Source organism: Meiothermus sp. CFH 77666 (assembly GCF_017497985.1).
In the GTDB taxonomy this organism is placed as follows: domain Bacteria; phylum Deinococcota; class Deinococci; order Deinococcales; family Thermaceae; genus Meiothermus.
Genome location: NZ_JAGDFV010000006.1, coordinates 56,256 through 113,926, shown reverse-complemented (window position 1 = coordinate 113,926; position 57,671 = coordinate 56,256). Strand labels below are relative to the sequence as shown.

The 57,671-nt window shown below is 62.1% G+C and carries 47 protein-coding genes, 2 tRNA genes and 1 riboswitch (2 of these 50 cut by a window edge); of the genes, 26 read left to right on the top strand and 23 right to left on the bottom strand.

What is annotated here, in order from left to right; genetic code table 11:
• The 3 genes in view from J3L12_RS05100 to J3L12_RS05090 are tightly spaced (at most 51 nt apart) and all read right to left on the bottom strand, a layout consistent with a single transcriptional unit that may run on beyond the window.
• A protein-coding gene (locus J3L12_RS05100; RefSeq protein ID WP_208013955.1) for an ABC transporter permease crosses the window boundary here: on the bottom strand, positions 1–480 show its 5' portion. Its footprint begins 321 nt before the window's first position; 480 of the gene's 801 nt are visible here — the first part of the coding sequence; its start codon is at positions 478–480; its stop codon lies beyond the left edge, outside the window.
• Between the two features lie 51 nt (positions 481–531).
• Positions 532–1,503, bottom strand: a complete 972-nt coding sequence (locus J3L12_RS05095) for an ABC transporter ATP-binding protein (protein WP_208013954.1) — start codon at positions 1,501–1,503, stop codon at positions 532–534.
• Positions 1,493–2,347: a transporter substrate-binding domain-containing protein gene (locus J3L12_RS05090; RefSeq protein WP_208013953.1), complete on the bottom strand. Its 855-nt coding sequence runs from the start codon at positions 2,345–2,347 to the stop codon at positions 1,493–1,495. Before J3L12_RS05090 ends, J3L12_RS05095 begins: the two co-directional genes overlap by 11 nt.
• Before the next feature lie 145 nt (positions 2,348–2,492).
• On the opposite strand from J3L12_RS05090, the gene J3L12_RS05085 reads away from it, so the two are divergent.
• The 6 genes from J3L12_RS05085 to J3L12_RS05060 all read left to right on the top strand — a co-directional run bounded on the left by J3L12_RS05085 (position 2,493) and on the right by J3L12_RS05060 (position 6,197).
• Positions 2,493–3,581 (top strand): XdhC/CoxI family protein, encoded by a 1,089-nt coding sequence (locus tag J3L12_RS05085; RefSeq protein WP_208013952.1) that lies wholly within the window; start codon positions 2,493–2,495, stop codon positions 3,579–3,581.
• 80 nt (positions 3,582–3,661) lie between these two features.
• Positions 3,662–3,738: transfer RNA gene (locus tag J3L12_RS05080), tRNA-Met, on the top strand.
• Positions 3,739–3,764: 26 nt separating this feature from the next.
• Positions 3,765–3,841: transfer RNA gene (locus J3L12_RS05075), tRNA-Met, on the top strand.
• A 316-nt stretch (positions 3,842–4,157) separates the two neighbouring features.
• On the top strand, positions 4,158–4,979 hold the full coding sequence (locus J3L12_RS05070; protein WP_208013951.1) for a purine-nucleoside phosphorylase: 822 nt from the start codon (positions 4,158–4,160) through the stop codon (positions 4,977–4,979).
• A gap of 15 nt (positions 4,980–4,994) precedes the next feature.
• Positions 4,995–5,639, top strand: coding sequence for a YggS family pyridoxal phosphate-dependent enzyme (locus J3L12_RS05065; RefSeq protein ID WP_208013950.1), 645 nt, complete (start codon positions 4,995–4,997; stop codon positions 5,637–5,639).
• Between the two features lie 99 nt (positions 5,640–5,738).
• On the top strand, positions 5,739–6,197 hold the full coding sequence (locus tag J3L12_RS05060) for a DivIVA domain-containing protein (protein WP_208013983.1): 459 nt from the start codon (positions 5,739–5,741) through the stop codon (positions 6,195–6,197).
• Positions 6,198–6,315: 118 nt separating this feature from the next.
• On the opposite strand, the gene J3L12_RS05055 is transcribed toward J3L12_RS05060, so the two are convergent.
• Positions 6,316–6,843 (bottom strand): YdcF family protein, encoded by a 528-nt coding sequence (locus tag J3L12_RS05055; RefSeq protein WP_208013949.1) that lies wholly within the window; start codon positions 6,841–6,843, stop codon positions 6,316–6,318.
• A 9-nt stretch (positions 6,844–6,852) separates the two neighbouring features.
• Complete coding sequence (locus tag J3L12_RS05050; RefSeq protein WP_208013948.1) at positions 6,853–7,434, bottom strand: HAD-IA family hydrolase; 582 nt, start codon at positions 7,432–7,434, stop codon at positions 6,853–6,855.
• Between the two features lie 180 nt (positions 7,435–7,614).
• Here J3L12_RS05050 and hflX point away from each other — a divergent pair, with 180 nt between their 5' ends.
• A complete protein-coding gene (hflX, locus tag J3L12_RS05045; protein WP_208013947.1) occupies positions 7,615–9,300 on the top strand; it encodes a GTPase HflX in 1,686 nt (561 codons plus the stop codon).
• Positions 9,301–9,394: 94 nt separating this feature from the next.
• Here the strand turns inward: hflX and J3L12_RS05040 are convergent, their stop codons facing one another.
• The gene (locus tag J3L12_RS05040; RefSeq protein ID WP_208013946.1) at positions 9,395–9,661 is read right to left on the bottom strand and encodes an acylphosphatase; all 267 of its coding nucleotides are present in this window, start codon (positions 9,659–9,661) and stop codon (positions 9,395–9,397) included.
• A gap of 324 nt (positions 9,662–9,985) precedes the next feature.
• Here J3L12_RS05040 and J3L12_RS05035 point away from each other — a divergent pair, with 324 nt between their 5' ends.
• Positions 9,986–18,379, top strand: a complete 8,394-nt coding sequence (locus J3L12_RS05035; RefSeq protein ID WP_208013945.1) for a translocation/assembly module TamB domain-containing protein — start codon at positions 9,986–9,988, stop codon at positions 18,377–18,379.
• Between the two features lie 489 nt (positions 18,380–18,868).
• On the opposite strand, the gene J3L12_RS05030 is transcribed toward J3L12_RS05035, so the two are convergent.
• Both J3L12_RS05030 and J3L12_RS05025 read right to left on the bottom strand, forming a co-directional pair.
• The gene (locus J3L12_RS05030) at positions 18,869–20,032 is read right to left on the bottom strand and encodes a polysaccharide deacetylase family protein (RefSeq protein ID WP_347708843.1); all 1,164 of its coding nucleotides are present in this window, start codon (positions 20,030–20,032) and stop codon (positions 18,869–18,871) included.
• On the bottom strand, positions 20,014–21,195 hold the full coding sequence (locus tag J3L12_RS05025) for an MFS transporter (RefSeq protein ID WP_208013944.1): 1,182 nt from the start codon (positions 21,193–21,195) through the stop codon (positions 20,014–20,016). Before J3L12_RS05025 ends, J3L12_RS05030 begins: the two co-directional genes overlap by 19 nt.
• Before the next feature lie 16 nt (positions 21,196–21,211).
• On the opposite strand from J3L12_RS05025, the gene J3L12_RS05020 reads away from it, so the two are divergent.
• Entirely contained in the window at positions 21,212–21,895 is a 684-nt protein-coding gene (locus J3L12_RS05020) for a glycosyltransferase (protein WP_208013943.1), read from the top strand.
• On the opposite strand, the gene J3L12_RS05015 is transcribed toward J3L12_RS05020, so the two are convergent.
• From J3L12_RS05015 to J3L12_RS05000, 4 genes are all read right to left on the bottom strand, one after another.
• Complete coding sequence (locus tag J3L12_RS05015; protein WP_208013942.1) at positions 21,843–23,042, bottom strand: glycosyltransferase family 4 protein; 1,200 nt, start codon at positions 23,040–23,042, stop codon at positions 21,843–21,845. The genes J3L12_RS05020 and J3L12_RS05015 overlap by 53 nt on opposite strands.
• 73 nt (positions 23,043–23,115) lie before the next feature.
• Complete coding sequence (locus tag J3L12_RS05010; RefSeq protein WP_208013941.1) at positions 23,116–23,997, bottom strand: glycosyltransferase; 882 nt, start codon at positions 23,995–23,997, stop codon at positions 23,116–23,118.
• A complete protein-coding gene (locus J3L12_RS05005) occupies positions 23,987–25,186 on the bottom strand; it encodes a lipid-A-disaccharide synthase-related protein (protein WP_208013940.1) in 1,200 nt (399 codons plus the stop codon). Before J3L12_RS05005 ends, J3L12_RS05010 begins: the two co-directional genes overlap by 11 nt.
• On the bottom strand, positions 25,183–25,914 hold the full coding sequence (locus tag J3L12_RS05000; RefSeq protein ID WP_347708842.1) for a pyroglutamyl-peptidase I: 732 nt from the start codon (positions 25,912–25,914) through the stop codon (positions 25,183–25,185). Before J3L12_RS05000 ends, J3L12_RS05005 begins: the two co-directional genes overlap by 4 nt.
• 111 nt (positions 25,915–26,025) lie before the next feature.
• Here J3L12_RS05000 and mfd point away from each other — a divergent pair, with 111 nt between their 5' ends.
• From mfd to J3L12_RS04985, 3 genes are all read left to right on the top strand, one after another.
• Positions 26,026–29,043 carry a transcription-repair coupling factor gene (mfd, locus tag J3L12_RS04995; protein WP_208013938.1) on the top strand — a complete coding sequence of 1,006 codons (3,018 nt, stop codon included), beginning with the start codon at positions 26,026–26,028 and terminating at the stop codon, positions 29,041–29,043.
• A gap of 26 nt (positions 29,044–29,069) precedes the next feature.
• Entirely contained in the window at positions 29,070–29,471 is a 402-nt protein-coding gene (locus J3L12_RS04990; protein ID WP_208013937.1) for a nucleotidyltransferase domain-containing protein, read from the top strand.
• Positions 29,472–29,539: 68 nt separating this feature from the next.
• A complete protein-coding gene (locus J3L12_RS04985) occupies positions 29,540–29,719 on the top strand; it encodes a hypothetical protein (RefSeq protein ID WP_208013936.1) in 180 nt (59 codons plus the stop codon).
• Here the strand turns inward: J3L12_RS04985 and hemW are convergent.
• From hemW to J3L12_RS04965, 4 genes are read right to left on the bottom strand one after another with little or no spacing between them, the layout of a single operon-like run.
• Positions 29,691–30,815 (bottom strand): radical SAM family heme chaperone HemW, encoded by a 1,125-nt coding sequence (gene hemW, locus J3L12_RS04980; protein ID WP_208013935.1) that lies wholly within the window; start codon positions 30,813–30,815, stop codon positions 29,691–29,693. The two genes, J3L12_RS04985 and hemW, sit on opposite strands and share 29 nt — an antisense overlap.
• A complete protein-coding gene (locus tag J3L12_RS04975) occupies positions 30,812–31,195 on the bottom strand; it encodes a HEPN domain-containing protein (protein WP_208013934.1) in 384 nt (127 codons plus the stop codon). The genes hemW and J3L12_RS04975 overlap by 4 nt, the downstream gene beginning before the upstream one ends.
• A complete protein-coding gene (locus J3L12_RS16695; protein WP_208013933.1) occupies positions 31,185–31,496 on the bottom strand; it encodes a nucleotidyltransferase domain-containing protein in 312 nt (103 codons plus the stop codon). The genes J3L12_RS04975 and J3L12_RS16695 overlap by 11 nt, the downstream gene beginning before the upstream one ends.
• A 4-nt stretch (positions 31,497–31,500) precedes the next feature.
• Positions 31,501–32,424: an alpha/beta fold hydrolase gene (locus J3L12_RS04965; RefSeq protein WP_208013932.1), complete on the bottom strand. Its 924-nt coding sequence runs from the start codon at positions 32,422–32,424 to the stop codon at positions 31,501–31,503.
• A 148-nt stretch (positions 32,425–32,572) separates the two neighbouring features.
• On the opposite strand from J3L12_RS04965, the gene J3L12_RS04960 reads away from it, so the two are divergent.
• The 11 genes from J3L12_RS04960 to mqnC all read left to right on the top strand — a co-directional run bounded on the left by J3L12_RS04960 (position 32,573) and on the right by mqnC (position 45,211).
• Entirely contained in the window at positions 32,573–33,064 is a 492-nt protein-coding gene (locus J3L12_RS04960; RefSeq protein ID WP_208013931.1) for a roadblock/LC7 domain-containing protein, read from the top strand.
• Position 33,065: 1 nt separating this feature from the next.
• Positions 33,066–33,656, top strand: a complete 591-nt coding sequence (locus J3L12_RS04955; protein ID WP_208013930.1) for an ADP-ribosylation factor-like protein — start codon at positions 33,066–33,068, stop codon at positions 33,654–33,656.
• A 297-nt stretch (positions 33,657–33,953) separates the two neighbouring features.
• On the top strand, positions 33,954–35,009 hold the full coding sequence (gene gcvT, locus J3L12_RS04950; RefSeq protein WP_208013929.1) for a glycine cleavage system aminomethyltransferase GcvT: 1,056 nt from the start codon (positions 33,954–33,956) through the stop codon (positions 35,007–35,009).
• A gap of 72 nt (positions 35,010–35,081) precedes the next feature.
• Entirely contained in the window at positions 35,082–35,462 is a 381-nt protein-coding gene (gcvH, locus tag J3L12_RS04945; RefSeq protein WP_208013928.1) for a glycine cleavage system protein GcvH, read from the top strand.
• Positions 35,463–36,335: 873 nt separating this feature from the next.
• Positions 36,336–36,421: riboswitch (glycine riboswitch) on the top strand.
• A gap of 101 nt (positions 36,422–36,522) precedes the next feature.
• Positions 36,523–39,378, top strand: a complete 2,856-nt coding sequence (gene gcvP, locus J3L12_RS04940; RefSeq protein ID WP_208013927.1) for an aminomethyl-transferring glycine dehydrogenase — start codon at positions 36,523–36,525, stop codon at positions 39,376–39,378.
• Positions 39,379–39,715: 337 nt separating this feature from the next.
• The gene (locus J3L12_RS04935) at positions 39,716–40,576 is read left to right on the top strand and encodes a phosphatidate cytidylyltransferase (RefSeq protein ID WP_208013981.1); all 861 of its coding nucleotides are present in this window, start codon (positions 39,716–39,718) and stop codon (positions 40,574–40,576) included.
• A 177-nt stretch (positions 40,577–40,753) separates the two neighbouring features.
• The gene (gene dxr, locus J3L12_RS04930) at positions 40,754–41,881 is read left to right on the top strand and encodes a 1-deoxy-D-xylulose-5-phosphate reductoisomerase (protein WP_208013926.1); all 1,128 of its coding nucleotides are present in this window, start codon (positions 40,754–40,756) and stop codon (positions 41,879–41,881) included.
• Positions 41,882–41,951: 70 nt separating this feature from the next.
• On the top strand, positions 41,952–42,965 hold the full coding sequence (locus J3L12_RS04925) for a M50 family metallopeptidase (protein ID WP_208013925.1): 1,014 nt from the start codon (positions 41,952–41,954) through the stop codon (positions 42,963–42,965).
• Positions 42,966–42,977: 12 nt separating this feature from the next.
• Positions 42,978–43,610 carry a glycosyltransferase family 2 protein gene (locus J3L12_RS04920; protein ID WP_208013924.1) on the top strand — a complete coding sequence of 211 codons (633 nt, stop codon included), beginning with the start codon at positions 42,978–42,980 and terminating at the stop codon, positions 43,608–43,610.
• Positions 43,611–43,652: 42 nt separating this feature from the next.
• Positions 43,653–43,889, top strand: a complete 237-nt coding sequence (locus J3L12_RS04915) for a hypothetical protein (protein ID WP_208013923.1) — start codon at positions 43,653–43,655, stop codon at positions 43,887–43,889.
• 188 nt (positions 43,890–44,077) lie between these two features.
• Positions 44,078–45,211 carry a cyclic dehypoxanthinyl futalosine synthase gene (gene mqnC / locus J3L12_RS04910; RefSeq protein ID WP_208013922.1) on the top strand — a complete coding sequence of 378 codons (1,134 nt, stop codon included), beginning with the start codon at positions 44,078–44,080 and terminating at the stop codon, positions 45,209–45,211.
• A 156-nt stretch (positions 45,212–45,367) separates the two neighbouring features.
• On the opposite strand, the gene J3L12_RS04905 is transcribed toward mqnC, so the two are convergent.
• From J3L12_RS04905 to J3L12_RS04875, 7 genes are all read right to left on the bottom strand, one after another.
• Positions 45,368–46,546: an ABC transporter permease gene (locus tag J3L12_RS04905; RefSeq protein ID WP_208013921.1), complete on the bottom strand. Its 1,179-nt coding sequence runs from the start codon at positions 46,544–46,546 to the stop codon at positions 45,368–45,370.
• Positions 46,547–46,666: 120 nt separating this feature from the next.
• The gene (locus J3L12_RS04900; protein ID WP_208013920.1) at positions 46,667–47,854 is read right to left on the bottom strand and encodes an ABC transporter permease; all 1,188 of its coding nucleotides are present in this window, start codon (positions 47,852–47,854) and stop codon (positions 46,667–46,669) included.
• Positions 47,855–47,873: 19 nt separating this feature from the next.
• Positions 47,874–48,596, bottom strand: coding sequence for an ATP-binding cassette domain-containing protein (locus J3L12_RS04895; RefSeq protein ID WP_208013919.1), 723 nt, complete (start codon positions 48,594–48,596; stop codon positions 47,874–47,876).
• A 58-nt stretch (positions 48,597–48,654) separates the two neighbouring features.
• The gene (locus J3L12_RS04890) at positions 48,655–49,482 is read right to left on the bottom strand and encodes an ABC transporter permease (RefSeq protein ID WP_208013918.1); all 828 of its coding nucleotides are present in this window, start codon (positions 49,480–49,482) and stop codon (positions 48,655–48,657) included.
• A gap of 71 nt (positions 49,483–49,553) precedes the next feature.
• Positions 49,554–50,366, bottom strand: a complete 813-nt coding sequence (locus tag J3L12_RS04885; protein WP_208013917.1) for an ABC transporter ATP-binding protein — start codon at positions 50,364–50,366, stop codon at positions 49,554–49,556.
• A 270-nt stretch (positions 50,367–50,636) separates the two neighbouring features.
• Positions 50,637–51,773, bottom strand: coding sequence for an FAD-dependent oxidoreductase (locus J3L12_RS04880; RefSeq protein WP_208013916.1), 1,137 nt, complete (start codon positions 51,771–51,773; stop codon positions 50,637–50,639).
• 65 nt (positions 51,774–51,838) lie between these two features.
• Positions 51,839–53,431, bottom strand: coding sequence for a Na/Pi symporter (locus tag J3L12_RS04875; protein WP_208013915.1), 1,593 nt, complete (start codon positions 53,429–53,431; stop codon positions 51,839–51,841).
• A gap of 365 nt (positions 53,432–53,796) precedes the next feature.
• On the opposite strand from J3L12_RS04875, the gene J3L12_RS04870 reads away from it, so the two are divergent.
• From J3L12_RS04870 to J3L12_RS04860, 3 genes are all read left to right on the top strand, one after another.
• Positions 53,797–54,825 carry an ABC transporter substrate-binding protein gene (locus tag J3L12_RS04870; protein WP_208013914.1) on the top strand — a complete coding sequence of 343 codons (1,029 nt, stop codon included), beginning with the start codon at positions 53,797–53,799 and terminating at the stop codon, positions 54,823–54,825.
• 156 nt (positions 54,826–54,981) lie between these two features.
• The gene (locus tag J3L12_RS04865) at positions 54,982–57,204 is read left to right on the top strand and encodes an iron ABC transporter permease (protein WP_208013913.1); all 2,223 of its coding nucleotides are present in this window, start codon (positions 54,982–54,984) and stop codon (positions 57,202–57,204) included.
• Between the two features lie 7 nt (positions 57,205–57,211).
• On the top strand, positions 57,212–57,671 hold the beginning of the coding sequence (locus tag J3L12_RS04860) for an ABC transporter ATP-binding protein (RefSeq protein WP_208013912.1). It continues 611 nt past the right edge of the window; 460 of the gene's 1,071 nt are visible here — the first part of the coding sequence; the start codon lies at positions 57,212–57,214; its stop codon lies beyond the right edge, outside the window.

Sequence of the window (57,671 nt, the reverse complement as noted above, 5' to 3'; positions counted from 1 at the left end):
TGCGGTAAAGGCCAAGGCGATGAGCAGCATGGGCCCCAGGCAGGCCCAGAAAACCCCCCATGGCATGGGCACGTCCACAAAGGGGGCCAGGAGCAGAACCAAAAGGCCCTGTAGCAAGGCCAGGGTGACCCCGCCCAAGAGCTTGCCCAGGAAGACCGCCGGTCTGGCTGCCGGTGAGGCGAAGACCTCGCGGAAGAAGCCGAGCTCGCGGTCGTAGATGAGCGAGACCGCCGACTGCACCGCCGGGTACATGATGTTGAGCACCGCTACGGCAGGAAAGATGAACTGTACATAGGTAAAGGGCACCAGGAAGCTGGTCTCGCGCAGCCCGGTGCGGAAAAAGGGGGAGAGGCCCACCCCGAAGATGAGCACCCACAGCAACGGCCGGCTAAAGGCCCCTATAAGTTGCCCCGACTCCCGCAGGCTGCGCTTGAGCTCTCGAGCCCAGACCGCGTAAAGCACCATAAGGAAGTAGCTCATGCAAACCCCCTGATTGCTTTCACCAGCTAACGCCGATCCGCTGCGTCTCGTCTAGCGGGTATGTTCTCCCCCCCGAGCGGCATAGGCTGAAAGCGCCTCGCGATCCCCCGCCCCCTCGTCCCGCAGGGCCCGGCCGGTGAGCTTCAGGAAGACGGCCTCCAGGCTGGGGTAGCGCACCTCGAGGTGCCGCACCGCTCCGCCGTAGTTGGGCATGAACTGGGCCAGAAAGGCTTGGGGCTCCTCGATCTCCAGGGTCAGGCGCAAACCCTCCCGCTGCCCCCCCTGCTCCCGCGCCAGCCGCTCGGCCAACTCGGCATGGGAAAGCTCGAGCACGACCCGGGCCACCCCATGGCGCCGTCGCAGCTCGTCAGGGCTACCCTCCTCTAAAAGCCGTCCCCGGTCGAGGATGGCCACCCGGTCGGCCTCCTGGGCCTCTTCGAGCTGGTGGGTGGTGAGGAGCAGACTCACACCCTCGGCCTGAAGGGCCCGCAGGTAGTCCCAGATGCGTCTGCGGCTCTGCACGTCCAGCCCGGTGGTGGGCTCGTCCAGCACCAGCAGGCGAGGCCGGTGCAGGATGGCCCGGCCGATCTCCAGCCGCCGCTTCATCCCCCGCGAGAGGGCCCGTACCGGGGCTTGGGCCCACTCGGAGAGTTCGACCAGCTCCAACACCTCACGGATACGCGTACCGTGGCGCAGGCCCATCCCGTAGATCAGCGCATGGAAGGCCAGATTTTCGTGGACCGTAAGCCGCTCATCGAGGCTCGGCTCCTGGAAGACCAGGCCCAGCCTTTTCCGCACTTGCCGGGGCTGCTGCCGCACCGAGTGGCCCATCACAAAAGCCTCTCCCGCTTGCGGCGCCAGCAGCGTAGCCAGAATGCCGACCAGGGTGCTTTTGCCCGCCCCGTTGGGGCCCAATAGGGCGAAGAAGCCAGACGGAACCTCGAGGTTCACCCCGTCGAGGGCAAGGGTTTCGCCGTAGCGAAAGCTCAGGCTGCGGGTTTGTATGAGGGGTTCAGCGGCCATCTCTGTCGCTCTCGGACTGCGGCCTTTGCTCGTTGGGCGCGGTAGGTGTGAAGAAGGCGGTAGGCAGGTTTTCCTGCTGTATGAGCCGGGCCATACGACCGCTCTTCAGCAAACGCTCTATGGCCCGGTCGAGCTGGTCGCGCAGGGTTACGCGGTCGCGGGCCACCGCCGCAATGACATACCAGTCTGTGTTAGGCAGCCCCTCGAGGCTGCCCACTTTGAGGCCTTTCTGAGCCGGGTTCCTTTCCAGGGCGTAAAGGGCCGGAGCAAAGATGACCCCGTGCTTGAACTCACCCGAGAGGAGTTTGCGGGCCAGTACTGCGGAGTTGATGACGGGCGCCAGATTATAACGCCCCGGGAACTGGCGCAGAATCAGATTATAGGGCAGGCTGCGGCCCACGATTCCGATGGGTTCGTTCTTGGGCACCTGGTTCAGACCATCGGCCTGGCGGCTTACCAAGACGTAGCGCGACCTGTAGTAGGGCCTGGTGGCCAGCATCTGCTCGTCGGCGGGGTAGTCGAAGGCTGCGGTGGTGCTGCCCAGGAGGCCCATGTAAACGTCGCAGTAGCGAGCCAGGAGCACCTGGAACTCCCGCCGGGTCACGGGGATGGGTGGGGCGGAAAGGTTGGTCTGGGCCTCGCGGTGGATATAAAACCTGGCCGGGCGCCCCAGGGTGCGGGCCAGCTCCTGTGCTACCCGCTCCTCCAGCGGCCATAAGGGGTTTTGTTTGTCCAGGCAGAAGGTGAGCGCCCGATCAGTCTTTAGAAAACGATTGGGGAAGGGGTACTCTTGGGGTTGCGCCCAGGCCAGTCCGAACAACACCGCCCATCCCAGCGCGCGCATAAAACCTCCCTTAAGTGTTGGTTGCAGTATCTGCCAAGCGAGAGTGAGTTGTCAAGTTTGCCTAGGTTTCTGATATGAGCGGAATCGGGAAGAATGTGATTTCTTTTGGTTTGCATCGGAGCAGAGGCTTGCTATCCTTTGGCATATGGCAAACGAAAGCCTAGCCTTGCTGAGTGCCCTCGAGGCCGCCTGGGCCGAGGGCAAAGAGACTGCCCTGGCCACGGTGGTGCGGGTGATAGGCTCAGCCTACCGCCGTGAAGGGGCCAAGATGCTGGTGCGCGAAGATGGCGGCTCGGCTTGCATGATTTCCGGCGGTTGTCTGGAACAGGAGATGATCGAGATCGCCATGCAAATTCTGGCCAGGGGCCGCCCAGAGCGCACTATTTTCGACTACAACGAGGATAAAACCTGGTGGCCCGGGTGTGGCGGCACCGTGGAGGTCTGGGTGGAGCCGGTACAGCCCCAGGGGATGCTCTACCGCTGGCTACAGGAGAGCACCGAGTCCGAGCCCTCGGTGCTGGCGACGGTGCTGGCCGGTGGGGAAGGGCGCATCTGGCTGAGGCCCGATGGGAGCCTCGAGGGCCACATCTCCCCCCCAGAGCTACACGAGCAGGTGGTGCGGATAGCCCGGCAGATGCAGGGCGGTACTTCCCGCCCCACTACCCGCTACGTGCAGGAGGCCGAGGTGTTTTTTGACGTGAGCAGCCCCATCCCCGAACTGGTGTTGTTTGGCGCGGGTCACGACGCCAAACCCATGGCCAATCAGGCCCTGGTATTGGGGTTCAGGGTGACGGTAGTGGATGCCCGCCCCGAGCTATTGCAGGGTTTCGAGGGCTGCCAGACCATCCAGGCCGCCCACGACGAATACGCCCAGAAGGTGCACCTGACCCCTCGTCAGCACGTGATTGTGATGAACCACCACCTCGATATAGATCGTCAGGCCCTGCGCTTTGCCCTGGAGTCGCCGGCTCGGTATGTGGGGATGCTGGGGCCGCGCAACCGCCTGGAAAAAATCCTCGAGGCCCTGCGAGCCGAGGGTTTTGTGCCCAGCCCGGAGCAGATGGCCCGCCTGCGCAACCCCATTGGTCTGGACATCGGGGCGGAGAGCCCGGAGGAGATTGCGGTGGCGGCCCTGGCCGAGATTGTGGCCCTGCAACGAGGCTTCGAGGGCGGCTTCCTGAACGATAAGAAAGCCGGCATTCACGAAGCGGCGGGAGCCACGGTGTTGGGCTGAAGCTGCCTGGGCCGAACCTTGACGCGCCAGAGTTTCCCGCCTAAGATTGAGTTTGCGGTTTTGGGGTTTGTCCTCACCGACGCAGGGTGGAGCAGTCTGGTAGCTCGTCGGGCTCATAACCCGAAGGTCACAGGTTCAAATCCTGTCCCTGCAACCAAATTACGCGCCGCTCGCGGCGCCCCTGGCTATGTAGCTCAGCTGGTTAGAGCACACGACTCATAATCGTGGTGTCGGCGGTTCAAGTCCGCCCATAGCCACCAAGTCCAGGACGAAGAAAACCGGGGTAAAAAGCCCCGGTTCTTCGTTTTTACGGTGATTTTACGGGTCTATGCAAGCGATCCGGGCGTTTTGTTGTATAGAGCGCTTTTCACAAAACTCGAGCCTTCCGGGATTATGCATCAGTTGTCCTGGATAGAACACTGGTTGCCTTGACGGGCGGCCACGTCTGTGGAGAGCGCTATAAGGAAAGCCCAAAACCAATAGTCAAAAACCTGTGCGAAAAAACCAGTACGGACATTCTACCGAGGACTCGCGCAGTCTATTCGCACAGGCGTGTTTTGCGGTAGATTTGGGGCTATGAGTTCGACCTACGACCAGATTCAGCAGACGGTAAGCTACATTCGTTCAGAGACCGACTTTGTGCCGGAGGTGGGCATTGTGCTGGGTTCGGGCCTGGGGCCCCTGGGCGACGAGATTGAGGTGGTGGCCAGTTTTCCCTATAGCGCATTGCCCAATTTTCCTCAGTCCACCGCGCCGGGGCACGAGGGGAAGCTCATTTTAGGGCGGCTCGAGGGCAAAAACGTACTGGCCTACAAGGGCCGGGTACACTGCTACGAGGGCTACACCCCAGCTCAAGCGGCTTTCCCTCAGCGGGTTGGGTTTTTCCTGGGGGCCAAAACTTTCTTCATCACCTCGGCGGCGGGGGGGCTCAACCCGGCCTGGAACGCCGGGGAGCTAATGCTGCACAGCGACTACATCAACTATGCCCCGCTCTCGCCCCTCACCGGGCCCAACGATGAACGTTTGGGGCCGCGTTTCCCGGTAACCTTCGATGCCTACGACCCAAAGCTGCGCGGCCTGGCCCAGAAAGTTGCCCGGGCGCAGGACTTTCACCTGCGAGAGGGGGTATACGCCTGGTGGCCGGGGCCGCAGTTTGCCAGCCGGGCCGAGCTCAGGCTGCTGCGTACCCTGGGGGCCGATGCCATCGGGATGTCTACCGTGCCGGAAGTAATTGCCCTGCGGCATCTGGGGGCGCGGGTGCTGGGCCTTTCGACCATTACCGATATGGCCGTGCCCGAGCGGGACCACCACGCCACCGAGCAGGAGGTGCTGGCCACGGCGGCCCGCACCGGGGCCCTGTTCCGACAGTTTGTGCGGGGCATCCTGGCGGCTTTGTAGCCTGGGCAGCAAAGCATGAGCCTTCCCAGTGTTCTGGAGCGCATTGAAAAAGCCTGCCGTCGGTCGGGGCGCGACCCCCAGACGGTGCGGCTGGTGGCTGTGACCAAGGAGCACCCGGTGGCCGAGATCCGGGAGCGGGTACTGCGATATGGCCGGTTTCCCCTGGGCGAGTCGCGCATTCAGGAGGCTTTGCCCAAGATGGATGAACTCGAGGCCGAGTGGCACTTCATCGGCCCGCTCCAGCGCAACAAGGCCAAGTTCGCGGTGCGCTTCGAGCTGATTCACTCCATTGACTCGGTTCGGCTGGCCGAGACGGTAGCCCGCAAGGCCGTGGAAAACGGCAAGGTGCAGCGGGTGCTGCTCGAGCTCAACCTGGGCCGAGAGCCTCAGAAGCACGGCTTTCTGGAGGAGGAGCTGCCCGAAGCGCTCGCTCAGATACGGGCGATGGGGGGGTTGCAGGTAGAGGGCCTGATGACCGTGGCCCCCTACACCGAAGACCCCGAGACGGTGCGGCCCATTTTTGCAAAGCTCTCGAGGCTGGCCGACCTGTACCGGCTACCCGAACGAAGCATGGGCATGTCGGGCGATTTCGAAGTTGCGGTGGAGGAGGGCGCGACCCTGGTGCGGGTGGGGCGGGCCGTCTTTGAGCCAGATTTCTAAACTTTAGGAGCGATTGGGTTTTGTACGCCGTTCTCGGTATTTTTGTGCAGGCTGTAGTAGTCTAAAGCCGTGGACCAGCGCATGACGGGTGAGTTTCGGATGAGCGAACGGGGCGACCTCACACCTCTGGACATTCGCTATCAGGAGTTTCGGCTGGGGCTTCGGGGCTACTCAGTAGCCGAGGTGCGCGAGTACCTGGGCCGGGTGGCCGATGTGCAGACCGCCCTGATTGAGGAAAACGAGCGCCTGAGAAGCTATATCCGCGACCTCGAGGCCGAACTGGCCAAGTCCAAAGAAGGCGAAGCCGAACTCAAGCGGGCGGTGGTGGCGGCCGAGCGCATTGCCCGCGAGATCAAGGCCCAGGCCGAGCGCGAGGCCGAACTGATCAAGCGCGAGACCGAGTCCGAGCGGCAAGCGGCCTTGCAAGAGCTAATCGAGCAGATGAAGCGCATCAAGGCCGATATTGAACAGGTTCGCAACGAACGCGATCTGTTTGTGGGTCAGTTCCGCGCCTTGCTCGAGGGATATCTGAACTCGCTGGATCGTTTCAAGCGTTAGGAACGGGATTCCTTGAGGCGGGCTGCGCCAGTATCCGAGCAATGTGCTGCCAGCAGGTTGTTTGAACTCTGGCTACCAGAGGACGCCTCAAAAAAACACATGGGGCTTAAGCCTTTGACTATCGCACACCCAAGCGCGCCAACACCGCCAACCAGCTTTCGCGCTGCCAGTAGGTCTCCTTGAACCGACCCCGCACGGCAAACCCACTGGCCCGGAAGCCCAGGTGTTCGGCCAGGATAAGGGCCCTCGGCAGGTGCGGTTCGTCGGTGACGATAATCACTCTGGACTTGCCAACTATGGGCGCGATGTTGGTCAAATTCTCCCAGGTGCGGCGGCTTTCTTGTTCACAATAGAGAACCGAACGTGGGATGCCCCTGGCTTGCAGATAGCGGCAGCCCACCTCGCCCTCGCTATAGCGGTCGCCGGGGCGACGGCCTCCGGTGACGGCAATGCGCGGCGCATAACCCTGGCGGTACAGGCGCAGGGCTGCCTCGAGGCGGTTTCTAAAAATCACCGAGGGCTCGCCGTTGTACTGTGCGGCCCCCAGCACCACGATCCAGTCGGCTTTTTGCAGCGGACTGGAGGCGGCTTTGGGGCTGAAGAAAAGCAGCCCCAGAAAGAGCAACCCAAGCGTCCACCACCGCATATACAAATTCTACCCCCGCCGTTGCAATAGTGCTTGCAACAACTCCCCAGGGTACTCGAAACGGGGGTGCAAAGTCGAGTTGTGCGGCGTGGCCAGAAACCACACCGGCAGGTTTATGGCACGAGCTGCTTGCAAATCCCCCTCCGAGTCGCCGATGTAGAGGGCCTCGTGGGGTTTCAGGTCAAAGTGGGCCAGGGCTCGTTGCAACAGGGCCGGGCTGGGTTTGGGTGGGGCATCCTCGCGGGTGAGTACCAGGGCAAAGCGCAGACCGTGCTTTTGCAAAGCAAGCTCGGTGGCGGCCCGGTGGTTGTTGGTGAGGAGCGCGGTGATCAGCCCTACAGTATTCAGTTCGCCCAGCAAGTGCACCATGCCTTCACGTACTTCGGAACTGGCCGACAAAGCCTGCTCGTACTGCAATAATTGGTGATGCAAGATAGCTTGTTCATCCGGTGGGCGCCTGGCAATGCCATCCAGGATGAGAAGGTCGGGCTCGAGGCCGTGACTTTTTTTGAACTCTGCCCAGGGATTGACCGCCCTTGGCTTCAGTACCGTGTCGTCCAAATCAAAGAAAACGGCCTTCAAGGCGTCCACACCCCAAAGCGTACCTGGAAACCTCAGGGTGGGTTGTAGCCTCTTGTGACTTTTATCATCTTCTGCTGACAAAACCGGTGCTATACTGACTGCAAGTTGAGACTGCGAGCCGCGCTCCCTGAAGCCCAAAACGGCGGATGGAGCGGGTTTGTCTTTTTGCTCAACTTGGGTGATTGATTAGTGGAGAAAATCTTCGGACGCACCAACGGTCTCAAGCCTAGCGAAAAGAAGCGCCTTGCTAATCTGTATAACCGCCGTGTGGGGGCCAACCGGCTTGTCTCGGCTGAACTGGCCCGCACCCTGGCGGCTCTGTCAGAAGAATTGGAAAAGCCTATCAGCCTGCTGTTTGACCGGGGAGGGCGGGTGATCCGGGTAGCGGTGGGGGATGCCAAGGAACTGCCCGTACCCGAGTCGGCCCTGGTGGAAACCCGTCTGTCCGGGTATCGCGTGCTGCACACCCATCTGGGTAGTGGCGGGCTTTCGCGGCCCGACCTTTCGATGCTTTTTTTGCACCGGCTGGATGCGATGGCGGCCCTGGAGGTGGCAGGGGGCCACCCCAGCAAGCTACACCTGGCCCAGCTTTCGCCCCCCAAAGCCGATGAGGAAGACTGGCAGATTCTGCCCTCCAGGCCCTATCACGAATACCTGGATTGGGATGTGAGTGCTGCGGTGGGTGCATTGGAAGAAGAGCTGTCGCGCCAGGCTCGAGGGCTAGACCTGCGGGACGGTTCGGGCGAACGAGCGGTGCTAATAGGGCTCGACCAGGGCGAGGGGGTGCAGGCCGAGGTAGACCTGGCCGAACTGGCCGAGTTAGCCCGTACCGCCGGCGCCATCGTGGCCCACAAGGAACTGGTGTTCCGCCCCAGCCTGGACCCACGCTATGCGATTGGCCGTGGCAAGGTGGAGGAACTGGTCTCCCAGGCCTACCACCAGAATGCGGGCACCCTGATTTTTGGCATCGAACTGAGCGCGGCGCAGGCCCGCGAGCTGGAGGCCATTACCGGCCTCAAGGTGCTGGATCGCACGCAGCTTATCCTGGACATCTTCGCCCAGCACGCCCGCACCCCCGAGGCCAAGGTACAGGTGGAGCTGGCCCAGCTCAAGTATCTGCTACCCCGGCTGGTGGGCAAGGGGAAGGAGCTGTCCCGTCTGGGGGGCGGTATCGGCACCCGGGGGCCGGGGGAGACCAAGCTGGAGGTGGATCGGCGCCGTTTGCAAGACCGTATCGCCGAGCTTACCCGCAAGCTGCACGAAATTGCCAGCAGGCGCCAGGAAACCCGCCGCCAACGTGATAAATCGGGTCTGCCCATGGTGGGGGTGGTGGGCTATACCAACGCGGGTAAAACCACGCTGATGCAAGCCCTGGCCAAAAAGGGCGAGGAGGGCGAGAACAAACTGTTTGCTACCCTGCGCCCGCTGACCCGCCGGGGCTTTCTTCCGGGTATTGGAGAGGTGCTGTACACCGATACTGTGGGGTTCATCCGCCATATGCCCAGCGACCTGCTGGAGGCCTTCCGCTCGACCTTAGAGGAGCTGCGTGATGCCGATGTGCTGCTGCACGTGCTGGATGCTTCGCAGGAGGGGGCTCTGGAGCGCTATCAGGTGGTGGAGGATTTGCTAGCCGACCTGGGCGTGGAGGCCAGGCGCCTCCTGGTGCTTTCCAAGGCCGATAAAGCAGGTGGCTACGACCTCGAGTTCCTCAAGGAGCGCCTGGGGGGCTTGCCCATTTCAGCCGTCAAGGGCTCCGGACTCCGGGAACTCAAGGAAGCGCTGGCCGGTACCCTGGTGGCCCAGGGGGTGCGTCCGGCGGCATGGGCCTATGTGCCCCCTGAAGCGACGGCAACCGTAGCGGCTTCAACTGACTGATCTCTGTCCTCAACGAACTACGTTTGCTTTGACGCTGCGCGGATTCGAGTAGACTTGCATTTGCAGGATGGAGTTTGCGGCACTGAGATTGGCATCAAAAGGTCTGAAAACCCTTTAATCCGGTGGCCTCGCTCCACTGCACGTCCAGGTGTTCGACTCGAGACCCCCTGGGCCCCTGCCGCAGGTGGTGGATGAGCTGCTCGAGGTCGGTCTTTTCACCTTCCGCCACCACTTCAACCCGCCCATCGGGCAGGTTCTCGGCGTAGCCCGAGAGGCCAAGCTCAAAAGCTTTCTTGCGGGTGAAATAACGGTAGCCCACCCCCTGCACCTGTCCACTGACCAACACGGTTATTCGCAGCACGACTCCAATCTACACCAGCGCCAGGTGCAAACCGGCCCTTGTGGCGCGGGAAGGAATGGGTAACTGCTCAGAGTGCGCAGGTGATTGGTCTTGAGCGTGAAGTTTGCTCCGGGAAGCTTCGTATCGGTGCGGTTCGGTACAAGGAAATCTTCTCATCATCAAGGTAAAAAACGCTTCATGTGGAGGATCGGAAGAGGGATTGCCCAACCAGGGTAAAGTCATTTTGAACCAGGAATAAATTTGGGTAGCTCGTAACAGACCAGATTGGCTTCCGATGGGCATTTTCCTAGATTCCACTCAGACTATTGGGCTAGACTGAATGTCGTGCGGTTTTGGCGCTGGCTTCCGGCAATTTTGCTCCTCCTGCTGGTGGGGCTGCCGGCCTTTCCGCCGCTCATTAACTACGTACTTAGCGAGGGCCTCAAAGCGGTAGGTTTTGTGGGGCAGTGGCGGGCGGTGGGAGGCTATTTGCTGGGGGGCCTCGAGCTGCGGGAGGCCCGGCTCGAGGGTAACGGGCTACGGCTCGAGGCCCAGCGCCTGCGGATTGGCTACAACCTGCTGAGCTTACAGCGGCGTGAACTGCCCTTGCGGATTTTCGCCGAAGAGGGCGATGTTTTTTTGCGCTGGGACGCGATTATTCCCGAACAGCGCCAGGCCGGAGCCCCTGCGCCCATCCGCCTGCGGGTAGATGAGCTGGTGCTGAACCGCGTCAGTGTGCAGATCGAGCAGAGCCAGAAGTTTTTTTTGCCCACCCTGCGGGCAACGGTACGCGGTAGCGGCCCCTATCAGGTTTCGGTGGCGTTGCCGGACGGCCAACTGAGCGGCACGGTCTGGCGCACCGGGCGCGAGTTCGAGGCCTGGCAGATTCAGGCCAGGGGTGATTTGCGGGCGGCCCGTTACTGGTTCGATGGCTTTGAGGCGGGGGAGCTCGAGGGCACCTGGACCATTGGCCCCAGGGTCAAGAACGGCATCCTGGGCAAGAACCAGATCAAGAACGCGCGGGTGAAGATTGTGGGTTTCAGCCTCAGCGACATTTTCGGCAGCGTGGATTTTGATGGGCAGAGGGTCACGGCCAATCTGATCGGGCGGGGTCTGGAGGGCCCCCTCAAGGGCTCGGCCACGGTGGATCTGCCCAACCAGGAGTACCGCTTTCGCGTAGATGGCAACCCCACCCTGCCGGCCCTGGCGCAAAACTTTGGCCTGCGGCTGCCCATTAGCGGGGGCGGGCCGCTGGTGCTCGAGGGCCGCGGCTGGCAGAACCTGGTGCTGAGCGGGCGCTACCGCGGCGAGGGCCGCCTCCTGAACGAGCCCCTCACCTACGAAGGAACCCTGGCCTTCGATAAGAAGTTCCGCCTCGATACCGTGGTGGACGGTGCATTTTTCGACCGAACCTTTCAGGCCACGGTGGCCCTGCGCAACACCGACGAGTACACCGTGGCCCTGCGCGACTCCTTCCAGAGCAACCTGCGCCTCCGGGGCAAGGGCTCCATCACCCAGGCCGTGGGCACCCTGGTCTGGCCTAAACCTCTACTCGGAGAAGCAGCGGTGAGCTTTGCCAGCAGCGGGCCACGCTGGCAACTAGGGGTGCAGTCGGAAAACGTGGGCCTGCCTACCGCCAAGCCCTTTAGCCTGTCGGGCAGCCTGCAAGGGCAGGGGGCGGCGGTGCAGGGCCGGTTGGGTGTAGTGAACCTGAACGGCACCTGGGATAACCTGCAGATGCAGCTTTCGGGGTTGGAGCTGCTGGTGGGCCAGCTTACGGGGAGAGCCAGCCTGAAAGCGGGGCGTTTTAGCGGCGACCTCAACTACGACTCGCCTTATACCCGCTTTCCCATTGCGGTACGCCAGGAGGGGAACGCCTGGCGGCTTTCCAACCGCTATGCCGAGGGCCTTTACCGCAACGGGGTGTTTTCGCTGGGGGTGCGCGACCTGCCGCTGCAAATCCTGGAAGCCTTCAAGCTCTCGGGTGATTTGCGCTATGCCGAGGGCAGGCTCTCGGGCGGCTGGAACCTGCAGAGCGAACGGGTAGCAATTGACGGGGAGCTTTACGACCTGGCCACCCGCTACCGGGGTGAGGTACGCACCCCCTTGCGGGTGCTGTCCCTCAGCGGCACAGCTGACAGCAGCGGACTCAGGGCCCGGCTCGAGACCCTCGATATCACCGCCAATGGAACCAACGGGCTGCGGCTGCGGGGGCCGCTGGTGCTGGGGCCGCAGATTCGCCTGGAAGCCAACCTGGGCCTGCAGGGCTCGCTTTACCGGGGCCAGGTGGGTTTCGACTCGCCCTGGCTGCGCGGCAGGGTGGAGGGGCGCGGGGCCACGCTGTGGGCCAGCACCGAGGGCTATGCCGAGCTCACCGGCCCGGTCTGGCCCACCACCCTGCTCGAGGGCCGCCTGACCCTGCCGCTCTCGGGCGCGATTGAGGTTCCCCCGGTGCCCCTGCGGGCAAACCGTACCGAGGTGCGCTGGCCGGGAGGGCGGCTCGAGCTGAAGGCCGGGCTCCCTTTTGAAGGCACCCTGCCGCTTTTGGTGAACCGCGAACCCGGCAGCTTACAGGCCAAAGGGAACCTCGAGCGGGGCAGCCTGGAACTGCGAACCCCCTACGGCGTGGTGAACGGGCAGGGCGCCTGGCGCAACCTGGCGGTGCGGGGGCGTCTGAGTTATGCCGGGTACGCAGGCGAGCTGCAGGGGCAGGCCGATCTGTTCGGGCTGGGCTATCAGGGGCGCCTGCACCTGCCGCAGCTGGAGGGGGCGCTCGAGTTCCGGGGCCGCAGCACCAACCTGAGCTACTCCGGGCTCTTTCAGAATGGCCGCCTGACGCTGGCCGGGGACTATCGCCTGGTAACGGGCAGGCCCCTGGAAGGGCTGCGCCTGCGGGCCATTGCCACCGGCTACGACCTGCGCCGCTGGGGGTTGCCGGGAACCCTGAAGGGCAACTGGTCGGAGCGGGGCGGGCGTCTGAGCCTGGAAACCCCTTATGGGCAGGCCCAGATGACGGGTCGGGCCTTGCTGGGGCCGGTGAGCCTGGAAGCTCAGAGTCCTTATGGCACTGTGCGCGGTTTGGTCAGCACCGAAACCGTTACGTTGAGGGGTAGTGTACGACTGCCCTACCTGAGCGGCTTGGTCGAGGTCACGGGGCCCTGGAACAACCTGGAAGCCCAGGGCCAGGGGCGCTACAACCTGCCTTATCTGGAACCCCAGCCCTGGCGGCTCAGCGCGGACGTGCTGGAACAAACCTGGAGGCTGGAGGGGCCGCTGGAACTGGAAGGTAAGGGGCTTTCCTACGCGGGAAAGGTGAACTGGCCCTACCGGCTCCTGGAGCGCAGCGGGGTTTTGCAGGGCAGCCTGGAAGGGCGGTCGCTCGCCGTCGAAGGGAGCCTTCGCACCACCTATGCGGGCCTTCCCCTCAGCGCTACCGTGCAGGCCGAAGGCGCGAACCTTGAGCAGCTTCGTGTAACCCTTAGCCTCCCGGAGGGTCGGGTGGAACTGGCTAAAGCGCAGGTGGGGTTCGACCTCGAGACCGCTTACCTGGCCCGAATTTTCAACGCCGATGTGCAGGGGCGTTTGAGTGGAAGTCTCGATCTTTCAAGCTTGTTGAGTTCCCCCAGCACCATCCGGGTACCGGAGGGTGAGATGGCGGGGCAGTTGCAGGTCTACGGGCAGCGGGTGGTGGTGGATTACAAAGACCGCTCCCTCTCGGCTTTTTTGCCCCAGTACCAGGCCGGGGTGGTGGTGGAGCTCGAGCCTGGCAGCGACCCCTTGGTCATTGGGGTGGGCGACCTCGAGGGCTTGCTCAGCGTGGGCGAGCAGCTTCAGGGCCGGTTGTCGTACCGCGTGCAGGACGTGAACATAGAAGCCCAGATTCGCGGCCCGCGCTTGCGGCCCGAGTTCTCGCTTTTGGCCCAGACGCCCCTGGCTACCTTGGAGGCGCAGGGGAGCTATGCCCTTCAGCAGAACCGGGGGCAGGCCCAGGTTCAGCTCGAGAGCCCCTACGCGCAGGCCAGCCTGGAACTCTCCAGTACGGGTAGCAAGTACCAGGCCAGTGGGCGGTTGGCCAGCCTGCAATACCTGCGGCAAAACGGGCTGGTGCGCCTGAGCGGCGACGGCGCCCGCTGGACGCTCGCCTGGGCCGCACCCATGCGGGTGGAAGCCCAGGGTCAGGCGGCCAGTCTGGAAGAGGTGCGGCTTTCGGGGCAGGGGAGCCTCGAGGTGGCCGAGCGCCGCTTTGCCCTCTCTGGCAACCTGGCCATGAGCGGTGAAACCTTCACCGGACAGATGCAGGCCCGGGGAGAGCAGATTGCCCTGGAACTCCGGGGCGAGGGCCCTAGCCTGGTGGCGCGGGGAACCGCCTACGAAGCCTATGTGGAGGCCCGTACCAACCGCCGGGGTGACCTGAGCGGCCAGGTGGGCTACACCCGAACCCTGGCCGCCAACACCCTGAGAGCGCGGGGCACCCTAAGCGGAACCCTGTTCAAGCCAGAGCTGGTGGGCGAGGGCAGCCTGGCCGGGCGCGGGGCCGAGGTGGCCCTCAAGTTTGGCTACCGACCCGCTTCCCCTCGGGACGGCCAGGAGCCCATGCGCCCTCTGGAGCAACTCTGGGCCGAAGCCCAGGGGGCGGGGTTGTCGGCCAGCCTGGCCGGGGGCGTGCTTAAACTCCGCATGGACAGCGACCTGGAGCCTTTTGTGGGCCTGCCCATTCGCTTAGAGACTCAGGGCGAAGGGCCCTGGGAGACCCTCAAACTGCCGCTCCGGGTCAGTGGCCCCAACCTCGAGGCCAGTGGTACGGCCTTCCCGGCCAAGTTACAGGCCCAGATCGGGGGTCGCTACGAGCGACAGCGGTTCGACCTGAGCTACAACGGCCTCCTGCAACTGCGGCTGGATGGCCCCTATGCCAGCGGCACCGCCCGCTGGGTGGGCAATGCGCCGAGCGGGTTACTGCAACTGGACGTTCCGCTGCCGGGTGGGCGTCTGGTGGGGCGGGCCAGCCTGGAGGTGGGCCGGGTCGAACTCGAGGGCCGGGAGGGCTGGCAGGGCTCCTTGCGGGGGCAGTTGCGCGAGGGCTGGGCCCAGCCGACCCGCTGGCAGCTCGAGGCCAGCCTGCAAGGCCCTTTGCCCATACAGGGTGCGTCCGAGGCCACCCGGCTTTTTTTGCAAGGCCGCCTCGACCTCGACGCCTCGCCGCTGGCCCTGCGGGGCAGCGCAGAGGTACAGGTGCCGGAGTGGGGTGCGGTGCAGCTCAGCGCCCAGGGCAGTGAAATTGACCTGCGCGGCCTGGCCGAACTGGCTCCCCTTACTGGACGCCTGCGCTTGAACCCCTTGCAGGTCAACTGGTCGTATGTGGGGGCTTTGCCGCGTGGGCTGGGGAACCTCGAGGCCCGGGGCACCTATCCGGGCCAGTGGATTGCGGGCCGATACCAGATTGCCGGTCAGAGCACCAACCTCGAAGGCCAGGAGACCCGCTTGCGCCTCCGCGCCCCAGGGTTGGAGGCCACCCTGACCCCAGAGGGGCTCGAGGCCCGCTTGCAAAACTACAACCTGAGCGGCCTGCAGCTGAGTGGACGTGTCGGCGGCCCCTGGAATGGCCTGGAGGGCAACCTGGACTGGGATGCCCTGGGCCGCCGGGGTGCCATCCAGGCCGCCTGGCAGCAAAACCAGTTGCGGGCCAGCCTGAGCGGGGATCTGGCGGGTTCGGTGGGCTACGCCCAGACCTGGTCGGGGCGGCTGCGCTTCCGTGAGGGCAACCTCGAGCTTTCCGGGACTGGAATTCCAACGGTGGAGGGCGAGGTGCTGGGCCTGGCTTTGCGGTTGCGCTATCCCATGCTCCAGGTAGCCCCCAACCGCGAGAGCCTGAACAACCCAACCCCCGCCAGTACGCGCCGGGCCAGCAGCCTGCTGATCAACCTGTCGGACCGCAGCGCCTCGGGCGAGCTAGAGGTGCGGAATGTGGAGGTGCGGGGCCAGGGGCCTGAACTCGAGGCGGTCTATCCCTTTGCCGGGGGTCGCCTGGTCGCGGGTCTGGATTTGCACACCTATGTGGTGCGCCTGGCAGCCCCAGAGCTGGGCTCGGGGGAACTCCAGTTCAAGCAAGGTCAGCTCAGTGGGGAGCTCAACCTGACAGCCTTTGGACTGGAGGTGGCGGCGGAGGGGGCTGGTCAGAAAGCCAACCTGCGTATGCTGCACCCCGAGACCCCCTGGCTTCCCTGGAAAAAGGGCGCGCTAAATGGACAGATTGGCCTGGATGGGCGATGGCAACTGAGCTACCGCGATGCCGAACAAAAGCAGCAGATGGAAGCTGAAGGGCGCCTGCTCGAGGCCGTACTGAGCGCCAGAGGGCCCTGGCTTCAGGGGCAGATGCAATACACCGGCCAGGGGGACTGGCAGGGCAACCTGAACGTTGATTTGCCCCTGGAACTGCTGGCCAGCCGACTACAGCTCGAAATCGAGGGGAGGGAAACCCTCTCGGCCAAAGGCAACCTGCTCGGCGACCTGGGACGCCTGGAAGTGGAAGCCCGCCTGGCCCGCGATGGACTGCGGGCCCGCGCCGGTTTCAGCGACCTGGCCCTGGAGGAAGTCCCGTTGGTCAGCAGCCGCCTGCCCTTCCTTACCGGGCGCGCAACCGGGTCGCTGGACTACAACCAGGGGGCGCTCGAGTTCAACCTGAGGAGCCCCGGTCTGCGGGTCAGGGGCGACGACCTGGCCCTGACCACCCGCGCCCAGGGTTCCTTCAGCAACGGTCTGCTGCGGGCCGACCTCAGCTTCGAGCGCACCGGTAATCAAGGCACACTGGGCGAGAACGGGGTGCTGGGCTCCAACCGCACCACTGCCAAAATCAAGCTGGAAAACGGCATTCTGAGTGGAGAAGCCACGGCGGCTTCTTTCCCCCTGCACTGGCTGTTTTCCACCTGGGCGGGTGACCTGGCAGGGCAGGCCTACTGGACGGGCCAGACCACCTTTAGCATCAACACCCGCAACCCCTGGGCCTCCAGGGGCATCTGGGTGGGCGAGTACCTGCGTTTCCAGGGCGGCGGCGACACCCTGGTGGGCACCGCTGCTCTGCGCTTCGAGCAGGAGCGGCTCTACATAGACCAGCTGGCTCTCTCGGGCAAGGGCACCTGGAGCGGCTCGGGGTTTTACGGGCGGCGAGGTAGCAACCTTCGCTTGAGCCTGGAAAATACCTCCTTCACCCCGGTTCTGCAGGTAATCCCCAATCTCAAACCCCTGGCTCCTGAAGGCAGCGGAACTCTGCGGTTGGCCTCCACTGGACAGGTTTTCGACCTGACGCTGGAAAACTTCAATTTCAAACTGGGGCCGGTGCGAGCCGAGACCCCCCGTGCGGTGCTGCGGGTGGGCGATACTGCCAGCGCCGAGGGGCGCCTCAAACTCACTGCACCCTACCCTGCCGAGGCCGAACTCTCGGGCGAGGGAGACCTTAGCAACTTCATCGTTCGGGCCAAGGGCACGGCCGAAGTCCCACTCCTGAGCCCCAACGAGCCTTTTGTGCTCACCTTCGGCTACCCGGCCTACACCCTGGACGTCCAGCTCGAGCGCCAGAACGCCCGCCTGGCAGGCACGGTTTTCCCACAACTCATTCTGGCTTTGCAGGGGCAGGTGCCGGTGCGTTACCCGCAGTATTTCTTGCTCGAGGGCTTGCTGGATACCAACCTTATTCTGCGATACCAGCGCGGGGCCTATATTGTCCAGGGCTCAGCCGATGTGATCCGCGCTCGACTCGGTTTGCCGGAGGGGCAGCGCGAAGTCACCATCGCGGCCCCCCCAGAGCCAGGGGCCACCCGTGCAGCCAGTGTGGTGCCGGTGGAGTTCAACAACATTCGCCTCCGGGCCGAGAGGGGCATCCTGATTCAAGAGACGCTAGCCCAGGGCGAGCTTGCCGGTGAGCTGTTCCTCAACGGGGATTTCACCAATCCCTTCCTCTCGGGCGAAGTGGTACCCCTCAGGGGCAACTTCAAGCTCTGGGATCGGGACTTCACCATCCGCGACCGCTTGCCCGATGAGCGGAGCTTCGCCCGCTTCAGTCCGGCGGCGGGCATCCTGCCAGATTTGCAGATTGTGGCTGATACCCAGGTGCAAGACCGGGGCCAGGACAACCGGCGGATCCAGATATACCTGACCCTCAAAGGAGAGTTTGTTCGGCAAAACGGGCGTATCAAGGTTAGTCTCAACCCCACCTTTGTGGCCCGCTTCAACAACGAGATCGCCCGCAAAAACGATGGTCAGCCCTATACCGATGCCGAGATCTACGCCCTGTTGCTGCTGGGCCGTTCCGACCTCTCGGCGCTGCCTGCCGACATTGCCCAGACCGGCCTCCAGGCGGCAGTGCAGAACTTTATCGTGGGGCAGCTCGAGCGCGAACTGGCCAAGGCCCTGGGGCTCGATCAGGTTCGGGTAGAAATTCCGGCCTTGAACGGCGGTACTATTGAGGAAACCCGCTTTACCATCGGGCGCTACCTATTGCCCGAGCTGTTCTTTGCTTATACCGTAGACCTGCGGGGCTACCAGACCATCTTTGCCGAGTACCAGCAGGGCGATTACCGGTTCCGCTTCAGCAGCGAAATTTTCCCGCAACCAAGGCCCGAACTAACCTTTGGCTACACCATTCGCCCCATCGGGGCCGACCTTACCCTGGACATCGCCACCGGCGTCGGCGATGGCACCCGCAACGATGGGGTCAAGTTTGGCATCGGTTTCACCTTCCGCTTTTAAGTACCTCCCGCCTGTGTTTTGGCTAATGGGATGATCGAAAATCACTCGGGTATTGCGCCCGGAGCATGATTTTCTGGCGCAGTCTGAATTCATCTCTAAACCTCATACAGGCGCAACTTAGCACAGCGTTGCAATGGTGACCGTTCAACCCGAGGCAAAAGCAGACGGGAAGGTTTGCCAATCGGTTTCTCAAAGGAGCCGTCGTCTTTGCGAGGAGGCCAATGGCCGACGAAGCAATCCAGAGGAGGCTTGCCAAACTACCGGCTGGGCAGGGCGAACTCGATTGCTTCGCATCCTGTGGATGCTCGCAACACCAGAAAGACCTCCAGGATTCCAGTGCGAATGGATAGCCATCTAAACAACCATAAAGCTTAGTTGGCGTCAATATCCACAGAAGCGCGACGGATCGAATGGCCATAACCTCACCGCGTCTCTTGGCTTGCGACTTGTGACCTGCGACAGTGTATCCTGACCTCCTGCAATCCTGTCCTACTGGGCCTTGGGCTTCGGCCCATACTTTTCCAGGATGGTCTCACGGCTGATATAGACCACCTGGGCGGGGTCGGTGAATAGGTGACGCGCAATCTCGCCCCGGTAGAGCCAGGCGAACCAGGCCGTCGTAATTTTGGACTGCAGTTCCATAGCTTTGGGCACCGGATGGGTCTTGAAGCCCAGGGCCAGCGCCCCTTGCCCCAGATAGCTGTAGCCGAACAAAAACCGTACCTCGGGGTGCTCCTCGAGAAATTTCACGGTCTCCTTGAAAGTTTCGCGGAAGGCCCGCAAGACCTGCATGGTGGACATATCGGCCATCCGGGCCGACTCAAAGTGGATGTGGGCGCAGGGGGTGCCCCTGGGGTACTCGGGTAGGTCGGGGCCTGGGTAGGGCTGGATTTCCAGGCGCAGGATGTGGTTATAACGATACCCCACCTTGATATTGCCCACCTTTTGGTCGTAGCGTTCCTCGTGGCCCTGGTTAATCCGGATGAGCCCCTGGCGTGGGCCCAGGGGTTTTGCTGCCAGCTCATCCAGGGTGACCGCCTCATAGCCGTTTTCCACCAGTTTGGGCAGCAGCAGCTCCAGCACCCGCAGGGTGCGGACGGGGCCATCGTGCAAGAGCACCACCGAACCCCCCTTCAGGTAAAACAGCATTCGTTCCACCAGTTGTTCAGCCGGTTTGTCCAGCCAGTCCTGCGACTCGAGATCCCACAGCGCGACCTGCTTGCCCTGTAGCCTGGCGAAGAGACGCGTAAAGGGTGAATGGATGCCCCAGGGGGGGCGGTAGAGCTTGCCGGGGCTTTTTTGGATGTGCAACCACTCCGTCCAGGGGGCCATCAGCACGGCGGGGCGGTGCCAGTAGCCGTGGGCCTCGATCTGGTGGCCTGCCGATGCAATCCTGGCTACCAGGTCAGGGTGCTGTTCGGCCCGTTGCCCGGTCAGAAAAAAAGTGGCCTTGCAGCGATAATGCTCGAGCAGCCCCAAAATGGCCTCGGTCTGTTCCGAGGGACCATCGTCGAAGGTCAGGGCTACCCTGGGCTCGGCCCGGCTGCCCCAGGCCAGCGCTCCCAGGCCCATCCACCTTCCCAGTACATCCGCCAGCACATAAACCAGCAGGGCAGCTACCAGCAGCGTGCCAACTAAGGTTGCGGCGTCCACCAGGGCCTCCACAAAGCGAAAATGTAGAAAATACTAAGCAAGAGCATAATTGTCCCACCGGCAAAGAAAGGTGCGTTGTTGGCGATTGCTGCGGCCAGCACCCCACCCACGGCGGGGCCTATGGCGTGACCTAACCCCTCTACGGTCATCAGCGTACCCCAGGCGGCTGCCCGGTTGTTTTCTGGCAATAGCCGCACCACCAGTGCGTTCCAGGCCGGGCCAAAGCAACCAAACCCAACCCCGCCCACCACCGCCAGCAGCAACAAGACCGGAAGCCCTGGCTTCAAGCCCAGGCCAATCATGGCCAGCCCGATGAGCAGTAGCCCCACAATCAGCAGTTCGCGGGGGCTTTTACGGTCGGCGTAGCGGCCTGTCCAGATGAGCAAAACGGTGGAGATGACTCCCCCCAGCACAATCAGCACCGTGATCCAGAACATGCTCAGGCCCAGGCCCTGGGCATATTTGAGGATGTAAAAGCTGAACAAGGCAGGAGCAAACGTTTGCCCGAACGCAGCGGGGATGAACAACAAGAGCCGCCGCCACGGATACAGTTCCTGACGGGGTGGGCGCACGCGCTCGGGGCGGAAGATGAGCGAAAGGCCCACTACAATGACCACTATCTGCACCCACTCGAGCACACTCAAGGCTAAAGCAGGGTTAAGCTTGGTCAAAAAACCAATCCCAAGCACCCCAATGCCCGTCCAGGGGGCGGTGAGTACGTTGGTCAGGGTGACTGCCCGGCCCTCCCGGCCCTGTACCGCAACCCGGCTGCTCAGGGTCAGCAAACCGGGAAAAATCGCAGAGAGCGATACCCCCCAGACCAGGCTCAGGGCGAACAGCAGCAGAGGAGACTGTGCGTGCGGGGCAATGAGCAAAGCTAGCAGCCCTACCGTCCCTGCCGCCACGGTGACAATGCCCATGCCCAGCTTTTGTGAAAGGTAGCCCCCCAGGCTCTTGCTAAAGCTATCGGATAGGAGGTGAATGCTCCAGGCTGTACCGATCACGGCCAAGGTGAAACCCAGGCTGGCCCCATGAATTGCCAGGTAGCCTGCGTAAAATCCGTTGCGTACCCCTTCTAACAGGCCCCAGGCCAGTATCAGGCGTCCTACCGATGACAGTCCTTTGAGGCGCCAGGGGGATAGACGTTGTAACTTGAGACGCACGGCTTAGAGTATACCTGTGCGAATCTCGGTGGTAGTTCCAGCCCGAAATGAAGAACAACTGATTGTGGGGTGCTTGGAGGCGCTCAAGGGCCAGACCTTGCCGCCCGATGAGATTATCGTGGTAGACAATGGCTCTACCGACCAGACGGGTGAGCTGGCAGCGCGTATGGGGGTCAAACTGGTCAACTGCCCTACCCCAGGGGTCGCGCTGGCGCGCCAGGCCGGCCTCGAGGCCGCCACCGGCGACTGGGTGGCCACAACCGATGCCGACAGCCGGCCGGTTGCGGGCTGGCTCGAGGCCCTGCGACCCCACATGGAGCAGAGCGTGGCCCTCTATGGCCCCTTGCGCATGTTTGGGCTTCCTGCCTGGCAAGAAGAACTCACCGAACTGGGCTACGGGGTCTTCCTCAAGCTCATGCAGCTTATAGGTAAGCCCAACCTGGCCGCCGCCAACATGGCCTTTCACCGCCAGACCGCGCTGGAAGTGGGTGGCTACCCGCTGGTGGAGGCAAGGGAGGATGTGCTGTTGGGCTGGAGTTTGAAGGCTAAAGGCCCGGTACGCTACGTCCGGGACGCCCTTGTGCTCACCTCAGCCCGGCGGGTTCGGGGTGGTTGGTTCAATTTTTTGCTCCAGCAGGCCAGGAACCTTAGCGGGAATTCGTCAGGCTACTTTGCGGCAGGCGAGGGAAGGGAATCTTGAGCCGACGCGGCTCAAACTCCACCAGCCGGGTGGCCTCGTCGTAGATGGCCACAATCTGTTCGGCCACCCGCCGGGCCGTGCGTCGGTCGGCAAATTTGCGGGCTCCTTCGCTAAAGCGCTGCCGCAGGTTCTCGTCGCGTAGCAGTTCCAGGGCTCGCTCGGCCATGGTGCGGTAGTCGCCGGGCGGTACCAGGTAGCCGCTGCTGCCCTCCTCGACGCCCTGTAAAGTGCCTTCGGCCCCCACCACCACCACCGGCACGCCCACCGCCTGGGCCTCCCAGATCACGAGCCCCTGGGTCTCGGTCTCGCTGGCGAACAAAAATAGCTCGGCCATGCGGTAGTAGCCACCGATTTTTTCGTAGGGCACCGGCCCCACGAAGGTAATGTGCTCCCCGACGCCCAGTTGGTAGGCCAGTTGGCGTAGCTCTTCCTGATCCGGCCCCATCCCCACCAGGGCCAGGTGAGCGTCCGATTCTTTGCGAATCTCGGCCAGGGCCCGGATTACCACATCCACGCTTTTTTCCTTGCCCAGCCGCCCCACGTGCAGCAGGCGGCGTTTGCCGGCGGGCCAGGGCGAAACCGGGTCGGGGGCGGTTTGCAGGATATCGGTGTCTATGCCGGTGGGAATCACCTTGATCTCGCGCTCGATTTCGTAGCTCTCGGCCAGTTTCTTGACCGGGTCGGTGGGGGCAATGACCACATCGGCGCGGTTGTAGAAGGCCTGGCAGACCTTTTGCATGATGCCCACGTATTTGTCCAGCGTGGCCACGCCGGGGATGTAGTGGGCGTATTTTTCCAGGTGGGTGTGGAAGGTAGAGACGTGGGGCAGGCGGTTGCGGTAGGCCAGCCGGGCCCCCCAGATGCCAATAAAAAGGGGAGTGTGGGTGTGGAAGATCTCGAACTCGGTGGGCAGCAGGCGGCTGCTGGGCATGGCCAGGCGCTGGTTTTCAAAGAAAGGATAGGGCACGCTGGGAACCCGCACCACCCACTCCTCCCTGGGGTCGGCGTCGGGCATCTCGGGGGCCAGCACCCAGGCCTCGTGGCCCATGCGGCGCAGCTCACGCTTGAGCAGGTAAACGCTGGTGGCGACCCCGTTTGGCCCTGGCAGGTAGGTGTCGGTGAACAGGCCGATGCGGTATAGGCGCACGGGTATATGTTAGCACAGCCCGCAATTGGCGCCCTCGAGCGCCTTCATGGGGACAGACCTGCCTGAAGAAGGCTCAGGGGTATTTGGGCGGGGGCGTGCGAAACCCCTCGAGCCAGCCCTTCCAAATGACCCTGGCGCCCGCTGTCCCCCGTTCGCGCAACCGGGCCAGAAAAACCCCCAGGCTGTTGAGCGTCCAGAAGGTTTTTCCCAGGGGGCCGAAGGCATCGGAGCGCACCAGCCAGGCCCGGTTGCGGGCCTCGAGATAAAACTGCTCGTCCGAAGCAGTAACCGCCGAGCTAAAGGGGTTGCGGGTTTTGTGTACGACCACGCTATCCTGAACCAGGAAACCCAGGCCGCGGCGCAAAAGCCTGCCCGAGTACTCCAGGTCGTCGTTCCAGAGAAAGTAGTCCCTGGTGGGCAGGGGGTGCTGCAAGGCAGCCGAGCGGCTGACCAGCATGGAGGCATAGGTGCCAAAACGAACCGGCACCAGCCTGTGTTCCCTGGACTTCACCAGCAGGGCGGGGCGACGAAGGTCGGGCCAGGGAATGCCCATGGGGTGAACCCGCCCGTCGGTCCAGAGCAGTCGGCTTAGCAGCAGGTTGGGCTCGAGGCCCATCCCCCGCACCCGACGAAGCCCCTCGAGCAGGTGGAAAAGGCTGTCCGGCTCAGGGTGCGCGTCGTCGTCCAGCAGCCAGATCCAGTCGTGCTCCAGGTGCCGGGCCAGGGCCAGACCATGATGAAAACCGCCCGCAGCGCCGGTGTTTTCGGGCAGGCGCAGGTAGCGAAGCTGGGGGAACCGCTGCTGCACCAGGGCCTCGGTGCCATCGGTCGAGGCATTGTCCAGCACCAGCACCTCGGCGGGCCGGTGGGTTTGTTGCAGAAGGCGCTGCAAACACTCCTCGAGGAGCGCCTTGCGGTTATGGGTGACCACCAGGGCCAGCACACTATCCGGCATGGGCACCCCGCAAAGCCAGTGCCTGGCGAATCTCCCGGGCAATTTGGGGCAGGGCCCCCCTGGGCCCGTTGCGCTCGAGGCCCTCCCTTCGCGCGGCCTCCCGTGCGGTTTCATCTGTCAGAAAAACCCGCACAGCTTCGGCCACGGCCTGGGGGGAAGGCTCCACCAGCCGCAGGGCCTGGCCCAGCAGGCGGCTCTGGCGCAGGGCGTTGGGGTAGATGTACTGAGGGCCGGGGGTGGGGAAGGCCACCACCGGAATGCCCATCCCGGCGGCCTGCTCGTTGGCGGTTCCGGCAGTGCCGATGGCGACCTGCCCCACCTGCAAAATGGCCGAGAAGGCACCCCGCAACAGCCAGACCCGGTGCTGTGCGGATATGGCAATGGCGGTGTGGTCGTCCTGCACCTCGAGGCGCCAGCCCTCCGGCAGCGGAACCTGCTGGAAGTCGGCTGCCCAGGCTACCAGGCCCTGCAGTTCGGGGAGTAGCGCTGCACTCTTTAGCATCAGGGGCAGGCTAAAGCGCACATCGCCGCGGGTGCCGGGTAGCAAGACCAGTACCGGCCTGCCATCCAGCACCCCGCTCAGGTCGCGTTCGGGAGGCGAGAGGGTGTCCATAGCCATGCTGCCCACAAAACGGGCCTTATGCATACCCAGGCGGTGTGCGCGTTGCTCGCTCAGCGGGTCGCGCACGTATACGGCCTGGACGAAGCGGTGCATCCAGCGCTCGTAGAACATGTAGTCTTCGGCGGCGAACTGGTTGGGCTGTTTGAGTCGCTCCCAGACGCTGCGTCCTGCCCAGTAGTAGTGGGAGATTTGCGGCTGAAGGTGAAACAGCGGTAGCCGCCCCCAGTCCGAGGCCAGCACCCCGATGGCCAGGGCGTAGGCATCGCCAACCACCGCGACGGCCCGCACGGCCCGCCGGGCTTGCTGGGCAGCCCGGATCTGCCGGACGATTTCCAGATGAAAACCGGCCTTCAGGTCGGCTATCAGGTTCTCCAGGCTGTTGAAGGGGAAGCCCCCCGAGGGCATCTGGGTGCGGGGGCCCAGAATGCGCTCGACCCGCCCCTCGTAGCGCTTGCCGGCCCCTACCAGGGGCAGCGCCGCCAGCGAAAGGCCCTCCAGGTGCGTGCAGAGGGTGGCGCCGATCAGGTCTTCGGCGTTGCCGTTCGAGATGATGAGCACGTCGGTCATGCCGGTTCAACTTTGGCTGATTGGGCCACTACTGCCGATTCTGGCATGTTTTGCACGGCCTCTTGCAACTGCTCGCCGCCAGGCACGAGCCCACTGCGTGAGGGTGGGGTGTCAGGAGACTGCGCTGGCCTCGTCTTGTGCTCGAGGGTCACCTGCAAAGCCAGCCGGATGGCCTGGGCCTGGGTCTGGAGCGGCACAAAGGCCTGGGGTTTGTGCAGGGCCAGGGTTTCGTCGGGGGGCAGGTGGATGAAACCAGCCGGCACCTCCGGCGGCAGCGTGGCGAGGGCCAGGTACATCACCTGGTTGCACAGGTAGAGCCCGGCGCTGTTGCTGACCACACCGGGAATGCCCGCCTCGGCCCAGCGGGCCTGGATGGCCCGGAGGGGGAGCCGGGTGTGCAGGGCCAGAGGGCTTCCCGGCAGAATGGGGGTGTCTTGCGGGCGGTGCCCGCTGTTGTCGGCGATTTCAAAGTCGAGCAGGTTGACCGCCAGGCGCTCAATTGACAGGAGCGTCCGGCCCGCTGCCAGCCCCAGGTGCAGCGCGACTGCAGGCCGGTGGCGGTGGTAGAGCCCCTGCAGGGCCTCGGGGGCCCGGTGGGTGTCTACCGGAAGGGTGGCCCGCACCAACTGGGCTTCGCCCAGGCGCTCGGGTAGATGCTCGAGCAAAGCGCTGCTGGGGTTGTGCGGTAACCCGGCAAAAGGCTCAAAACCGGTGACCAGAATCTTCACGGTGCTAGTGTAACAAGTCCTCCTTTGGTGGTTACAGCCTGGCGGTAGACTACAGTGCTCCCCCAGGGCTTGTCCTGGTGGAGTGTAAGGCCATGTGGAAGTAAAGCCAGTATGCATACAACTGCCCCATCTATCCTGAACCACTACCTGCCCGGCCTGCCCCAGGTGGCCCGGGCCCTGCTATTTGCCCAGGGCGAGGGCCCCCGGGTGTTGCTCTGCCCCCCCGAGCGCCTGAGCCTGTATGCCGACCTGGGGGCGCTGGGGGTCTCGGTTTACGTGAACCCTGGCCTCGAGGCCATCGGCGAGGCCCAGGTGGTGGTGATGAGCTACCCCGAAGCCCTGGCGGCTTTTCCGGCCCAGCCCGAAGACTGGCGTCTGGTGCTCGAGGTAGGGCGCCAGTACCTGCGGGAAGACCTGCTGGAGCGCCTCTATCGCATGGGCTACCTGCGCGAGGAGGACTACCGCGTGCAGGGGGATGTGCTCGAGCTGGAGGAAGTCCGGCTGGAGTTCTTCGGCGATGAACTGGATGCCCTCAAGGTAGCCGGCGAACCCCGTCAGCGCTACGTCCTGACGGCCCGTGAAGGCAAGGCCGAGACCTGGGACTCCCACAAAATCCTGCACTTCCCCGGCACGGTCTACCTCGATACCCCGGCCCTGGCACCCGAGGCGCTGTGGCCCCTGATTGCAGGCCGTAGCCGGGTCGCCTTCGGCCTGGGCGGGCCCGAGCTGCCCTCCCTGCCCCTGCCCTACAAGCCCCTCCCTCCCTACCGGGCCCGTATCTCGCAGTTTGTGGAAGATGTCCATGCCTGGATGGGGGCGGGTTTTTCGGTGGTGTTCTTCTACCGGCACCCCAAGAGCCGCAGTTATCTTTTGCAAAAACTACAGGGGTCAGGGGTCAGGGGAGAGGGGTCAGGGGAGAGGGGTCAGGGCTCTGGTGCCGATACCCCAGCCCTCAACGCACTTCGCTCTACCCCCACCCTGTCACCCAAACCCGGAACCCTGAACCTGGTGCCTGCGCCCTTCGAAGGGGCCTTCCTGGACCCCGAAACGCGCACGGTGTATCTGAGCGAGGCCCACCTGTACGCCTTTGGGGGGGCCGAGGTACTGCGCAACCGGCGGGTGGTGGGGGGCGAGGTGGCCGACCCTGGGGCGCTCTCGGTGGGCGACTACCTGATCCACCCCGAGCACGGCATCGGGCAGTACCTGGGCCTCGAGACCCGCGAGGTACTGGGGGCCAAACGCGACTACCTGGTCTTGCAGTACGCAGGCGAGGGGAAGATGTACCTCCCGGTAGAGCAGCTACCCCTGCTCAAGCGCCACCCCGGCACCACCGACGATCCCCCGGCCCTCTCCTCGCTCGGCAAGGGGGAGTGGAAGCGCACCCGGGAAAAAGCCCAGCGCGACGCCGAGGAGCTGGCCCAGCGGATGTTGGTGCTGCACGCCAAGCGCGAGGCCACGCCGGGCCGGGCTTTTGGCCCTCTGCCCGAGTGGGATGTGCTGGTGGAGCAGAACTTTCCCTTCGAGCTGACCCCCGACCAGCACAAGGCCCTGGAAGAAACCCTGCGCGACCTCGAGGCCCCCCGCCCCATGGAGCGCCTGATCTCGGGGGATGTGGGCTTCGGCAAGACCGAGGTGGCCCTGCGGGCCGCCCACCGGGTGGTGGGGCACGGGGCCCAGGTGGCGGTGCTGGTGCCCACCACGCTCCTGGCCGAGCAGCACACCCAGACCTTCCAGAAACGCCTGGAGGGCCTGCCGGTGCGGGTGGCGGGTCTCTCGCGCTTCACCTCCGAGAAAGAGGCCAGCGCCATTCTGCGCGACCTGGCGGCGGGCCGGGTGGACATCGTGATTGGCACCCACCGCCTTTTGTCCCCCGATGTGCGCTTCAAAGATCTGGGCCTTCTGGTGGTGGACGAGGAGCACCGCTTTGGGGTGGCCCAGAAGGAGCGCATCCGCGAACTCAAGGAGGCCGTGGACACCCTGTTTTTGTCGGCCACGCCGATCCCCCGCACCCTCTACAGCGCCCTGGTGGGCCTGCGCGACCTCAGCAGCATCCAGACTGCCCCGCCGGGCCGCAAGCCCATCCAGACCATCCTGGCCCCCTACGACCCCGCACTGGTGCGGCAGGGGATTATGGACGAGCTCGAGCGCGGCGGCAAAGCCTTTTACGTGCACGACCGGGTGGCTACCATCCTGGCGCGGCGCAAGTACCTGGAAGCCCTGGTGCCCGAGGCCCGGATTGGCGTGGTCCACGGCCAGATGAACGAAACCGCGGTGGAGGAGACCATGCTGGCCTTTGCCGAGGGGGCTTTTGACGTGCTCCTGGCCACTACCATCATCGAAAGCGGGCTGGATATCCCCGAGGCCAACACCATCCTGGTGGAGCGGGCCGACAAGCTGGGCCTGGCGGCCCTCTACCAGCTCCGTGGGCGGGTAGGGCGCAGAAAAGAGGAAGCCTACGCCTACCTGTTTCACCCCCTGCGCCTGACCGAAGGGGCCGAGCGCCGCCTGGCGGCCATCGCCGACCTCTCCGACCTGGGCTCGGGGCACCTCCTGGCCGAGAAGGACATGGAAATTCGCGGGGTGGGCAACCTGTTGGGGCCCGAACAGCACGGCCACATCCGCGCGGTGAGCCTGGAAATCTACACCGAGCTTCTATCCGAGGCCATCCGCAAGCTCAAGGGGGAGCAGGTGGAGCTCGAGCGCCACGTCACCCTGGACCTTCAGCTTTCGGCCCGCCTCACCCCCGAGTACATCCCCAGCCCCGCCGCCCGCAGCCGCTTCTATGGCCGCCTGGCCGAGACCCGCAACCTGGCCCAGCTTTCCCGCCTTGCCAGGGAAATCAAGGAACGCTACGGCCCCGCACCCGAGGAGGTGGAAAACTTCCTGGCCCTCACCAAACTCCGACTGGTAGCGGAGTCCAAGGGGGTGGTCTCCATCACCGAGGACATGCTCCACCTCCAGATTGCCTTTGAGACCGCCCGCCTCGACTACGACGCCAAAGCCCTGCGAGCCTTACCCTTCCGAGTCGAGCCCACCCAGTACCCGCCGGGGTTTCGTATTCCCAAAAAAGGCCTGGCCGTGCAGGAGTACGTTCAAGCCATCAGTGAGGTGCTGTATCTGGTGGGTTGAGCGGGTGCTTATGTTACCCTGAGTTCGTGGAAACCCAGGTGCTGGATAGCGTTCGAGGGGTTTTTTCTCGATACCCTCAGGTGCAGGTAGCCTTTTTGTTCGGCTCCCGCGCCTTTGGAAAATCGCGCCCTGGGAGCGACTGGGATATCGGGGTGTATCTGGAGCCCCAAAAGCCCGACCCCACGCTGGACATCCTGACCGACCTGGTGAAAGCCGGCTTCGAGCGCGCAGACCTGGTTGTTTTGAACCAGGCCCCGCCGGTGCTGGCCTTTGAGGTGGTGCGGGCTAACGGGGTCGTCTTTCAGCGGGAGGGGTTCTGCGTGGGGAGCTACGTTTCGCGGGTGGTGCGGGAGTACTGGGATTTAGAACCCCTCTTGCGCGTACAGCGGGAGGCCATGAAAAGGCGGTGGCTCGGTGACCCGGCCTGAGGTGCTGCGGCGGCGGCTGGCGCACCTGATGGCCGTCCATCTGGCCTCGGACGAAGGCGGGGGTAGCTTTGAGCGCAGGGCTTGACCGGCGCAGGGTATACCGCGTTTTGCAGGAGAACCTTGGCGACCTCGAGACGCTTGTTTCGGGGCGCATCACTTCCGCCATGTCCTGGGCTGTACGGTCGCTCATCCGCGTCCGTAGTAGGCGCCTCGAGGCCCTCACCCGGGTGTTTGTGCAGTTGTTATAGCGTCCAATGCCTCCCAAAGTTGCAGAATGACCGGATGCAGGGTGCTAAGGTGGGTCGCACGCAGGCGTTGACCTCTGGCCTCGAGCCTTCCCTCTCCGATCAGTTTCGCTACGGTGGGAGCCAGAGCGGGCCAAAGCTCCAGTCCCGTGCGTACCTCGAGGCTCCCCACATCCACCCCCTCCCGCAGCCGCAGCCCCAGCATCAGGGCTTCTTTGGCGTGCTCGAGGGGGCTAATTTCTTCTGTTGCAGGCGCTTCCCCTGCCAGCCAGCGCGGAAGTGGTGGATTGGTGGCGCGGATGGCGTACAGGGCTTTTCCCGCTTGTGCAGGCAGGTGGGCCGCCGCCCCCGGCCCCAGCGCCCCCCAGAAGCCCAGTTGCCAGTACACCTGGTTGTGCTGGCTTTCCTGGTGGGGCAGGGCGAAGTTGGAAACCTCGTAACGGACAAAACCGGCCTCTCCAAGAATTTCCTCGGCTTGTTCGAAAGCGCGGGCCTCCTGTTCCTCGTCGGTTTGCAGGTTGGCCAGCGCAAAGGGCGTGCCGGGCTCAATTTGCAGCGTGTAGGCCGAAATGTGCCCCACGCCCAGCGCACGGGCTTCGCGCAGGTCGGCCTCGAAGTCCTGTCCGGGCAGGCCCAGTATCAGGTCCAGCGAGGTGCGGAAACCGGCTTCCAGGCTCATCTCCACCGCCTTCAGGGCGCCTTTGCGTCCGTGGGCCCGGCCCAGGGTTTTGAGTACATCGTCCTGGAAACTTTGCACCCCCAGCGAAAGCCGGTTCACCCCCAGGCCCCGCAGGAGCTGCAGCCGTTCGGTATTGAGCGTACCGGGGTTGGCCTCCAGGGTGACCTCGGCCCCGCCGATGTCCCAGGGCAGGGCGGCAAACAGGGCCCGGAGTTCAGCGCTCCGCAGGAAGCTGGGGGTGCCGCCGCCTAAGTAAAGGGTTCTGAGAGGCCCTGGGTACTGCTCATACAGGGCTCTGGCCTCTTCGGCCAGCCGCTCGAGGTAGGCCGCTACCACCCCGCCGTGCCGCCTGACTACGTGAAAATCGCAGTAGGGGCAGATGGTAGGGCAGAAGGGAACATGTACGTAAAGGTGTTTCAAAGGTGTGCCTCGACCCACTCCACAATGCCGCGAGCGACCTCTACTGCATCCAGGTAATCGTCGTAAGTGATGGGCGGATGGGTTCCTGGGTAATGAAGTGCTATTGCAAAGGGGGTTAGCTCAACTGCCCGCAAAACCTCAGAAGGTAAAGCCTCTCCGTGCTGTTGCAGCAAATCAAGTAAGAGACCCAGGTTATGCGTTTTAGGGAAGGCGATGCCACGGGAAATACAAAGTGCTTTAAGAGCTTTCTCTGCCTCCTGTTGGGCATTGTATCCAAGTTCCTCCAGGAAGATTTCTGGACTCGGCTTTACCTGAGCCAGTGCGAGACTGCTTTTTGCTCGGGCCAGCCAGGTTTGTGGGTGGCTCGGGTCATGCGGCATACAGCACCTGCCCCTCCCGCAAGGCAGCCGGAAAAATGGTCATCCAAGCGTTTTGATAGTTCCTGAGATCCTCCGGACTGGCCAGTACCACTTCAATGTCCAAACCAAGCCCAAGAAGCGCTTTGTGAAGCTTTTTGTATGTGGCAAGGGTTTTGTCCTCCGCCGGCACAACTACCAATAAGTCATAGTCGCTGTCCGCGCGGGCACTACCACGGGCTCTCGAGCCAAATAGAATAATCTGCTCAACTGGAACGGTGGCCGTGATGCGGGCTATAGCCGGCTCTAGTTCAGGGTAGTTCACGTTTTCAATATAGCGTCTTTCGGAAAAAAGCCTCCGCTCGTTCCATCAGGAGGGTGAAGTTCGAATTGCGAAAAGTGTGGCCCGCACCGGCATAGGTAAAACACTGGTGGGAAACGTTGTTTTTCCGTAGCGCCGCACAAATTTCACCGGCCCAGGCGTAGGGGGTCTGGGTATCGGCGGTGCCGTGGTGCACCTGCACCTGGGCCCGGATACGGGCGTAAAAATTGATGGGGGAGATTTGCGCCAGGGTCTCGGGTGGCGTGTTGAGCTCGTTGCAGCCGCGCTGACGGTTGGTGAAAACAAAGCAGATCTGCCGGGCATTCTTCAGGTCGTCGCCGTGCATGGTGCCGTAGAGCAACACCGCCCGAATTTGCGGGTCGAGCACCGCTACCCGCTGGGCTATGCCGCCGCCCATGCTGTGCCCCATCAGCCCCACGCTGGGCAGGGCTTTTTCCAGCGCTCCACGCCCCGCCTGGGCCCGCACAATTGCAGCCAGGTCGAGTATTTCCCGCGCATACAGCACCCTCGAGGCCCCTTGCTCGGGGCTCCCCTGCGACAGGCCGTGCCCGCGCAGATTGGGGTGAATGGTAACGAACCCGGCCCGGGCCAGGCTGTCGGCATAGCGGGTGGTGTAGGCCAGGGTGCGGTAGATGGCGGGGTTCACATACCCATGAATCACAATCACTACCGGAAAGCGCCCTGCTGTGTTGGGCACGTTCATGAAGCCGTACATGGTCAGGCCATCGGAGGGGTAACGCACCAGATAGCGGGTAAAGCTGGGGTTGCGCTCCAGCACCCGCTCGGCCACCAGCGTTCCGCCGCCGTAGCGAAGGCGGGTGAGTTCGGGAATCGTGGCAACACCCTGTGCAAAGACCCCTGAGGCCCACCCGATTGCGCTAAAAGCCAGGATTACGCCAAAGAGCCGCATTGGATAAAAATACCCTTTTGGTGGGAATGGCGGGTTATCCAAAGGCACATTCGTTACAAACAACCCTCGCATAATGGATTTCAGGAGCCATTCTGGGCGTAATCCGTCACAGAACCAGGTAACGGGTGCATGTTACACTGAGCCTACTATGGTTGAGCCTGCCATCGCACTCTTTGGGAGCGCCTACCAGAAAGCTTCGCAGGTTCTCGAGGAGTTGTTACGCGAGAGCGGGGCACGTTATGCAATGCTGCTGGATCGCAAGGGGTTTGTGCTGGCCCACAAAGAAGCCCTCTGGGCGCCCAGGCCTCCAGCGCTGGACTCGCTGGCTACCCTGATCGCCGGTAACGCCGCCGCCACCCAGGCCCTGGCCAAAATGCTGGGCGAGCCCCGCTTCAACGAGCTGCTGCATCAGGGGGCCACCCACGGCCTGTACGCTGAAGAGGTGGGCGAGCTGGCCTTGCTGGTGGTTATCTTCGACAACTCGGCCCCGGTGGGCCGGGTTAAGCTGTTCGGCAAGCGAGCGGTACAGGCCCTCGAGGTCATCACCCGTGACGCGGTGGTGCAACCTGGAACCCTCGGGATTGATCATGAGTATCGGGATGGGGCCAGTGCCCTCCTGGACGAACTATTTGGGAACTGATATGAGCACGATTAACTTTGCCGCCAGGGAGATCAACTTCAAAATCGTTTACTACGGCCCCGGCATGTCCGGCAAGACCACCAACCTCAAGTGGGTCTTCCAGCAGGTGCCCCAGAACCGCAAAGGGGAGATGGTCTCGCTGGCGACCGAAGACGAACGAACCTTATTCTTCGACTTTTTGCCGGTGGATCTGGGTGAGGTGAAGGGCTTCAAGACCCGCTTCCACCTCTACACCGTGCCGGGGCAGGTTTTTTACAACGCCAGCCGCAAGCTCATCTTGCGGGGGGTGGATGGGATAGTGTTCGTGGCCGACTCCGCTCCCAACCGCCTGCGGGCCAACGCCGAGTCCATGCGCAACCTGCGCGAGAACCTGGCCGAGTACGGCATCAAACCCGAGGACATCCCCATCGTGCTCCAGGCCAACAAGCGCGACACCCCGGATGCCCTGCCGGTCGAGATGATTCAGGCCGTGATCGACCCCGAGATGCGCCTGCCCATCTTCGAGGCGGTGGCCACTACGGGGGTGGGGGTCTTCGAGACTCTTAAGGCGGTCAGCCGCCAGGTGCTCTCGAGGGTGGCAGCAGCCTCTTGATAAACCTCCATAATCCAGGCTCGGTGTTAGCTGGGCTTGTTACTTGGGTGCAGGCCCTACGTGCCTGGACTTTCACATTGTTATTCTGTGCGAAGTGGGGAACCTGCTGTGCTATGGGCCCCGCAATCGCCCTACCAACCCAGATTTGCTTCGTTGTTGATGGCGCCTTCTCGAGAGGATGCCGTGACCGCTATGCAGCAACACCGAAGATTTGGCGACTTGCGACTCGAGACCCGAGACCTGCCACAACATGATCCGTCTCGGCCTGCCGACCTGGGATTGGTATGCTGTAAGGGCATGAAAACCACTCCACTTCATCAAGCGCACCTGGCGCTGGGGGCCAAAATGGTTCCCTTTGCCGGCTATGAAATGCCCATCCAGTACACCTCCATTACCTCCGAACACCTGGCCGTGCGGGGGCTTGCGGGCATGTTCGACGTGAGCCACATGGGGGAGTTCTGGATACGGGGGTCGGGAGCACTCGAGTTCTTGCAGTACGCAACCCTGAACGACGTCTCCAAGCTCAAGGTGGGACGGGCCCAGTACTCCATGCTGCCCAACGAGCGGGGGGGCCTGGTGGACGACATCTACATTTACCGGACGAACGAGAACGAGTATTTGATGGTGGTGAACGCGGCCAACATCGAGAAAGACTGGGCTCACCTCAACAACCTGAAGGCAGGTTTTGAAGTGGAGCTCGAGAACGCCTCCGACTTCTTTGCCCTCATTGCCGTACAGGGCCCCCAGGCCGTAGCCGTGCTGCAAAAGCTCTCGGACACCGACCTGACCTCACGCAAGAAGAACGATACCTTCATGGGTAAGCTGGTGGGGAAGTGGGTGCGCTTTGCCCGCACCGGTTACACAGGCGAGGATGGCTACGAGGTGTTTGTGGCCCCGGACGAGGCCCGGGTGGTCTGGGAGGCTCTGCTGGGGGCGGAAGTCACCCCATGTGGGCTGGGGGCGCGGGATACCCTGCGGCTGGAAGCGGGTTTTCCCCTCTACGGCCACGAGCTGACCGACGAGACCAGCCCCCTTTGTACGCCCTTTAGCTGGGTGGTCAAAAGCCACAAGGAGTTTCACGGTAAAGAAGCCCTGCTAAAAAACCCCTGCGAGCGTCAGCTGGTGGGCTTGCAGGTGGAAGGGGGCATTCCCCGCGAGGGCTACCGGGTGCTGAAGGAGGGTCGGGAAGTGGGCATCCTGACCTCGGGTACACACTCGCCGGTACTGAAGAAGGGTATCGGGATGGCGTATGTGAAGTCAGACCTCACTGCTTTGGGCACTTCCCTGGACGTTGAAATTCGGGGCAGAATGGCAGCCGCAACCGTGGTCGAGACGCCTTTTGTTAAGTTGTAGTAAAAGCCCCAGGAACCCTGCCCCTGTGCTCAAGGCGGTGTTTGGCAATAAACTGACTGCCGAGGTGACATCATGAACTATCCTTCCGAGCTTAAGTACACCAAGTCGCACGAATGGGTTCGCCTCGAGGGCGACGTAGCCGTGGTAGGTATCACCGACTTTGCCCAGGATGCGCTGGGCGACGTGGTGTTTGTGGAACTACCGCAGGTGGGTAAGGTTGCCGAAGCGGGCGTCGCGGTAGCGGTGGTGGAGTCGGTCAAGACCGCCTCGGATATTTACGCGCCGGTAGCAGGTGAGATTATCGAGGTGAATGCTGCCCTGGGAGATAAACCAGAGCTGCTCAACCAGTCGCCCTATGGGGAAGGGTGGCTGTTCAAGATGAAGGTCAATCCTGCCGACGTGGAGGGGCTTTTGTCGGCTGCGGATTATCAGGCTGTAGCGGAAAGCCAGTGACTCTCTCGAATGTCTGGGGCGTTGTTCGTGGCGAATGTTTGATGGGTGCCATAGTTACTAGCGACCAGACCCGTAACCCCTGTAATACCATCTTTGATTGAATACTTTACATGCTGTAGGAGCGGTGGGTAGTGGTCTGGTAACAAAGTGTTTGAGATGCCTCCATTGAACCCAACTTCTGCTCTTGATTTCTTGTAGTCATTCCGAGGCGCACGCAGTGCAACGAGGAATCTGGCTCTGCAAAGGAACAGTGATTACAGTGGACTGAAGCACATCAGATTCCTCTCTTCGCTTCGCTACGTTCGGAATGAACCCATAAATTTACTTACCAGACCAGTAGGGAGCAGGGGGTAGGGGACAGGTTAGAGACCACTACCTAATGCCAACTCTGCGCGTGAGCGGCGCTAAACGCGCCCCTCCCTCGCCGCGCCAGGGGGCGCGTCCGAGGGACTTGTATATCGCTTTTGGGTCACTTCTGAGCAGATTCGGTATTACGTGTCGTTGAAAGTTGGTCATACACCTAAATACAGCGTGGTAGAGATACCCATACACTTCGATAGATTCCATGAGCTATGGCCCTAAAACCCCCTCCCTACCACGTAGGGAGGGCAGGGGAGGGTATTGGGCAAGACCCTGAACCGATCTGCTGTGAGAAGGCGCTGCTCAGCAACCCCACCTTACCTCCCCTACACGGTGGGGTGGAACGAAAAGGTTTCTGCTACGGCTTTTGCTAGAGCGTACTGCATAGTTCGTGCCGCAATGGACACTTTGTACGGGTATTTATACGACTGTGCACTAAAGTTGGTAAAACTGTACAACCGTCACTTTCAGGCCCAGGTCTGCATGGGCTATCATGACAATAGAAAAAGTAACCGGCTGCTGATGGGAGAGATGGGCCTGTCCCACGCCGAAGGAGCAACCGCCCCGGAATCTCTCAGGCAAAAGAACCACAGCAGCACAATCTGGAGAGAGGCGCCAGACGCCCGCCGACGGGATAACACTCTCAGGCAAAAGGACAGATGGGGTCGAGTTTCTTCGAGTGGCGAAGAGAGGAGACCCCATGCGTGAAAATCAAAAGCCCCGCTCCACCGATTTCTCAAGGCGCCACATTGGCCCCACCCCGGAAGACATCCAGGCGATGCTCGAGGCGGTCGGTGTTTCCACCCTGGACGAACTGATTGCCCAAACGGTGCCGGCCTCGATCCGCGAGAGCGTCCCCCTGGACATTGGCCCCGGTCTGAGCGAGACCGAGATGCTGGCGCGGATGCGGGCCATTGCCAATAAGAACCAGGTCTTCACCTCGCTGATTGGTCAGGGTTATTACGGAACCATCCTGCCCCCCGTAATTCAGCGAAACCTGCTGGAAAACCCGGCCTGGTACACCGCCTACACGCCCTATCAGCCCGAGATAAGCCAGGGACGGCTGGAAGCTTTGCTCAACTTCCAGACCATGATTGCCGACCTGACCGGCCTGGATATTGCCAATGCCTCGTTGCTGGACGAGGCCACTGCGGCTGCCGAGGCCATGGCGGTGGCAGAGCGCAGCTGTAAGCACCCACGCAAGGCGTTTTTTGCCGACAAGAACCTGCACCCCCAGACCCTGGCCGTGCTGCAAACCCGTGCCGAACCGCTGGGCTGGGAGCTGGTGGTGGGCGACCCGGAGGCCGACCTGCACCCCGAGGGGCTCTTTGGGGCCATCTTCCAGTACCCCGACACGCTGGGGCAGATCCGCGATCTGCGGCCATTTATCGAAAGAGTGCGGGCCGCAGGGGGCGTGGCTGTTGTGGCTGCCGATCTGCTGGCCCTCACCCTGCTGACCCCGCCCGGCGAGCTGGGGGCCGATATTGCGGTGGGTTCGGCCCAGCGCTTTGGGGTGCCGATGGGCTACGGCGGGCCCCACGCCGGTTACATGGCGGTCAAGGATGCCTTTAAGCGGGCCCTGCCGGGGCGGCTGGTAGGGGTCTCGATAGACTCGAGGGGCAACCGGGCCTACCGCCTGACCCTCCAGACCCGAGAACAGCACATCCGCCGCGAGAAGGCCACCTCCAACATCTGCACCGCGCAGGTCTTGCTGGCGGTGATTGCCTCGATGTACGCGGTCTACCACGGGCCGGACGGCCTGCGCGAGATTGCCCAGAGCATCCACGACAAAACCAGCGTACTGGCGGCGGGCCTCGAGCGCCTGGGCTTTGCGCGGGTCAACGCCCAGTTTTTCGATACCCTGACCCTCCGGGCCGAGGGCCGGGTCGAGGAAATCCTGAGCGAAGCCCGCAAGCGGCGCATCAATCTACGCAAGGTGGACGATGAGCACATTGGCATTGCCCTCGACGAGACCACCACGCCCGAGGTTATCGAGGCCGTCTGGGAGGCATTTGGGGGCCGCTTCAAGTACGCCGATTTGGCTCCCTCAAACCATCTGCCGGCAGGTCTGGTGCGTACCTCCAGATACCTGACCCATCCGGTTTTCAACCGCTACCACTCCGAGACCGAGCTTATGCGCTACATGCGCAAGCTGGCCGACCGCGACTTAGCCCTCGACCGGGCCATGATTCCCCTGGGCTCCTGCACCATGAAGCTCAACGCCGCCGCCGAGATGATGCCCATAAGCTGGCCGGAGTTTGCCAACCTGCACCCCTTTGCCCCCGCGGAGCAGGCCAGGGGCTACCAGGAACTTTTCGACACCCTGAGCTGCTGGCTGTGCGAGATTACCGGCTACGATGCCATCTCGCTTCAGCCCAACTCGGGCGCCCAGGGGGAGTACGCCGGGCTCCTGGCCATCCGGGCTTACCACCGCTCGAGGGGCGAGGGGCACCGTAATGTTTGCCTGATTCCCTCTTCGGCCCACGGCACCAACCCGGCCTCGGCGCACATGGCCGGGATGGAGGTGGTGGTGGTGGCCTGTGACGAGCAGGGCTATGTGGATTTGCAAGACCTCGAGGCCAAAGCTCGGCAACACGCCGAACATCTGGCTGCCGTGATGGTTACCTACCCCTCCACCCACGGGGTGTTTGAAGAGAAAATCCGCGAGCTGTGCGAGATTGTGCACCGCTACGGGGGGCAGGTTTACCTGGATGGGGCCAACCTCAACGCCCAGGTGGGGCTCTCGAAGCCCGGCCATTACGGAGCCGATGTCTCGCACCTCAACCTGCACAAAACCTTTGCTATTCCCCACGGCGGCGGCGGGCCGGGGATGGGGCCCATCGGGGTCAAGGCCCATCTGGCCCCGTTCCTGCCGGGGCACCCGGTGCTGGACGGCGGCACCGCGCCGGTGGGGCCAGTCTCGGCGGCCCCCTACGGCTCGGCCTCCATCCTGCCCATCTCCTTTGCCTACATCTGGATGATGGGCAGCGAGGGGCTGCGGCGGGCCACCGAGGTTGCCATTTTGAACGCAAACTATATCGCCCGGCGGCTCGAGCCCCACTTCCCGGTGCTCTACAAAAACGAAAAGGGCCGGGTGGCCCACGAGTGCATCCTCGACCCCCGGGCCTTCAAGAAATTCGACATCACCGCCGAGGACATCGCCAAACGCCTGATTGACTATGGCTTCCACGCCCCCACCATGAGCTTCCCGGTGCCCGGTACCCTGATGGTGGAGCCCACCGAGTCGGAGTCCAAACACGAGCTTGACCGCTTTATTCGGGCCATGATTGCCATCCGGGAAGAAATTGCCCAGGTGGAGCAGGGCGTGCTCACGGCAGAGGAAAGCCCCCTGCGTCATGCGCCTCATACCGTGTTGGACATTGCCGATGAACACTGGAACCGCAAATATACCAGGGCTCAGGGCTGTTTCCCCGGTGGGCAGTCGGCTCTGGACAAGTACTGGAGCCCGGTAAACCGGGTGGACAATGTGTACGGCGACCGCAATATTATGTGCGCCTGCCCGCCAGTGGAGGACTACGCCCAGGCCACGGACTGATACCAGCTTCAGCCCGATACCCAGCTATCAGCAACGCACAAGGTGGGAGTGGGCGTCAGGAAGTGGGTTGCGGTTTTCAAACGCCAGTCCCCTGACCCCTGTTCCCTGCTTGATGGGCGAAGTGTTCAGACAAAGATGGTTTGTGAGTATTCTCCAGTTATCTCTATGTGTCCAGCACAGCAAAACCTGCTATTCGGCGCAAACATTAAGTGTCTGGAGCAAGCACTTGTGAAAACCGCTCTATCCCCTGGCCTCGAGTCAAGCGCCAGGCTACCTGGTTGAGCGCTCTTTTCGGAGCCAGGTTCCCCAAAACCCTGACTGATATGCTGTAGCTGTGCTGCCTCCGCAAGCCCGACCCGACGCCTCCCTGCCCACCCGCGTAGTCTCGTCGCTGGTGGGGGTGGTGGTGCTTTTCCTGGTGTTGTGGGAAGGGCGCATTCTTATGTTTTCGGCTCTGGTTTTCATCCTGGTACTGGGTTCGCTCGAGCTGCGCTACATGCTCCGTAACAAGGGTATCGAGCTCAATATGGCCTTCCTGATTGGCGGCGGGTTGGTGATGCTTTTGTTCAGCCTGCCCCAACTCCATGACATCTACCCTGGGGTGCCCTGGCGGGAAATTGCCCTGGGGCTGGTGCTCATTGGGGCCTTTAGCTCTGAGCTGATCGTGGGCGCTAACATTCAGCGCTTCGCATACAGCCTGATGGCCTTCTTGTACCTGCCCTGGACGCTGGGTTTCTTTCTGTTGCTGCGCCACTCCCCAGACGGCACAGTGGGCCTCTGGATTCTCGCGCTACCCCTCATCAGCAGCTTTGCCAACGATATCGGCGGCTACTTTGTGGGCCGCTATCTGGGAAAGCGCAAACTGGCCCCTACCATCAGCCCTGGCAAAACGGTAGAGGGCTCTATCGGTGGCATCCTCACCAGTTTTTTGCTTTTGTTTTTGTTTACCGCCATCGTTCGTTCAGCCTATCCCGAAAGCCCCTTTGCCCTGTTCCGACCGGTGGAAATCTTTATTGTCAATCTGGTGCTCTCCTTTGCGGCACAACTGGGCGATCTGACCGAATCCATGCTGAAGCGCTTTTGCGGCGTAAAGGACTCCGGTTACTTCCTGCCCGGTCATGGGGGCCTGCTGGATCGGCTGGATTCGCACCTTTTCACGGTGCCGCTCACCTACTATCTGCTGACCATCTTTATTTGAGAGCGGTTCCCACGAATACCCCACACAGCATCCTTTGGATGCTATGGCGTGGGGGGTAAATTACGCTGCATCGCGTGTAGCGTAAATGTGGGAAACGCGATGAGCGTTCCTAAAAATCTATACCCTTGCAGGGCTGATTACAGACCTCTATCCCCAAACCAGTACACTGGCAAGAAGATGAGTGATATCCCCAAACGCATCGTGGTGCTGGGTTCTACTGGCTCCATCGGCACCCAGACGCTGGATGTGTGCCGCTGGCGGGGCTACCGGGTGGTGGGGCTGGTAGCGGGTAAGAACCTGGAACTGCTATCCCGGCAAATTGTCGAGTTTCAACCAGAAGCGGTGGCGGCCGATGCAAGCGTCCTACCCGAGTTGCGGCTTCGCTTTCCAAACCTGTACCTCACCGATGCACTCGAGGTAGCCGCCTGGCCATCGGATGTAGTCGTGGGGGCCGTTCCAGGGCTGGCGGGTCTGCCGGGGGTACGGGCCGCCGTGCAGCAGGGCCGTCGAATGGCCCTGGCCAACAAGGAAAGCATGGTGGCTGCCGGGCCGCTGCTCTGGCAAGATGCAGAACAGAGCGGCGCGGAGATTATCCCGGTGGACTCCGAGCACTCGGCCCTCTTTCAGAGCCTGGTAGGCGAGCCCTTCCAGGATGTGGCCGAGCTAATCCTGACTGCCTCGGGAGGGCCTTTTCTGCGCGAACCGGCTGACCTGTCTAAGGTTACCCCCCAGATGGCCCTCAACCACCCCCGCTGGAAGATGGGGCCCAAGGTGACCATAGACTCCTCGACCCTGTTCAACAAGGGCCTCGAGGTGCTCGAGGCGGTGCAGCTCTTCAAAGTTTCTATTGAAAAAGTGAAGGTGCAGATTCACCCCCAGTCCTATGTGCACTCGATGGTGCGCTTCCAGGACGGCAATATCAAGGCCCAGCTGGGCCCCACCGATATGCGCCTGGCCATCCAGTACGCCCTCACCTACCCCCATCGTCCCCCGACCCCCCTGCGCGACGCGCCCATCCCCGAGCGCCTGGACTTTTACCCCCCCGATACCCAGCGCTTTCCGGCCCTGGCCCTGGCCTACGAAGCTGGACGAAAGGGCGGCCTGGCCCCGGTCGTGCTCAACGCCGCCGACGAAATTGCAGTCGAAGCATTCTTGCAGGGTCAGATCGGCTACCTCGGGATTCCCAGGGTGCTGGAAAAAGTGTTGCAGCAGACCCCCAATGCGCCCCTCACCTGGGACAATGTGTACCAGGCCGACCTCGAGGCCCGCGAACGGGCTCGAGAATTGCTCAACGTGAAGGCATAACCATGTGTAGAAAACCTCTCCTGAACCCTGACCTCCTGCGCTTGACCCCTGGTGTTTTGCGGAGTACAGCATGAGCCTCCTCTGGTTTCTCCTGATTATTTCCATCAGCATCTTCGTGCACGAGCTAGGGCACTACCTGGCAGCCCGCTGGCAGGGGGTGGGGGTCAAGAATTTCGGGGTGGGCTTTGGCCCCACCCTGCTCAAGTTCGACCGCTGGGGCACTACCTGGCGGCTCAACGCCATTCCCCTGGGCGGCTACGCCGAGATTGAAGGCATGATGCCCGGCGATAGCCACGGCTATGCGCGGCTCCCGGCGCTGGGCAAGTTCTTCATCCTGGTGGCCGGGGTGGTGATGAACCTGCTCCTGGCCTGGGGTGTTCTGGCGGCCCTCGCCTCCATCCAGGGCGTGCCTCAGACCCGGGCCGAGGTGACCGAGGTGCTGCCGGGCAGCCTGGCCGAGCAGGCCGGTTTTCGGGTGGGCGACCGTATTCTGAGCCTGAACGGAGTCAAGCTCGAGTCCTACGACCAGGTTACCCGCTTCCGCCAGACTCCGGGCGAGAAGGTTTTTGTGGTGTTGCGGGATAACCAGGAAGTAACCCTGCGCTTTAACTGGGACAACATCCAGGGCAGGCTGGGCATTGTCTACCGGGCCGAGCTGATTGGTTACACCCGCATCAACTTCTTCCAGGGCCTCAGCCGGGCCATTGGCGAAACGGTGGTGGCGGTACCGCGATTTGTGCAGGAATTCGTGGGGAGTATCGCCCGTATCCTCTCGGGCCAGCAGGCCCAGGGGGTGGCCGGGCCGGTCGGCATTGTTAGCATCACCGGTCAGGCCGCCCAGCAGGGCTTGAGTACCCTGGTGGGATTGCTGGCGGCTATCAACCTGTCGCTGGCGGTGTTTAACCTGCTGCCCATTCCTGGGCTGGATGGGGGGCGTATCCTGGTGCTTGTGGCCAATGTCCTCACCGGCGGACGTATCAAACCCGAGACCGAGGCCCGGCTCTCCTATGGCGGCTTCGTGTTTTTGATTCTGCTGATCGTGCTGGTGACTATCAACGATATTCGCAACCTGGTTGGTGGGTAGAATAACCCCCAGATGGATACCACGGTCTTGATCCCGGCCTACAACGAGGAAGCCCACATCGCGCTTGTGGTGGCCGTGGCGCAGGAAGCGGGCTTGCCCGTGCTGGTGGTGGACGACGGCTCTACCGACCATACCGCCCAGGCCGCCGAGCGGGCCGGGGCGAGGGTGCTGCGGCTGCCGGAAAACCGCGGCAAGAGCGGCGCCCTGGCCTATGGGCTGGCCCATGTGCAAACGCCCTACCTGCTGATGCTCGATGCCGACCTTGTCGGACTGAAACCCCAGCACCTGTGGGCCATGCTCGAGCCCGTTCGCAGCGGTAAGCTGGACATGGCTATTGGCGTCTTTAAGTCGGGGGGTCTGATGACCGATTTTGGCAACCGGGCCACCCCTTTTTTATCGGGGCAGCGGGCCTGTACCACCGCATGGCTGAAAAGTGTCCCCAACCTGACCGAACGCCGCTGGCCGGAGCCCGCCATTACCGACCACCTGGCCCGCACCCAGGCCCGCTGGGCCTATATCGAGTTGCCCGGTGCCAGCCAGATCATGAAAGAGCAAAAACGCGGCTTCTGGCGGGGTCTGGGAATGCGCCTGCGGATGTACGCCGACCTTTTGCGGTATCGTTTGGGAAAGAGGTTTGGAGCTTGAATCAAGCTGACAAAAGCCCCATAGCCTGATGCGGAGGTAAATATGCGAATCGAAGTAGCGGTAATGATGCAAGTTCACGTGCCCGACAATACCGACCTGGACGACTTGAGCCTCGAGATTGACGAGTCTGGCCTGCGCTTTGTCAGCAACGGCAAAACCGTGGCCGATGCGAGCAGCATTGAGGATTACTACATTGACGACATTGAGTCAGAAGATGACTTTGACGAAGACTGGGACGATGAAGACGACGAAGACGAGGACGATGAAGACGACGAGTAGCCCTCGCTCTCTCCGGTTTTGGTTTCGTTAGTTCATCTGGTCAACACAAAACCAGGGCGCCGTCTCGCACCTTTTCCAGATACAGTGCGCTTCTGACATATCTAGCGCGACCTACCTCAGGATAGCTTTGTCCTGGATGGGGTTGTTTGTCCTACTATTTCTTCTCAAGTAGCCGATACAATACGGTCATGGACGTTTTGAGCCGTGCAGCAGCAGGCGAACGACTTTCAGCCAGCGAAATACGCGAACTCTACGAGCTTCCTTTGCCTGAGGTGGCTGCCGTTGCCCACGAACTTCGGCTCAAACGCGGCAACCCCCAGGTGGTCACCTACCTGATTGACCGCAACATCAACTACACCAACATTTGCAATGTGGCCTGCAATTTTTGCGCTTTTTATCGCACCAAACGGCAGGGCGACGCATATGTGCTCTCTTTCGAGGAGATTGGAAGAAAGATTGAAGAGCTCATGAGTATTGGGGGTCGGCGTATCCTGATGCAAGGGGGGGTGAACCCCGACCTGCCTTTCGAGTGGTATCTCGACCTGCTCCGCTACCTGAAGCAACACTACCCCGAAGTACGCATAGACGCTTTCAGCCCCGAGGAAATCCTGGGGCTGGAAAAGATTACCGGACGCAACTGCCGGGAACTATTGATGGAGCTTAAGGAAGCCGGGCTGGATGGTTTGCCGGGTGCGGGCGGCGAAATTCTGGTGGATGAGGTGCGGGCCAAGGCCGCTCCTGCCCGCATCAAGAGCAGCGACTGGTTTCGCATCCTCGATACGGCCCAGCGCCTCGGCCTGTACACGATTGCGACCATGGTGATCGGGTTTGGCGAGACCTACGAGCAGCGCATTGCACACCTGCTTAAGATACGCGAGCAGCAGGAAAAAGCCCTGCGCGAGTACGGGCATGGCTTTGCGGCTTTTGCTATGTGGACGCTCCAGACCGAGCATACCCGCCTGAAGGGCAAGGCCCCAGGGGCTACCGCTCACGAGTATCTGCAACAGCTCGCGGTGGCCCGAATCGCGCTGGACAACATCCCCAACCTGCAAGCCAGTTGGCCCAGCATGGGCTTCAAGGTGGCCCAGGCGGCGCTCTACTACGGGGCCAACGACTTCGGCTCTACAATGCTGGAAGAGAATGTGGTGAGCGCAGCCGGGGGCCACAACCGCACCCACGCTACCGTCAGGCAGATTGTCCGCCACATTGCCGATGCGGGCTTTACGCCTGCCGAGCGTGACCCTTTCTACAACATCAAGCAGTACCCGGATGTACAGGCTATTTTGAGCGAGAAGCCCCCCGTAGCCCTGCCGTTGGCTTAAGCATCAAAGTGGAAGTTGGCATGTTCTTTCCGCCTGGCCCACGTTTGGTGCGTAACCTGCGTCTGGCCGAGAGGCATTCTCGTTTTCGTGGGCAGCCACGTAAGTGAACAGCGCGATGTCCTGACAAAGTGTGCACGGCTCTTTTGGGAAGTGCAGTCAGTTTCTGAATACCGTGTCCTCGCGGCTGAAACTCCAGTACGCAGCAAATACGGTGAGAAAGGTATAGCCCAGGGTAGTGAGCCAGGTAGTCAAGAGTGCTGGCCAGCCGATGTTGTCTTTTACCAAACCCTCGAGCGCCATCACAACACCCAGACCCGGCAACGCATAATGCCAGGTTTGCGGCTGAATGTATTCGGCAAAGGCATAAGCCAGCATAGGCGCCATAATGAGCAGATCCAGCGGCGCCAGGTATGCGTTGGCCTCGCGGTAGCTTCGAGCGAATATGCCTATGGACAGCACCAGCCCTACTGCCAAAGCTGCGAATAGCGTACCCGTCAAAAATAGCCCCCCAATTGTAGATGCAGATAAGGAAAGTGAGCCCATTGAAACGTTAGGAATGCCATAGCGATTCTCAATAGTTGCAGGCAAACCGCTACTGGAGAGCCAACTTCCAAATGCAGTACCCACAAATACCGAGATAGCCGAGAAAAAAGCTGCCCCCAGGACGGCCAGTCCTTTACCCAGCAACAGCTTCCAGGGTTCAACGGGTGCCGACAGCAGAGCTTCAATGGTGCCCATTTGCTTCTCGCCCACGGTGGCATCCAGCGCGACATGCTGCCCCGCTCCCAGCACAGACAGCATTATGAAAACGGGCAGTACCAGCGCCAGCAAACCCAGGGCCTGCTCTTGCTGGCTTGAGGCTTTTTGGGTTTCCAGCCGGAATGGCTCGAGGTCCATCTGAGCGACTCCCTTGGCCTTGAGCCGTTGCTCGACCTGCCTCTGCCGCATCTGCTGAAGCACTTCTTTTACGCGAAGCGTCGCTACGGACTCCTGTACGCTAATGGGGCTGGCCCTGTCGTAGACGATAAAAGCATCCTTGGTGAACTCCAAACCCACATCGGCCCTGCGCTGTCGAACGGTCTCGCGCGGGTCTGATGCTGGAGTCACCCGCAGACCTTTTTGCTCGAGTTCGCGCAAATATTCCTCTGGAACACCTTTGACGGCCACCAGATGTACCTTATCCGCTGCCTGCTGCTGCAAACGTGCCAGAACCCAGTTGGGGGCGTACATCAGCAAGGGCACAATCAAGAGTGGCAAAAGAAGCAGCATCACCATGCGCTCCTCACGGATGTAGCAGATCAGTTCTTTCCAGGCAATTTTTAGCGCTTTCTTCATAGTTTGGAGCTTTCAGCCAGGCTATTCAGAGTTTTACCAGAACTCTCAAGCATCTTATGTGCGGGTTGACCACGCACTCGAGCGAGGGCCGCTTCGATGAGGGCCCAGGCTTTGATTTGTTCAGTTGCGAAACACCACATCCTCACGCTGGAAGTTGCGGTAGGCCAGGTACAGTGCCATACCGGCAAAAAGCAAAGTAGAGAGCCAGGTTATAACAAGCTGTGTTGCAGTAGCCGAGCCCTTCACCAGTGCGTCCAGGGCCAGCACCACATTGACGAAAGGCAGGGCAAAGTACCAGTCCTGCAGTTTGAGAAAATCGGAAAACTGTAAGAACAGAATGGGAATAATCATCACCAGCATCAGGGGGCTCATGTAACTTTGGGCTTCCTTGAAACTACGGGCATACAGGCCCAGCGAAATCATGATGGCGATGATGAGCAGGGCAAACAAAACCGCCGTGAGCAGCATGGACAGATAGCCCAGCGGGTCGAGGGCCAGGGCACCGCCCAACTGGGCCGCCCTTTCCCCATCCTGCACCGCCCGAAGCTGCGCGGCAAACAGGTTGCGAAATACCGCTCCACCCAGCAAAAGCCCGGTAATGGCGGCAAGGGTGGAGAGGAGCGACATCACAAACACCGCCAGCCCCTTACCCAGGAGAATCTGGATCAGGGGCACTGGGGCCGCCAGGAGGGCCTCGAGGGTGCCCTTTTCCTTTTCGCCTGCCGTGGCATCCACCGCCACCGGCATTCCGCCCATTTGAATGAACACAACCAGGAAATAGGGAATGAGGAATGCGAACAACCCGGCAGCCCGCTCCTGCTCACGCGAGGCGTCTTTGGTCTCGAGCCGGAAGGGCTCGAGTACCTCCGTCCCGATTCCCCTTGCCCGCAGGCGCTCGGCCACAAGCTGGTCTTTGTAGGTCCTGAGCGCGCCCTGGACTTTCTCCACCACCAAAGCACTCTGGGTCGCCCCGCCGGATAGCCTGCCGTAAAGGGTATAGGTGCCATTCTCAAAAACCAGGGCTGCTTCGACCTCCCGGTTCTGTACAGCCTCCTGGGGGTTGGGAATTTCAACAGGCTCCACCCGGGCTTTGCGGAGCTGCTCCAGCACTGCCGCCGGAACCCCCACCACCCCCACTTTCTGTACATTCTCCTGGGTTTGCCGGGCAGCACTCCCAAACAGCAGAATGGGGCCAAACATCAGGAGGGGCATGATCAGAATGGGCAGAACCAGGGTGGTAAAGAGCACCCGGCGCTCACGCACCACGCTCAAGAGTTCTTTTCGGGCAATCATCAGGATTTCGTTCATAATGACTACCAGAGCGCTTTCAAGCGGCCTCTTCCAAACGCCGGATAAAGGCCCGCTCGAGGTTCCCTGAGCCGAGCGCCAAAGCCTCCTGCAAACGGCCCTCGTAGACCAGCAAGCCCTGGTGGATGAACCCCACCCGGTCGCAGACCTCCTCAGCCTCGCTCATCACGTGGGTGGAATAGACCAGGGTTTTGCCCAGGCCCGCGTACTGCTTCACAAAATCCAGCAAGGCCCGACGGGCGAACACGTCCAGCCCTGCTGTGGCTTCATCCAGCAGGAGCACCTGCGGCTGGTGCAGAATGGCCCTGGCAATCACAATCTTCTGCTGCATCCCGGTAGACATGTCCTTCACTTGCTTGTTCAGCACAGCCTGTTCGATGTGCAGCAACTCGGCAGCCCAGCCGATGCGCTCTTTTAGTTTGGCCCCCCACAGGTCGTAAAAACTGCCGAAGAAATCGAGCACCTCGTAGCCGGTCAGCTTGTCGTAGACCTTCATGCCGCCGTTCACAATGCCCAGGTTGCGGCGTACCTCCAGCGATTGCCGCACCACGTCAAAGCCTGCAACCTTGGCGCTGCCCGCCGAGGGCCTGAGCAGGGTGGCCAGCATACGCAGGGTGGTGGTCTTGCCGGCGCCGTTGGGCCCCAGCAGGCCATAGACCTCTCCGGGTTGTACCTCAAAGGAAATACCCCGAACCGCCTGAAACTTGCGGTAAGCCTTTTCAATCTGGACAACCTCTATCATCTGCGATTTACTTTACCCCTGATTTATCAGGAACTGAGGGTCGTCAGGGGCTCCTCTCCTAGCCCGTCCGCTTGAGCTTGCCGGTGCGCTTGGCCCATTGTTCCGCAGTGTGAAACACCAGCAGGCCTAGCGGAATCAGCACCACGCCCATCAAGAGCAGGATGCCCAACTCCGGTAATACTGAGGAGAGCGGCGCACCCACCAGTTTGTCCGGGGTGGAGTCGGGGTGGTTGATGCCCATCAGCTTGCGGCAGGCCTCGAGGGCGTAGGTGGCGGGGCTCAGGTAGGCCAGGGGCTGCACCCAGGAGGGCAGCACGCTCACCGGATAATAGATGCCCGAGACCAGCAGCAAGATGCCCTGGAAGATGTTGGTCGCCTGGGCGCCATTCTCCGGCGACATCACCGGCAGAATGGCGGCCATCAGGCCCAGGCCCATGAAGGCCAGGCTGGCCACCAGCAAGACCACCAGCACGCCCAGCAGGTTGGCTCCGGTCACCGAGACCTGGATAAACAGCACCAGCCCCACCAGGATCACGATGGTGCGAATCACACTGAAAATAATGGCAAAGAGCGAGACCCCCGTCAGGTGGATGAGCCTCGAGACCGGGGCCATAAACGTGTACTCGAGCGTCCCTTCCCAGCGTTCGTAGCTGATGGAGTTGGCAATCTCGTTGTACATGGCCGACAAAAACGACCACAACAGCACCCCCAACAAGAGCGTCAGGGTCAGGCGAAAGTCGTCCTGGGCCTTGCCGATCAGGGCAATGGTGGCCGAGTTGACGATGGCATAGAACACAAACACCGCCACCCAGCTCATGTAGCGCCGGGTCAGGTGCCAGTCGCGGAAGACAAAAGCCCACATGGGGCGCAGGTATCGTTCAAGCATGGTGGTTCCCTTCGATGGTGCGAATAGCCACTAGCGGATAGCTCATAGCTAAACACTTTTTTTGCTATCGGCTATAGACTATCGGCTTCCTCAGCCAGTTCCTCGCCGGTCAGTGCGATAAAGGCTTCTTCCAGGTCGGGTGTACCCGCCTGGCGCTTGAGCTCTTCAGCGGTTCCCTCGGCGACCAGCCGCCCATGGGCCAGGAAGCCTATGCGGTGGGCAAGCCGCTCGGCCTCGGCCATGTCGTGGGTGGTGAGCAGGATGGTGGTGCCTTCGCGGGCGCGGAGGTCTTCCAGAAAAGCCTGTACGTCGCGGCGGCTCTTGGGGTCGAGGCCGGTGGTGGGTTCGTCTAGCAGCAAGAGCGGCGGATTGATGAGGAGGGCGCGGGCAATGGAAATCTTCTGCTGCATTCCCCGGCTCATCTCCTCGATGGGGTCGCTGAAGCGGCGGGACTCGAGGCCCAGCTGCTCCAGAATCTGCATGGCCCTTTTTTCGGCCTGGCGGGGCTCGAGGCCGTAGAGCTGTGCGGCATAGAGCAGGTTCTCGCGGGGCGAGAGCTTCTTGTAAAAGGCCGCATCCACACTCACCCGGCCCATCTTGCGGCGCAGCCTGGCCTCATCTTCGGGTAGGCGGTAGCCCAGCATCCGCACCGTGCCGCCATCGGCAGTCAGCAGGGTGGAAAGAATGCGAATCAGGGTGGATTTACCCGAGCCGTTAGGCCCCAAAAGGCCATAGGTCTCACCTTCTCGAACCTGAAAAGAAACCCCCTTAAGGGCCCACTCCTCCTTGAGGGGTGCGCGCAGTCCGTCCCGTTTGCGAAAGACCTTTTTGAGCTCGGAGACCTCGATGGCGAGTTGGGTTTGGGTGGGTTTTAGGGTCAGCATAGATGATCCTGTATGAGCGGGTTATTGGGGCTAGGGGTTGTAAAAGTGCTCGTCTGGGCTTGGAAGTCTGGCATGGCCCCTCCAAAGAAACCGGCGGCCCGAAGGCCGCCGAGAAAACGCAAGTAGCGCTCTGAATGCGGGTCGGGTTGGGGTCGGCGCCTCAGGCGCGGAACCGGGTCATGAGAACAATAGGGTCAATCATGGCTCACCTACCAACGCCAAGTGTACGCGCAAGCCGTGCGAGTTGGCAAGGGCTTGTAGCGCAGACTTTCAGACGATATTTTTCTCCGCCAGCTTTCGGGTCTGGGAAAAACGCTCGTAGCGGAGTGGGTTGATGTCCAGACTATACGCCTCTCCATCGGCAATTTCCTCGGCCATCAGTCGGCCTACCATGGCAGCCTGCTGCACGCCGTGACCGGAGAAGCCGCAGGCATTGAACCAGCCCTCGACCCCTGGCATCCGGCCCAGAATGGGGTTGTGGTCGGGGGTGACCTCGTAATAGCCCCACCAACTCGCCTTCTGGTCGAGCTGAAATAGCTCGAGCCAGGGAAAGCGGGCCAGACCGACTTCCAGGGTGGGCTCGAGCCAGCTCCAGTCCATGCCCTCGCGGAACCCCACGTCCAGAGGATTGCTGCGCCCCAAAATCAGCCGGTCATGCTCGGGGCGAAACCAGAAACCGCTCGAGAGGTCTATGGTCAGGGGATGCCAGGAGGGGTATGGAATGGGCGCTGTACAGAAAACCATGCGCCGCGCCGGTTCCACGGGAATTGATAACCCCGCTCGCCGCCCCACCTCACCCGCCCAGGCCCCCGCCGCATTGAGCACAAACGGGGTCTGGAAGGAACCCCTGGAGGTACTGACCCTCCACTCACCGCCCACCTGCTCTGCCGTCAGGAACTCGGTTTCGGTAAGTACCTCTGCGCCGAGCGCTCGAGCGCGACGCAGGTACTCCAGACAGATGCCGTGCGGGTCCACGATGCCGTCGGCAGGGCCAAAGGTGGCTCCCAGGATGGGCTCCAGGCCCTCCGCCATGGGCAGGAAGTCGAACCACTCCTGAGCGGCTTCCAGGTCGCGCACCTCTATGGGCACGCCCAGGCTTTGCTGAAGCTCTACCCCCTTCAGGTGGGATGTCCACTGGCTATCCGGCACCAGGAATAGATAGCCGATGGGCCGGTAGGCTGCCTCGGGCATGGCCCGGTACTCCTGAATGGAGTGCCAGGAGAGCAGGATGTTGGTAGCCTCGGTAAACTGTACCCGCACCCCGGCAGCGCTCTTGCCGGTAGAGCCCATTGCCGGAGCGGCTGCTTGCTCGAGCACCCCCACCTTCAAACCGCGCTCGGCCAGACGGTAAGCGCAGGCCGCCCCAATAATGCCCGCCCCCACCACCAACACGTCGTAGCGAATCATCGCGCCTACTGTAGCGCACCGAGCGGCTTTGTGCCAAAAAGGAAAGAGAACCGGCATGGCGCAAGCTAAGCGCTTGCCAGGGGACGGTGCAGGTCAAGAGACAGCGAAGCCAAGCGGGTAATGCTCTGGTCGAGTTCATCTAGCACAATCAGCAGATCGAGGTGTGCGAGGGTCGTCGCCCGGCTTTCGATGCGCCCTTTCTCCAGGCGGCGCAGATGGGAGCGGCGCAACTCGAGCAAAAGGCTTTCCAGATGCATGCGCTCGGCAATGACCTGCGCTGCCAGGGCCTCGTTGCGGGTGGCCAGGGCTGCCAGGGAGAGGCGCAGCCGCTCCAGCACTTTCCCGGCGGCGTCGGCTAGCTCGGTGCGGCCTTCCTCGGAGAACTCGAGGTTCTGGGCGTAGAGCTTGTCCTGCTTGCGTAGCATCCGCCGTACCTGATCGCCCATGTGCTCAATCTCGCTGGCCGCCATCATGAGCATCAGGGGCGAGTCGCCGGGGTGTCGGGCCGAAAGGTCGCTCAGGTAGAGCACAATCGCACGGGCCAACTGGTCTACCTTTTCCTCGCGCCGGGCCACGTCGGCGGCATCGCCGTTGCCACGGGCCAGGATTTTTACCGTCTCGGTGAGCATCTCCGAGAGCTGGTCGCCAATGCGGCCCACCTCGCGCAAAGCCAGGCTGGAGGCCAGCTCGCGCGATTTCAGGGCTTCCTCGGAGATGTACTTGGGGCTGATATGGTACTCCGTATCGGGGATCACCCGGCGCATGAAACGCTCGAGGGGGCGCACCAACGGCAAGACCAGGAGTGAAGCCAGCACGTGATAAAGCAGATGCCCTTGAGCTACTGCCGCTGATGGGCCGAGTCCAACCTGCTGGGCCAGCTCGCTGCTGAAGCGGGCAAAGGCCGGTAGAAACAGCACAAAAGGAATGGAAAGCAGGATTTTCCAGCCCAGGTGGGCGGTGGCAATCCGGCGGGCAGTGGGAGTGCTATTCCAGGTTGTCAGGAGCAGAATCATCCCCGACCCGGCCCCACCCCCCAGGGTCAGCAGCAGGGCTGCTGAGAGGCTCAGGGCACTCGAGGCCGCCAGAGCCAGGGCCAGGGCCGCTACCGCGTTGGCCGAACCCAGCAGCGAGGCCAGGGCAAAACCCAGTAACCACAAGCCAAGCGGCGAAGACTCCAGATTTTCACGAATCAAGCCAAAAAGTTCGGACTCGGTGAGAGGCAAAAGCCCCTGTACCATCAAGGAAATACCCAAGAGCAGCATCCCCAGCCCTAAAACCGCTTCGCCCCAGACCTGGGTTCGCTTGTACAGCGAGACCAGAAAACCCACCCCCACAATGGGCAGGGCCATCGCGCTGATGGGGGTCGCGGCCAAAAGCAGGGCCACCGTAGCCCCCCCTTTGGCCGCCAGACCCAGCACCAACGCCGAGCCAAAGCTGGCGATGCCCGACTCGGCCAGCCCAATGGCAGTCAGACTCAGGGCCGTGCTGTTAAGGGTCAGGGCACCCACCAGGGTTCCGGCCAGCCAGGCCCGCCTCGAGCGTGCCGTAGCCCAGGTCAAGACCCGCCGGGCGGGCCCACCCACCACCACTGCCAGGGCCTGGGAAAGGAACGACAGGCCCTTCACCAGCAACGCCAGACCACCCAGGGCTTCTAACACTTGATGTTCCCCTGACCATTCAATCTGCTGGAAGTATAGGCCCAATAACCCCTAAAGTCCAGCAATTTCGACCCCTGGGTGGCTCAAAATTGTACGGCTTGGTCAGGCCGACTATCAGTTCGGTAGCCCCCTCTTATTCGCCGAAAAGCTAATTTCTTGACTCCGTTTTTCGATCCCGCAATCACCCATCCATTAGCGGTTGAACCAGTGTTGGCGACTTTTTGGCTTTGGGCTTTCAACTCATGGCAAGCTGCCAGCAACAACCCGGTACCCAGTGCATCTAGCAGCCCCAATCTGTCGTGTGGGGCACTTGAATCTTGACATTTTTCTGACAAGCCGTATGATTCAGCCGAGGAGGCTCAAATATGGCTATTTGGAAGCGGAATGTCCGCTGGTGGGTTCTTGCGGCTCTTCTCCTGACGATGAGCACGGGCCTGGCCCAGCAGCGCGTGGTTAACGTAATCTGTAGCGTCACCCAGAACTGGTGCGAGGCCCTGGGCCCGGCCTTCAAGCAGGCCACCGGAATTGACGTGCGTATCGTCAGCGTCTCCACTAACGAGGCCCTGGCCCGCCTGCGGGCCGAGCAGGCCAACCCCACCTTCGATGTATGGTTCGGCGGCACCGGCGACCCTCACTACGAAGCCTTCAAGGATGCCATAACCGAGTGGTACCGCGTTAAGGCCTACAACGACCTCTCACCCACCATGAAGGCGGCCATCGGCACCACCTACATCCCGCTCTACCAGGGGATTCTGGGCTTTGGTATCAACCCCAAAGTGCTACAGGACCGGGGCGCGCCCATCCCCCGCTGCTGGAGAGACCTGGCCAACCCAGCCTATCGTGGGCTGATCCAGGTTTCCAACCCCAACACCTCGGGTACGGCCTATACCCTGATCGCCACCCTGGTGCAGATCTTTGGCGAGGATGAGGCTTTCAATCTGATGAAAAGCTACCACCGCAATGTAGCTGAGTACACCCGTTCGGGGGTGGCCCCCCGCATTGCGCTGGGACGCGGCGAAATTGGAATCGGGATTCAGTTCATGCACGACCTGGTGGAGTTCAAGAAGCAGGGCTTCCCCATCGAGATTGTGGCCCCTTGCGAGGGCACCGGCTACGAGATTGGCGGCCTGAGCCTGGTACGCGGGGCCAAGAACAAGGCCAACGGCCAGGCTTTTATGGACTGGGCCGTCTCGCCTGCGGGCCAGCAAGTAGGCTTCCGGGCGGGCATTTTCTCGTTGCCCTCCAACACCAAGACCCCCCTCATTGAGGGCATCCCCGACCCCAAGGACTTCAAGCTGATCAACTACGATGCCAAGAAATTCGGCGACCCCGACCTGCGTACCCGGCTGATTACCAAGTGGACCCGGGAGGTCTTCCCGCTGCCTCGGCGCTGAGCTACTTGATGGTCAGGGGTATGCGTCAGACGACATAACCCTTTGATGGAAGCACGTTAGCCAATCCCCAATGGGGTACGGCGGTCAAAAGGCAAAAGATGCAGAACTCGAGCCGATTCCAAGGGTAGGCTCGAGTTCTTGATGAGGGGAGCTCGCATGGCGGTAATTGGAAGAACGAGCCTCAAGGGCATTGCCAGTGGACGTTCACCGGCCTGGATGGCCGGCCTGGTGGCCCTGATTAGCTTGCTGGTGCTGCCCTGGGGGCGCACCGACCGCAGCTTGCTCGAGTTCGATAGCAAGCTGCAGGTGCTGAACCAAGCGCCCTGGCTGGGTGGGCTGCTGCTGGCGGTGGTGGTGGTACTGACCCTTTCGAGCCTGCTACATCTGCCCCTGGTGCAGCGCGGTTATGCCCTGGTGGGGCTGGGGAGCGCAGGGTTCCTGGCTGGGGTGGGCTGGCTGGTCACCACCTCGGTGCCATTTGGGGTGGGCGCACTTCTTGTGTTGACTGCCCTGCTGGTGATGGTCGGCATTGGGTTGAGCGAGTCGGGCATCATTCAAAATGACCCCTTTGTGACCAGCAGTATCCTGCTCACAAGCCTCTTCGTGCTTCTGTTCATTGTCTACCCGCTCTTTACCGTGTTGCGCGAATCGGTGCTGGTCAAAGGGGTCTTCACCCTGAACAAGATTCAGAGTGTCCTGACCTCGCCCCTCTTCATCAGCATCGAAAACCCCTACACCGACCACTCCGAACAGATGCTGGTAAACCTGACCACCCTGGCAATAGGCCTCCTGGGCGCCGGGCTGGCGGCTCGTGGAGGCTTTGGCTGGCCTCGAGTCCTGATCGGACTGGGAGTGGGCTTAGTGCTGGGCTGGATTGTGGGGGCGGGGATTTTTGGCGGCGGGGCCTTCCCCACCAGCCTTTACCTGGCCTTGATCGTGGCCCCCATCACCACGGCCCTGGGGCTGGTGTTTGCGCTCCTGGAGCAGCGCTCGAGGGCGGCCTGGGTACGCCGTAGTCTGGCGGTGGTAAGCCTGCTGCCCCTGATCACACCCCCATTCGTGTTTGCCTTCGCGCTCACCTACTGGCTGGGACGCAGTGGCATCATCACCAGCGACCTGCTGAGCCTCAAAACCAGCTTTCTGTTTGGCATCAACGGGGTGGCCATTGCCCAGGTCTTTGCTTTCACGCCGGTGGCTTTTTTGATTCTGCGTGGTTCGGTGCAGGGGCTTAATGCGGCCCTCGAGGAGGCCTCTGCTACCCTGCGGGCCCACCCTTGGCACACCTTCCGCGACATCACCTGGCCCCTGCTGCGCCCCGGGCTGGCAGCGGCTTTTTTGCTCACTATCATCGAGTCGCTGGCCGACTTCGGAAACCCCATGCTGCTGGGCGGTGACCGCAACTTTCTGGCTACCGAGGTCTTCCTGGCCCTGACCGGGCGCTACGACCCCAATGAGGCTGCCGTCTATGGCGCGGTGCTGCTCTGTCTGGTGCTGTCTATCTTTGGCTTGCAGCGGCTCTGGCTGGGCAACACCTCGTTCGTCACGGTCACGGGCAAGCCGGGGGCGGGCAACTTCTCGCCCTTGCCGGTCTGGCTCGAGCGCACCCTGCAAACCATCCTGGCCCTGTGGGGGCTGGCGGTGGTGCTGCTGTACTTCTCGATTTTCTTTGGCTCTTTTGTGCAGATCTGGGGCATCAACAACAGCTTTACCTTCAAGCACTACCTAGACCTGACCAACCTGGGCCTGCCGGTGCTGCTCAAGACTGCCCAACTGGCCTTTATCAGCGCCATCATCGCTACCCTGGTGGGTTTCTTGATTGCCTACCTGGTCTCGAGGCAGCAGTTCTGGGGACGGGGGCTGTTGGAGGTCGGTTCGATGCTCTCCTTTGCCACCCCCGGCACCGTGATGGGGGTGGCCTACATTCTGGCCTTCAACACCGGCCCCTGGCTCCTGACCGGCACTGGCATTATCATTGTGCTGGCGCTGGTCTTTCGCAACATGCCGGCGGCGGTGCGGGGGGTTATTTCGGGTCTTTCGCAGATTGACAAGAGCCTCGAGGAAGCCTCCACCCTGCTACGGGCCCCCTCCAGCACCACCCTGCGCCGGGTGTTGATCCCCCTGCTCATACCGCAGCTTTTGGCCGGGATGGTCTTTGCGTTTGTGCGTGGCATGACCGCCATCAGCCAGATTATTTTCCTGATCAGCCCCGGCAATACCCTCGCTACCGTGCTGATGCTGCGCTGGATTGAGCAAGGCGACCTGGGGCGGGGTGCGGCCATGGCTACGGTGATGATTCTGGGGCTGCTCACGGTGATTTTGATTCTGTTTGCCGTCTCGCGGCGGCTGGGGCGCGGCACCTCGCTGGAAGCCGCAGTGTGAGGTAACCATGCAACAAGCGGTATCGGCAAAGCAAACCGGAAGGCCACAGGCGGTATCGGTCAAGCTCGAGGGCATCGTCAAGAAATTTGGCAAGGTCACGGCGGTCGAAAAGGTGGATCTGGAGCTACCCGCGGGGAAGCTCATTACCCTGCTGGGCCCTTCGGGCTGCGGCAAAACCACCATTCTGCGGATGGTAGCCGGCCTCGAGCGCCCCACCGAAGGGCGGATTCTCTTTGGTGGGGAAGACGTGACCCGGCTACCGGCGTACCTGCGCGACATCACCATGATGTTCCAGAGCTACGCCCTGTTCCCCCACATGAACGTGTATCACAACATCGCCTATGGCCTCGAGGTGACCCGAAGGCCCAAGCAGGAAATTCGTGAACGGGTAGCCGAGGTGATGCATCAGGTGGGCCTGAGTGGCCTCGAGGAACGCCCGGTGGCCGCCCTCTCGGGAGGGCAGCAGC

Bases quoted from the DNA above. Each gene is read 5' to 3' on its own strand.
- J3L12_RS05095 (WP_208013954.1), bottom strand. From the start codon at position 1,503: ATGGCCGCTGAACCCCTCATACAAACCCGCAGCCTGAGCTTTCGCTAC.
- J3L12_RS05090 (WP_208013953.1), bottom strand. From the start codon at position 2,347: ATGCGCGCGCTGGGATGGGCGGTGTTGTTCGGACTGGCCTGGGCGCAA.
- J3L12_RS05085 (WP_208013952.1), top strand. From the start codon at position 2,493: ATGGCAAACGAAAGCCTAGCCTTGCTGAGTGCCCTCGAGGCCGCCTGG.
- J3L12_RS05070 (WP_208013951.1), top strand. From the start codon at position 4,158: ATGAGTTCGACCTACGACCAGATTCAGCAGACGGTAAGCTACATTCGT.
- J3L12_RS05065 (WP_208013950.1), top strand. From the start codon at position 4,995: ATGAGCCTTCCCAGTGTTCTGGAGCGCATTGAAAAAGCCTGCCGTCGG.
- J3L12_RS05060 (WP_208013983.1), top strand. From the start codon at position 5,739: ATGAGCGAACGGGGCGACCTCACACCTCTGGACATTCGCTATCAGGAG.
- J3L12_RS05055 (WP_208013949.1), bottom strand. From the start codon at position 6,843: ATGCGGTGGTGGACGCTTGGGTTGCTCTTTCTGGGGCTGCTTTTCTTC.
- J3L12_RS05010 (WP_208013941.1), bottom strand. From the start codon at position 23,997: ATGCCGGATAGTGTGCTGGCCCTGGTGGTCACCCATAACCGCAAGGCG.
- J3L12_RS05005 (WP_208013940.1), bottom strand. From the start codon at position 25,186: ATGACCGACGTGCTCATCATCTCGAACGGCAACGCCGAAGACCTGATC.
- mfd (WP_208013938.1), top strand. From the start codon at position 26,026: ATGCATACAACTGCCCCATCTATCCTGAACCACTACCTGCCCGGCCTG.
- J3L12_RS04975 (WP_208013934.1), bottom strand. From the start codon at position 31,195: ATGCCGCATGACCCGAGCCACCCACAAACCTGGCTGGCCCGAGCAAAA.
- J3L12_RS04965 (WP_208013932.1), bottom strand. From the start codon at position 32,424: ATGCGGCTCTTTGGCGTAATCCTGGCTTTTAGCGCAATCGGGTGGGCC.
- J3L12_RS04960 (WP_208013931.1), top strand. From the start codon at position 32,573: ATGGTTGAGCCTGCCATCGCACTCTTTGGGAGCGCCTACCAGAAAGCT.
- J3L12_RS04955 (WP_208013930.1), top strand. From the start codon at position 33,066: ATGAGCACGATTAACTTTGCCGCCAGGGAGATCAACTTCAAAATCGTT.
- gcvT (WP_208013929.1), top strand. From the start codon at position 33,954: ATGAAAACCACTCCACTTCATCAAGCGCACCTGGCGCTGGGGGCCAAA.
- gcvH (WP_208013928.1), top strand. From the start codon at position 35,082: ATGAACTATCCTTCCGAGCTTAAGTACACCAAGTCGCACGAATGGGTT.
- gcvP (WP_208013927.1), top strand. From the start codon at position 36,523: ATGCGTGAAAATCAAAAGCCCCGCTCCACCGATTTCTCAAGGCGCCAC.
- dxr (WP_208013926.1), top strand. From the start codon at position 40,754: ATGAGTGATATCCCCAAACGCATCGTGGTGCTGGGTTCTACTGGCTCC.
- J3L12_RS04925 (WP_208013925.1), top strand. From the start codon at position 41,952: ATGAGCCTCCTCTGGTTTCTCCTGATTATTTCCATCAGCATCTTCGTG.
- J3L12_RS04920 (WP_208013924.1), top strand. From the start codon at position 42,978: ATGGATACCACGGTCTTGATCCCGGCCTACAACGAGGAAGCCCACATC.
- J3L12_RS04915 (WP_208013923.1), top strand. From the start codon at position 43,653: ATGCGAATCGAAGTAGCGGTAATGATGCAAGTTCACGTGCCCGACAAT.
- mqnC (WP_208013922.1), top strand. From the start codon at position 44,078: ATGGACGTTTTGAGCCGTGCAGCAGCAGGCGAACGACTTTCAGCCAGC.
- J3L12_RS04905 (WP_208013921.1), bottom strand. From the start codon at position 46,546: ATGAAGAAAGCGCTAAAAATTGCCTGGAAAGAACTGATCTGCTACATC.
- J3L12_RS04900 (WP_208013920.1), bottom strand. From the start codon at position 47,854: ATGAACGAAATCCTGATGATTGCCCGAAAAGAACTCTTGAGCGTGGTG.
- J3L12_RS04895 (WP_208013919.1), bottom strand. From the start codon at position 48,596: ATGATAGAGGTTGTCCAGATTGAAAAGGCTTACCGCAAGTTTCAGGCG.
- J3L12_RS04890 (WP_208013918.1), bottom strand. From the start codon at position 49,482: ATGCTTGAACGATACCTGCGCCCCATGTGGGCTTTTGTCTTCCGCGAC.
- J3L12_RS04885 (WP_208013917.1), bottom strand. From the start codon at position 50,366: ATGCTGACCCTAAAACCCACCCAAACCCAACTCGCCATCGAGGTCTCC.
- J3L12_RS04880 (WP_208013916.1), bottom strand. From the start codon at position 51,773: ATGATTCGCTACGACGTGTTGGTGGTGGGGGCGGGCATTATTGGGGCG.
- J3L12_RS04870 (WP_208013914.1), top strand. From the start codon at position 53,797: ATGGCTATTTGGAAGCGGAATGTCCGCTGGTGGGTTCTTGCGGCTCTT.
- J3L12_RS04865 (WP_208013913.1), top strand. From the start codon at position 54,982: ATGGCGGTAATTGGAAGAACGAGCCTCAAGGGCATTGCCAGTGGACGT.